Raw genomic sequence first — 57,671 nt, forward strand, 5'->3', positions numbered from 1 at the left:
TGGCTACCGAGATTGAAGCTGCCCGCCTGCTTTGTTACCGCGCGGCCTGGTTAAAAGATAATGGCCTGCCATATGCGCAGGCAGCATCAATGGCAAAACTGTTTGCATCAGAAACGGCTATGCGCACCACTGTTGAGGCGGTGCAGATCCATGGCGGTTACGGCTTTGTAAAAGAGTATCATGTAGAGCGCCTGATGCGCGATGCCAAGATCACGCAGATATACGAAGGCACTTCCGAAATTCAGCGTATTGTCATATCGCGCGAGGTGTTGAGATAGTTTGACTACATTTATTACTTTTGATAAAGTATATTAAATTAGTAGTCTATTTTGAATATGATTAAAAAGATAATATTTAGCGCGCTCGTTCTAACCGCGCTAACACATATAAGCTGGGCTCAAACAAAATTGAAAGCTGGCGTTTGGCGGGGTGCATTACACACGGCATCGGCTAACCAGATTCCCTTTAATTTTGAGGTGACCAATACCGGCAATAAACAGGAACTTGCCATTATTAATAGTTCCGAGCATTTTAAAGTGACCGATATCACCGCCAAAGGCGATTCGGTATTTATAAAGATGCCTTTGTTTGAATCGGAATTTAGGTTAAAACAAGAGGGCGATAACCTGAAAGGACAATTTATAAAGCACTTAGGCGACCGTGATGTACCAATGGGCTTTACCGCGACGGCCGGTACACCATGGCGCTTTTTTGAAGCCCCCGCTAAAACCGCATACAATGTAAGCGGCCGCTGGTTGGCTATTATGGGCGACAGCACAGGCCGCGATACCACAGTTGGCGAGTTTAAACAAGCTGGCCAAAAAGTTACCGGCACTTTCCTTACCACCACCGGCGACTACCGTTTTTTAGAAGGCACGGTATCGGGCGATAGTTTATACCTGTCGTGCTTTGACGGTGGGCACGCCTACCTTTTCAGTGCAAAAATTGCTGATGATAATACCATTACCGGGGGTAAATTCTTTTCGGGCTTAACAGGCAAGGACGTATGGGTTGCTACCCGCAACCAGAACGCCAAATTGCCCGATGCTTACTCGCTTTCCGCATTAAAACCAGGATATAAAAAACTGGCGTTTACTTTTAAGGACCTTAACGGAAAAGCCGTTTCGCTTACCGATGCCCGTTTTAACAACAAGGTAGTTATTGTGCAGGTAATGGGCTCGTGGTGCCCCAATTGTATGGATGAGACCGCTTACATGGTTAATTATTACAAAAAATACCAGTCACGGGGCGTAGAAGTTTTAGGCCTGGCTTATGAACGCACTACAGATTTTACCAAATCGCAAAAGGCCCTGGCGCAGGTAAAGGCACGGTTTGATGTTAAATACCCGGTACTGATAACCGGTTACACCAGCAATAAAGCTGAAACTGCTAAGAGTTTGCCTGCACTAACCAGTGTTGTAGGTTTCCCAACCACCATTATTATTGATAAAAAGGGCGACGTGCGAAAGATCCACACCGGCTTTAACGGCCCGGGTACAGGCGAGCATTATACCGAGTTTATCAGCGAGTTTGAGAAGCTGACGGAGGATCTGTTGGCGGAGAAGTAAGAAGCCTGTAAATAGTGCAATCGCTCGGCTCCAGCCGAGTGATAAATATTTATAGGCCTCCGGCCGCCTCTGTATTTACGCAGCAAATTGCGGCGGGACGCCCTGTAATAATGGTCACTCGGCTGGAGCCGAGCGACGGCGCTAGATTTTACGGGTTTAAAAATAATCCCTCACTAACCTCCGGGATAATCCCTTTCTCCAGCGCAGTATCAAACAAAAGCTTTATAGCTTTTTTCCCCTCTACGCCTAAATCAACAGAAAATTTATTTACATAAAGGTCGATGTGTTTGTACATCACCTCTTCGCTCATTTCCTGCGCGTGCGAGCGGATATATTCCAGTCCCGATTTTGGGTTGGCAAATGCAAACTCCACCGAGCGTTTGATCACCCGGTTTATTTTATGCTGAATATTTAAAGGTAAATTGCGGTTGGCAACAATACCACCCAGCGGAATAGCGCAACCCGTACGTTTCTCCCAATAATCGCCCAGGTCGATGATCTTATGCAGGCCTTTATCCTGGTAAGTAAAGCGGTTCTCGTGGATAATGAGGCCTACATCTACCCTGCCATCCAACACAGCATTCTCAATATCCGAGAAAACCAGTTCCTGCTTATTTGTTGCATTGGGGAAAGCAAGGCTCAGTAAAAAGTTGGCTGTAGTATATTTGCCTGGAATGCCTATTAAAGGATTTCGGATTTCGGATTCCGGATGTCGAATTTCATTCTTTTCTAAACCCGAAATTGAAACTTCGGATTTAGAGATCAACAATGGCCCAACGCCAAAGCCTAAGGCGCTGCCTGCATCCAGCAAAATATATTTATCGGCGGCGTAGGCAAAAGCATGATAACTAAGCTTGGTAATATCCAGCTCGCCGCGAAAGGCTTTTTGGTTAAGCGTTTCCACATCATCATAAAACACCTCAAAATCCAGGCCTTCGGTATCAATTTTATGGTGGATAAGGGCATCAAAAATAAAAGTATCGTTTGGGCAGGGCGAAAAGCCAATGGTTAGTTTCATTTTACCAGGGTATAAATACGTTAATGGTTATAAGAATTGATTTGCTTTAATACGTACAACCTAACTTATAACACCTGCAAGCCGTTAATGAACTCTACTATAAAAGCATTCAGATTTTTAACGGCAAGGCCTATCTTCCAATTGTCTTTATCCCGTTTCTCAACATAATTTGACACAGCCCTGATCTGTACACATGGTATGCCCGCATGGTGGCAAACATAAAAAAAGGCAGCGCCTTCCATGCTTTCCAACTGAGGGTTCAGTCTTTTTTGTACCCGGTTAATAGACTCAGGCTCGCCGTGGACCGTATTTACGGTGATAGACCTAACCTGTTTCAGGTTTTTTAAAAGCGAGGAGGTTTTAGCCCCTTTAAAAATGCTGCTTACGGTTTGGGTAGCTTTAAACTCGCTTTCGCCAAAGCCCAATACGCTTACCGGCAAAAAGGAATCATTGTCTTCGGCACCAAGTTCGGCAATATTATCATGGATGATCTCCACTACATCACCAAGTTCAATGCTTCGGTCAAAACTGCCTGCAATACCAAAATTTATGGCCAGGTCGTATTGATTAGTCGCCAGTTCTTTACCCAGCGAATAAGCAGTTGCCACCATCCCAACGCCGGTAATAAGTAAGGTATGGCTAACCGAGTTTTTTTCATCAGGAATGGTGTAAACGTTTTTCTTTTCAGCATCCATAACCCGGAAACCAAAATCTAAAACAAACCTGCCCACCTCCATCCCTGTGGCTGCTACAAATAAAACTCTCATTTTGTAAATATTTTTGACAGCTAAGATAAAACAACTCGCCTGTTTTTGTTTTGTATATTTGCACCATTAATTGCTATGATGATACATATTACGCGCAAGGAACATTTTAACGCAGCACATCGCATGTACCGCGAGGAATGGAGCGCAGAGAAAAACCAGGAAGTTTTTGGCAAATGCGCCAACCCTAACTGGCACGGGCATAATTACAATTTGTTTGTAACCGTAAAAGGCGAGGTTACCCACGCTACCGGCTATCTGATGGACCTTAAAGAGCTTAAGATCATCATCAACGAGCATGTAATAGAAAAGCTGGACCATAAAAACATCAATATGGATGTGGAGTTTATGAAGGGCATAATGGCATCTACCGAATTGCTTTGCATAGGCATATTTAACCAGTTAAAAGCACCGATAGAAGCCTATCCCGGTGTTTACTTACATTCGGTGAAATTGTATGAAACAGAAAACAACTCGGCCGAATATTTTGGCGGATAAACCTAACCTATGATCGACGACCAAAATATTCCTGACAGGGACGAGGGCATAAACGGCTATCAAAAAATTGACCGCTATAACCCCGAACTGATCCAAAACCTATCGGCCAGTTACCTTGACGTTTTAAAACAGATTGGCGAAAACCCAAATCGCGAGGGGTTGTTGAAAACGCCTGAGCGGATTGCAAAGGCAATGCTTTATCTTACACACGGGTATGACCTTGATGCAAGAGACATTCTGAATTCGGCAATGTTTAAAGAAGAGTACAGCCAAATGGTTATCGTAAAAGATATTGAGGTGTACTCGATGTGCGAACACCATATGCTGCCATTTTTTGGTAAAGCACATATTGCTTACATACCAAACGGCTATGTAGTAGGCCTTAGCAAAATCCCCCGTATAGTTGATGTATTTGCGCGCAGGCTGCAGGTACAGGAGCGTTTAACCAACGAAATTAGAGATTGCATCCAGGAAACGCTTAACCCCATAGGAGTTGGCGTGGTAATTGAGTGCAGGCACCTGTGCATGAGCATGCGGGGTGTACAAAAACAAAACTCGGTAACAACCACATCGGCTTTTACAGGCGAGTTTTTAAAAGGCCAGACACGAACAGAATTTTTAAACTTAATTTCTTCCAATTTGAGTTAAGTGCGAAGAAGGGAGTGAGGAGTGCGGCAACGCTCTGATATCCTCGCTCCGTCAACTAATAAATATTACAATAATGAAAGCATACATTTTTCCGGGACAGGGTGCCCAGTTCCCGGGTATGGGAAAAGACCTTTACGAGCAAAGCGAACAGGCACGCGCATTATTTGAACAGGCTAACGAAATATTGGGTTTCAGCATTACCGATGTAATGTTTGACGGTACCGAGGATGACCTGAAGCAAACCAATGTTACCCAGCCCGCCATATTCCTGCACTCGGTGATATTGGCTAAGGTTTTGGGTGATGATTTTAAGCCCGAAATGGTAGCCGGCCACTCGCTTGGCGAATTTTCGGCTTTAGTGGCAAGCGGCGCTTTATCTTTCGAAGATGGGCTGCGCCTGGTTGCCGCGCGTGCAAATGCCATGCAAAAGGCCTGCGATATACAACCCGGTACTATGGCTGCTATTTTAGCGCTTGATGATTTTACCGTAGAAGATATTTGCCAGCGCTTAACAGATGTGGTTGTGCCTGCAAACTATAACTGCCCCGGCCAATTGGTAATATCAGGTACAGTTGCCGGTATTGATGCCGCCTGTATTAAAATGACCGAAGCCGGCGCAAAGCGCGCCTTAAAGCTGAATGTTGGCGGGGCTTTCCACTCGCCGTTAATGGAAGCTGCCCGCGTTGAGCTGGAAGCAGCTATTATTAATACCGAATTTAAGGAGCCGGTTTGCCCGGTTTATCAAAATATAGACGCCCACCCGTACACGGATATCGAGCATATAAAACACAACTTGATAGCCCAGTTAACTGGCCCGGTACGCTGGACACAAACCGTTGAGCAAATGCTTAGGGATGGCGCTACATCGTTTACCGAAGTTGGGCCGGGTAAGGTACTGCAAGGCCTTGTAAAAAAGGTTGACCGCGAAGTGCCTGCAGCAAGCGCTGTAATACAATAATTACAAAGCCATCTGTTTGCTAACGGATGGCTTTTACTTTTACCAATTGAATTTGATAGATTTAACAGCTTGAGCACCGCCGGAAAAATACGCGTATTACTGGTACTATTATTTGCCAGTTTGTTATTTACAGCAATTGTTGTTGAAAGTACTTATACGCCCGCAAATAACCTTATCCAAACATCAAAGCTGTTAGAGAATAACCTGCACGGTAAGGAAAACTACGTTTATAGTGCCATTAAAAACAAGAAAGTTTTTAACGAAATAAAAAATCTGCGTAACACACCGGCCAAAGGGCTTAATTACATTGACGAGTACACCATAAAAAATGCCATTTGGATAGTGGTTTACAAAAATGGAGTGCCCGATTTTTGGAGCGGCGCAAAAATTATCCCTCAAAAAGTTTCGCGGATAAAAGAGGGGTGCTCCTTTACAAAGCAGCCTAACGGGTACTACGAAACTATCAAAAAAACCGAGGGTAATACATCGGTCGTATTTTTTATTCCTGTAAAAACAAATTACCCATTTACGAACGAATATCTTAAAAATATTTTTGCCAAGGACCTTACCATTGACGACAATATAGCCATAGCCGATTTTACCGACAAGAGCGTTTACGCCGTACACGATGTTAATAACGTATACCTGTTTTCGTTAAAACTGGTAAAGGGGGTTAACCACCGCTTTTTTTATTTTGTTATAGGGTTTTGGCTTCTGGCTATTTTTACACTGTTTATACTGATAAACAATGTTGCCCGGTACCTTGTAAATAAAAGTTATGTATATGGGGGGCTGTTCTTGCTGGCGGGGTTTATCATACTTTTCAGGCTTTTAAACCTGCATTATGGCTGGCCATATTTTACGCAGCAATTATCATTATTTAACCCCCAGCTGTATGCATCATCGCCAATTTTCAGGTCCCTGGGCGATTTTTGTATCAACATACTGGTTATGTGCTGGTTTGTTATTTTTACCTACATCCACCGCAATAAACTTGTTGTAAAGGTACCAGGCAAAATAATTAGCTACCTGGTGTTTGCCGGCTGTTTGGTATTGCTTATAACCACCTCAACCAACCTGCTGCGTGTTTTTTACGGCCTTGTTATCAATTCAAAGATCAGTTTCGATGTAAACAACGTGCTTAACCTTTCGGGGTTTAGTTTGCTGGGGGTACTAATGCTTTGCTTTAGTTTCTTAATGTTTTTTTTATTGACCGAGATTATACTAACAATATGTTTTAAACTCGATATCCCTATAATGCAGCAAGCACTGTTATTTGTTGCCGGCATTATAGTTACAACAGGCGTAGTAACTTATTATTGGGAGTTTAGCCTGTTTTATTTACTATGGATGGTATTGGTAATTATACGGGGGTATGCCTTTCTTTATAACGACAGAAAATTTACCGCAACATCGTTTATCAGTACTGTGCTTATTTGTGCCATCATAGCATCTATTAAACTCAACCATTTCGAATCGATAAAAGAGCATGAACTGCGGAAGGTTTTGATACAACGGCTTGAGGTGCCGGATGATGCTACAGCCGATGTGCTTTTCAAAAAGATAGAGAAGCAAATAATTGTCGACCCAATACTTGTTGCTTATTACAAAAGCACCGATCATACTTCAGATTACCTGGAAACCCGGCTGCAAAAACTTTATTTTGACCGGTACCTTTCAAAATACGACTTTGAGGTACATGAATATGATACCACCGACCAGCCTATATCTGTAGATAAAAACTACAGCCTTGATGTGTTTAAAGACATGGTGGTGTACAGTTCGTTTAAAGTATCCGATTATTTTTACAGGCAAAACGAGTCGTTTGGTTTTCAAAGCTATTTTGCAATACTGCCCGTAATGGATGGCGCCCAAAAATTAGGCACCATAGTTATCGAACTAAAGTCAAAACCATTACTTGCAGCCGGCACCTTTCCCGACCTGCTGATCGATAAAGAAGTAAAAGGCAGTAACGACGAATTCAAAAATTATTCGTTTGCTTTTTATACAGATAACACGCTGATAGGCCAAAGCGGGACCTATGTGTATCGTATTAAAAATAAGGAGTTTAAAGGCGAACTTAAAAAGTACACCGTTCAAACCACCAGGAGCTCGAAACCTGCTTTTTCTGAAAAGTTTACTACTTACAGCCATTTATTATATAAACCCAGTAACCGCAACCTGATAGTGGTAAGCCAGGAGAATAATGTGCTTTTATCTAACATTACAGCCCTAACCTTTTTCTTTGTTGTTTTGCTGGCCTTTAATGCCATTATATTATTAATAAGGGTGATATGGATCCGCGTAAAAATATTTAATGTAAGTAACAACCGCATCAGGTGGAGCTTTAAACTTACTTTCGACAGGATCCTGTATAAAACGCGCATCCAGTTTTCTATGATCTTCGCGGTTGTTATAACGCTTGTTTTAGTGGGGATCATCACCTTTATATCTATAAGCGCTCAATATCAGGCCCAACAGGATAAGCTTATACGGTCAAAAATAATGCAGATAGCGGTAGCTTTTGAAACCGGGCCTATCAACAATTATATAAATACTATTACCGAAGATAGCAAGGTACGTTTTGATGACCTGGCCAACACTTACTCGGCCGACCTTGCACTATATGACCTTAACGGTAACTTATTAATTACCACCCAGCCCAAAATTTACGATTACGGATTGCTATGTAAGCAAATGAACGGCCGTGCATTTATTGCTTTAAACGGCATGCAAAAATCCGAGGTGCTCAACGAGGAAAAAATAGGTTTATTAACCTATAAAGCGGCCTATACCCCTCTCCGGAATATAAAGCACGAAACTGTTGCCTACCTGCAGCTGCCTTACTTTGCAAACGCAGCCGATTATACCGAGCGTATTGGATCGTTGCTAAACATCATGATAAATGTTTACGCGCTGGTGTTTATTGCTATTGGCTTGTTTGCGGTAATAATAGCCCGGCAAATAACCGCGCCGCTAAACTTTATACAATACAATTTAAGTAAAACCATTTACGGTAAAAAGAACGAGCCTATAAAATGGGAACGTAACGATGAAATTGGCGCGCTGGTAAAAGAGTATAATAACATGATAGCCGCGCTGGAAAACAGCGCCAATAAACTTGCACAGTCTGAACGTGAGACGGCCTGGCGCGAAATGGCCAAACAGGTTGCCCACGAAATTAAAAACCCGCTTACGCCATTAAAACTGGGCTTGCAGCTACTTGATAAATCGTGGAAGGACAAAGACCCTAAGTTTGACCAAAAGTTTGAGCGCTTTAGCAAATCATTTGTGGAGCAGATAGAGAGCCTGTCGTCAATTGCGTCGGAGTTTTCGGCTTTTGCCAAAATGCCCGATACCCGCATAGAGCGTATGGATATTTTTGAGGTGTTTGGCCAGGCTGTTACCATTTTTAAACAAATGGATAATGTTAAGATAACCTTTCGCCCGCCCGGAACCCCATTTTTTGTAAGCGCCGACCGCGACCAGCTGCTGAGATGCTTTAATAACCTGCTAAAAAACGCGATAGAGGCTACCCCGCAGGATAAGGACTGCCTGATAAATATTGAATACCTGATCACCAATAAAAATATACTGCTTACCCTTAAGGATAATGGTAACGGCATACCCGAAGGGATGCGCGAAAAAATATTTGAACCAAACTTTACTACAAAAAGCTCGGGCACAGGCCTGGGGCTGGCCTTTGTTAAAAACTCTATTGAAAATGCCAGTGGTAAAGTATGGTTCGAAACCACTATTGACGTAGGTACAACCTTCTACTTAAGTTTCCCTGCGGATAACGAGCAAGCTGTATAACGTGTTGTATGTTAATTTAAATTATGGCGCTGGCCAGGCCTGAAAAGAGCGCGATCAGTCGCGCTTAATATCACCAGGGTAAAAAGGGCTAATATAATGCACATAGCAGCCCCAATGTTAGCAGTTAATATATTTGAACTTACGGTAGCTTTACCGCTTATGATCAGTCTGTCGCTTTCACCTACCTGGATACGGATCAAATTATCAAGGTACTGAATTGTTGTATGAAACCCGGCCTCCCTTGATACCGAAAGGCCGGGCGTGGTGCTCCCGGCATCTTCCATTGATTTAAGCGCTTTTAACTGCACCCTGAATTTTTTCCACTGCAAGGCTTCTTCGGGGGTAAGCTGGGTGGCTTCGTACTTTTTTATAAGCTGTTCTATAGCCAGATAGTTAGCCTTGATCTTTTCAGCCCCGGTATTATTGGCAGCCAGTATTTTATTTTCATATAGGCGGTTGCTAATGTCGTGTACAAAGGTCGCGGGCATCAGCCGGTCTTTAAGTAAGCTCGTCAATGTTCTGTCAAGCTGCGCAACATCACTACGCCCGCCCCAGTTTACCAATAAAAGGATAGTTGTTAAAGCCGTTAATACCAGCGCCGCCCTAACTTTATATTTTAGAGAATATGCCCACTTCATCGTCAGATAAATTTAGTTACCTAAGGTAGCTAAAAACAAAAGCCTTTCAAATTATCATCCGAAAGGCCTTTGCGTGTGCAGTTTAGTATGCTTATTTTTTCTCCGGCATCAGTATAACCTTTGCCAGGTTGCTATTATTAAGATATTTATTAGCGGTTTCTTTGGTGCTTTGAACGGTGATCTGGTCCAGGTTTTTAACATGGCTTAATATCTCATCCGGGTTTAAGCCGTTTTGTGCTGTTGCTATCAGGTAACCCGACCACGAAATATTCTGTTTTAGCTGTACCTGGGTCGATCGTGCTTCTTCGGCAGCAAATTTTTCGATATCGGCAGGTAGCGCGCCTGTTTGTTTTATTTTATTTATTTCATCAAGCGTAGCGGCTACAAGTTTATCAACATTTGCGGCAGCGCAGGTAAATACAATGGTAACGCTGTATCGGCCTTCGGGGTTTTTGCTGTACGATGCCCTTACCCCCGGTGCGTAAATGCCACTTTCCTGTTCGCGTAAACGCTCGATCAGCTTAATATTCAGCACTTCTTCCAACGCGTCCATTTGCAGGTTGTTAGCTTCGTTAAAAACGTAATCGCCGCTGTATATCATTTGCACGGTAGCTTTATCAACAATGCCTTTATAAACGGTTTTGTTTATCTGGCCGGCAGCAGGGTGCATTTTTAAGTTTTTATACGTTTCCTTTTTGTTGGTAGCAGGCAGGGCGCCAAGGTAAGTTTCCAAAAATGGTTTGATCAACTCAGGGTTAAAATTGCCCACAATTACAAAAGTGAAACCGCTTGCATCGGCAAATCTGTCTTTGTAAAAATCAAATGCCTTATCCAGGTTAGCGCCGTTTAACCTTTCAACTGTGGTTGCGCCATAGCGGAAGTTATTATTGCTTAAAACAGCCGATAATGTATCCTGGTAAACGCTTTGCGGATCAAGGCCCCTGTTAGCCAGCAAAGCTTTGGTCTGGTTCATGGTCCCTTTCCATATATCGGCATCTTTGCGTGGCTTTGTAAAGTAAAGATATACCAATTGTAAAGCTGTTTCAAAATCGCGCGGGGACGAACTGCCCCTTATGCCCTGGCTTATCTCGTTTATATAGGGTGAAATATTTACATTTTTATCTGCCAGCATTTTATCAAGCTGGCCCTGGTTAAACTCAGATATACCGCTGCTGCCAACAATTGTACCTGCAAAACTTGCCGATGTGTAATCATCATCGCTGGCAAGTGATGTGCCGCCAAAGCTGTAACCATTTATCAATATCTGGTCGTTTTTAAACTCGGTTGGTTTAAGTATTACTTTAACACCGTTGGCCAATGTTAATGATGTTGTGCCAATGGCGTCGTCTTTTGCCTCTGATAATACTTTTGAACCTTCGGGTTCTTTCTCCATTAATGGTTTGCTGGTAACGTTATCCACATAAGCGGTAAGGTTGTTACCGGCTGTACCTATCCAGTTCAGGATCGTTTTTTCGTCGGGAAGTTTATCCTTGTCTTTTTCGGGGCCTTCAACTATAATTACACGGTTTTGGTCGCTGATGAACTGACCTGCAAGAGCGTTCATTTCTGCAAGGGTTACCTTACTTATATTGTTTACATAAAAATTGTACTCAAAATCAATCCCCGGGATGGCATCTCCTGATAAAAAGTTAAGCTGGTACTCCCTTACATAATTGGCCGAATTGGTTTTGTCCTTTTCGTAAAAAGCATTTTGAATACCCACTAACGATGATTGTTTTGCCCGTTCAAGTTCGGTTAGCGTAAAACCAAATTTGCGCAGGCGCTCGGTTTCGGCAACAACAGCTTTTACCGCTGTTTCTAAACCATCGGGCTTGGAAACAACCACCGACGAAAATGCATCCTGTTTGCCAATAAGTGGCGCGTAACTGGTACGTGCGTATAAAAAAGGTGGCTCTGGTTTTTGCTGCAGTTCGGCAAGCCTTTGGTTAAGCATAAAATTAAACAGCGATGTACGCACGCTTTGCATATAGGTAGTAGTAGTTCGTACCACGATATGCGGGTGCTTAACTACAATTTGTGCAAGCGTGTACGGAAACTCCTTATCGGTAGCTATTTTAACAACTGTGCCGGGTGTTGGCGCAACTGTATAATCTGGACGTGGCTTTGGCGCCGCAGGGTTTTTTAGCCCCGAAAAGTTAGCCTTAATTAACGCTTCTACACGTTTCACATCAAAATCGCCAACGGCAATTACCGCCTGCAGGTTTGGCCTGTACCAATCGGCATAAAAGCTTTTTATAGTGGCCGGGGTAAAGTTTTTCAGGATCTCCTCTTTACCCACAGGCAAGCGCGACGCGTAACGCGAATTGTTTAACAATACGGGCAGGGTTTGCAGGCTTAAACGCTCTTGCGCGTTTTTGCCGCGCAGGCGGGCCTCTTCTAAAACAACACCACGTTCCTTATCAATTTCGGCAGGGTCAAAGCTTACATAACCTGCCCAGTTAGCTAAAATGTCAAAGCCTTTTTCAAATACAGCAACGCTATCGGTAGGTAATGGCAATTGGTAAACGGTTTCGTCAAAAGATGTGTAAGCGTTTAGATCGGCGCCAAATTTCACACCCGATTTTTGCAGGTAATCTACCAATGCGTTCTTCGGGAAATCGCGTGTACCGTTAAAAGCCATGTGCTCGGTAAAGTGGGCAAGGCCCTGTTGCGCATCCGTTTCCAGGATAGAGCCAGCCTTGTTTACCAGGTACAGCTCGGCGCGGTTTTGCGGTTGCCCGTTATGGCGGATATAATAGGTTAGGCCATTTGGCAATTTACCGATCAATACGTCCTTATCAACCGGCAGCACATTTGCAGGCGCCACCGCTGCTGCAGCATTCGGTTTATTTTTAGGAGATGGGGTGGGTTTTCTTTTTACCTGTGCATTTGCGCTGCCGCAGGCTACTAAAAACGCCAGCGTAGCTACAGATAAAGTTTTGTTAAAGTTCATAGTTTAATTACAAGGAATATTTTACTAAGATGCTAAACGAATATCTTAGTTACAAATTGTTTATTTTTCGTTAAATGCTTCACGCATCATTTGTTGAAGTTCTACCTGGTGGCCCTGTACCGCCTGCTGGCCTAAAAGCGCGCTTTTTTGAAATAGTACAGGTTGCTTCTGATTCACCTTAATACCCAATGGCGTGCGATAAAAAACAGCGAGGTCCCTAAGTTCTTTTTCAGTGAATTCCTGTGCATATAGTGCGGCCATTTGGTCTTTCATTAAATCCCAGTTCATGTACTTGTTTATAAAGGAATTCATGATCTCGAGAAATTTTTGTTTTTTATCCTCGGGTACATTCGCACTGAGCTGTTTGAGCATAGCAGCCGTGGTTTCCTTAAACTGCATATCTGCGCCCGAGGCTACCAGTAACTCTTCTGCTGCCTTTAAATGTGATGGGGTAATATTGGGGATAGTTTGCGCTTTTACTGTTGCGCAGAATAGCAGGGCGATGATTAGGAATTTGTATTTCATGATCTGATTTGTTTCGCGTTATTGCAAGGAGCGTATCGACGTGGCAATCTTCGACATGCTTGTCGCCGACTTTTCTATCGAAGATTATTAATAAGTTTTTTTTCTTTACAGAATTAATGAACTCCCTTAGGTCGGTTGTCTACGCTGCGCAATAACGGTAGTTAATGGGTTACTATTAAAATTTATACCTCACAAAGGCCTCCATAGCGGCATACTCTGCCATGCCTAAGCGATCGTAGTTCTGGGCGGTTTCGCGGTTGCGGTCTTCGGCACGTACCCAAAACTCGCGCGCATCATCCCCCGGAAAAACAGGACGGTCTTTTTGCGATTGGTGCTTAAAAATGGCGTTGCGTTTACGCAATACCTCCGCAGGCGAAAGCGGCACTGCCATTTCAATTTCGTGGGTAGGGAACTCCTGCCATGCGCCGCGGTACATCCACACCCAGCAATCCTCAACCCAACTTTCCGTTTTGCGTAAGCGACGTAGTGATTCAATGATGATATTGAAACACACGATGTGGGTGCCATGAGGATCGGCAAAGTCACCGGCGGTGAAAACCTGGTGTGGTTTTACCTTTTGCAGCAACTCCATAGTAAGTTTAATGTCTTCCTCACCTACCGAATTTTTTTGTGTTTTGCCGGTTTCATAAAAAGGCAATGCCTGGAAATGGATATTACTATCCGGTAAGCCTGCATAACGTGCGCCCGCAATAGCTTCGGTTTTACGGATGAACCCTTTTACATCGCGGATCTCTAAGGAGTCGATCTGGTTGGGTTCTTTGATGGCCATAAACTGGCGCATATCATCATAAATGCCTTTCATTTTTGAGGCATCTTCGCCAACGCTTTCTTTAAAGTCGATGGCAAATTCCACAAAGCGTAACACGTCATCGTCCCACACAGCGGTGTTGCCGGATGTTTGATAGGCCACGTGCACATCATGCCCTTGGTCAACCAGGCGGATGAAAGTGCCACCCATCGAGATCACATCATCATCGGGGTGCGGAGAAAATACGATAGAACGTTTTTTGGCAGGCCCGGCACGTTCGGGACGCTGGCTGTCGTCTGCCCCCGGTTTACCACCCGGCCAGCCGGTAATAGTATGTTGTAACTGGTTAAATATATCGATGTTGATCTGGTACACCGGCCCCTGCTCTACCGCAAGCTGCGCCATACCGTTGCTGTTGTAATCTTCTTCGGTAAGTTTGAGGATGGGTTTGCCAACTGCACCCGATAGCCAGATTACCGCTTTCTTAATAAGCTGCTGGTCCCAAACGCAATCCTTAACCAGCCATGGCGTATCAAAACGGGTTAGGTCTGATGCGGCATCAACATCCAAAACAAATTCCACGTTATCTGAAAGTTGCAGGAAGGTGGCTGGCACCTCGCCCGAGATCTCGCCCTCTACCGCCTTGCGAACGATCGGCGCTTTTTTGGCGCTCCATGCCATCAGGATAATTTCGCGGGCTTTAAATATGGTACCCACGCCCATGGTGATGGCTTTGGTTGGCACATTTTGTTTACCACCAAAATCGCGCGAGGCATCGCGACGGGTCAAATCATCTAAGGTGACCAGTCGCGTACCCGAGTTTGGCGCAGAGCCCGGCTCATTAAAACCGATGTGGCCTGTACGGCCAATACCTAAGATCTGAAGGTCGAGGCCCCCAAGTTCCTCAATCTGGCGTTCGTATTCCAAACAAAAATCGGCCACTTCATCCTGCGGCAAAGTGCCGTCGGGGATGTGGATGTTTGCTTTTTTAATATCGACGTGATCGAATAAATTCTCGTTCATGAAGGTAACGTAGCTTTGCACCGCGTCGGGCTTCATGGGGTAATATTCATCGAGGTTAAAGGTGATCACGTTACGGAATGATAGCCCGTCCTCTTTATGTAAGCGCACCAGTTCGGCGTAAACTTTTATGGGGGTAACACCCGTTGCCAGGCCAAGCACCGCTTGTTCGCCGGCAGCATCTTTTTTGCGGATCAGGTCGGCAATGCGCTTAGCGACTGCTACCGATGCCGCGTTTTGGTCTGAATAGACGGTTACGGGCAGTTTCTCGTACCGGGTTTCTTCTAATAAATTTAATCTTGCCATTTGGTTTGGTTGTAATTGGTTTACAAGCTTCAAAACAAATATATCAGATATTTACATACAGGCGGTTTTAATTTATCTTTTGTATGGCAGTCCAAAACAGGTAAATTAGCGCATGCCCGCACTTAATAAAAACCTGCAGAATTTAGTTAATATAGCCCAAAAGCAAGAAAAACTGGGCATAGGTTTAATGTCGGGCACCTCGTTAGATGGGTTGGATATAGCCCTGTGCAAATTTAGCGACAGCGGTATAAAAACGGAGTTTGAACTACTGCAATTCGTCACTATTCCTTATGAGGAAAAGTTTAAGTATGAGGTGCAGGAAGTGTTCGCCAAAAAGCAGGTAAGCCTGGAAAAGGTGACCTTGCTTAATGCCTATATCGGCACCTTTCACGGAGAATTGGTTTTGCAGGCCCTAAAGCAATGGGGCATTGACCCGGCGGATGTTGATTTTATTGCCAGCCACGGCCAAACCATTTACCACGCGCCTAAACGCTTGCACAAACAACCGGGCTACGGCAACGCCACCCTGCAAATTGGCGATGCCGACCATCTGGCGGTTAAAACAGGCATATTAACCATCAGCGATTTTAGGCAAAAGCATATTGCCGCAGGTGGCGAAGGTGCGCCTTTAGCTTTGTATGGTGATGTGATATTAGGCAGCAAACCCGGCGAAAACCGCATTTTGCTGAACATTGGCGGCATTGCCAACCTTACCTTTTTACCTGCGGATGGCGGGGAAGTTGTTTGTACGGATATCGGCCCGGGCAATACGTTGATAGATGCCGCCTGCCGCGAATATTTTGATAAGCCTTTTGACGAGAACTCGGCGATAGCCAAATCGGGCACAGTGAATGATGTGCTGCTTGACGCCCTGCTCGATCACCCATTCTTCCGAGAGTCCGCACCAAAAACCACCGGCCCCGAGTTGTTCAATTTAGAATTTGTGGCCGATGCGCAACAGGGGGTAAGGCTCTTTAATATCAATAAAGCCGACCTGGTGGCAACGCTAAGTGCATTCACCGGCCGCTCTATCAGTAATTTCATAAAAGCCAACTTTAACCTGCCCGATATTAAAATATTTGTAAGTGGTGGTGGGGCGCGTAACCCTTATGTGATCAATTATCTTGAAAAAGCTTTACCAAATGCTACTATAGCCAATACCCGCGAATTAGGGATTGACCCTGATGCCAAAGAAGCAATATTATTTGCGCTTTTAGGTAACGAGGCGCTTTGCGGTGAGCCGATAAAAATTGGAGATAATCCGGAAGTGTTGATGGGGAAGTTTAGTTTTGCACTGTAAGCCTCTCCCCAACCCTTTCCGAAGGAGAGGAAGGAAAACTTTTTTTAAGCCCTCTCCTTCGTAGAGGATTTAGGTGAGGCTTTTTATATTTATATTCGAACCAAATTTTAAACGCATGAACGCTTATCAGTTTTTCCTGTCATTCCACTCGGGGTTCAGGTACATCGTATTTTTATTGGTTGTAATTGCTATTGTACGTGCATTTGCCGACTGGTCCGGCAAAAAAGCCTACAGCGAGGGTAACCGCAAATTCAACCTGTTTACCATGATCTCGGTACATACCCAAATTTTACTTGGGTTGGTACTATACTTTTTAAGCCCCAATGTTAGGTTTGGCGGTGGTGTGATGAAAGATGCCACAGCCCGTTACTGGACAGTGGAGCACATCACCATGATGATCATCGCGATGATACTGGTAACTATTGGCCATAGCAAATCAAAAAAGGCAATTTTGCCCGAAGACAAGCACAAAGCAATAGCCATTTATTATACTTTGGCCTTTGTTATCATTGTGGTAGCCATTGCTTTAATGACCAAAGATGTACCCGGCCACACCTTTTTTGGAATATCCCACTAAAAAAGTCGACAAAAAATTTGTTAATTCAATTTTTTGTATAAATTTGTTGCCACGATATGAAAAATACTAACCTTAATACCAATTGGTGGCACTATGTGAAAACATGGCAGCCGGATAGTTTTTGATATGCAGTACTAATCAAATGTAAACCTAATTTGAAACCCGGCGAACGCTCAATTCGCCGGGTTTTTTTGTTTAATGCGCTCTGAGATAATTACTAATGAAAAAATATAAAATAACCACCACCCATAAAAAACTGCTTGCCGATACCACAACACCGGTAAGCATTTACCTGCGCTTAAGGGATGTTTTCCCCAACTCGCTGCTGCTGGAAAGCTCGGATTACCACAGCCGCGAAAACAGCCTGAGCTTTGTTTGCTGCGCGCCGATAAGCGGGCTTGTGCTTGACAATAAAATTCTAAAAAAGAGGTTTCCGGATGGTACCGAAGAGATAAGCAACCCCGGAGAATTTGACATTACCGATGAGATAAACAATTTTACTGATCGTTTCGAAGTTGAGGACAATAACTCCAAGATCCTTTCGAACGGGCTGTTCGGTTACTTTACCCATGAAGCGGTTGAGCATTTCGAGACCATCCGCCTAAAAGAAAGTACTGATACCGCCCGCAAGATCCCGGTGATGCAGTATCATATTTACAGTTTTATCATCGCTATAGATCACTTTAAAAACGAGCTTTACATTTTCCATAACCAGGTAGAGGGCCAGCCCCAAACCAACGGCTTAGAAAAAATTGAGGACCTGATCAAAAACAAGAACTTCCCGGAGTATAGCTTTAAAAGCAACGAGGCAGAGCAATCAAACCTCACCAACGAGGAATTCATCGCCATAGTAGAGAAGATGAAGCAGCACATTTACCGTGGCGATGTGTTCCAGATAGTGCCTTCAAGGGCGTTCTCGCGTAAGTTTTTGGGTGATGAATTTAACGTGTACCGCGCGCTGCGTTCCATTAACCCATCGCCGTACCTGTTTTATTTTGATTACGGCGATTTCAGGATCTTCGGCTCATCACCGGAAGCGCAGATCACCATTAAAAATAATGTGGCAAGTATCTTCCCCATCGCAGGTACCTTTAAACGTAGCGGCGATGACGAGAAAGATGCAGAACTTGCCCGCCAGTTAGAAGCCGACCCCAAAGAATCTGCCGAGCACGTAATGCTGGTTGACCTTGCCCGTAACGACCTGAGCCGCCATTGCGAACAGGTAAGCGTTAAGGCATTTAAAGAAGTGCAGTATTATTCGCATTTGATCCATTTGGTATCCCACGTAAGTGGAAAGTTAAAACCCGGCACCACATCATTTAAAATTGTGGCCGATACCTTCCCGGCGGGTACGCTTAGCGGCGCGCCAAAATACCGCGCCATGGAGATCATCGACGAGAACGAGAAAAGCAAACGCAGTTTTTACAGCGGTGCTATCGGTTTCTTTGGCTTTAACGGCGATTTTAACCACGCCATCATGATCCGGTCCTTCCTCAGCAAAAACAATACGCTGCACTACCAGGCCGGAGCAGGCATCGTTGCCGGCTCAATTGCGGAAAGCGAATTGAAGGAAGTAGATAACAAGATAGCCGCGCTTAGAAAGGCGATTGAATTGGCGGAGGAACTGTAGATAGAGATTAGTGATTGGAGAATAGAGATTAGTTATGCAGGATCAGGGTAATCCTTTAATCCCTTAAATCAAGGTTCAGAAAAAAATGAAAATATTAATCATAGATAATTACGATTCCTTCACCTATAACCTGGTGCATCTGGTAAACGAGTTAGGTTTGCAATGCGAGGTTTGGAGGAACGATCAGTTTAAGATAGAAGATGTGGACGCTTTTAGTCACATCATCCTGTCACCCGGGCCGGGCGTACCATCAGAAGCAGGGCTGCTTTTGCAGGTGATAGAAAAATACGCGCCAACAAAAAGTATGTTTGGCGTATGCCTTGGTCAGCAGGCCATTGCCGAAGTTTTTGGCGGCAAACTTTACAACCTGCCACAACCAATGCACGGCATAGCTACGCCCATAAAAGTAACAGACAGCTCCGAGCCGCTTTTTGCAGGTTTGCCGGATACTTTTAAAGTAGGCCGTTACCACTCATGGGTGGTAGAAAAAGACTTGCCCGCTGTATTGGAAATAACCGCTATTGATGAACAAGATGGCTCGGTTATGGCTTTAAGACACAAGGAATATAACGTGCGCGGTGTACAATTTCACCCGGAATCCGTATTGACCGAGTACGGTAAAGAAATGATGCAGAACTGGTTGAAGGCGTAAAACCCCTATGTCATTTCGAACGAGGTACGAGGAGAAATCTTGTTAGACATGCAAATCTGCTGTCCTTATCTAACAAGGTTTCTCACTATCGTTCGAAATGACATGGTTTATTTAGATTTGAAAACAAATGAACATACTCGATAAAATAGTTGCCCATAAAAAGATAGAAGTTGAACGAGACAAGGTGCGCACCACCTACACGCAGCTGGAGGAATCGGAGTATTTCCACCGGGAGACTTATTCTTTTAAAGAGTTTTTGCTGGCACCTGAACGTACCGGCATCATAGCCGAGTTTAAACGCAAGTCGCCATCTAAGGGTATTATCAATGATGATGCGCTTGTAAAAGATGTGACTAAAGATTACGCGGCTGCCGGCGCTTCGGCATGTTCGGTTTTGACGGATTACGGCTTTTTTATGGGTCGTAAAATGGATGTTACCCGCGCGCGCCGTGCCACCAATATCCCCATCCTTCGTAAAGATTTTATGATAGACGAATACCAGGTTATCGAGGCCAAATCATTGGGTGCGGATATCATTTTGCTGATCGCTGCCATACTAACCCCGGCTGAAATTAAAAACCTTGCCGGCCTTGCCAAAAGCCTGGAGCTGAATGTGCTGTTAGAAGTGCATAACCTGGAAGAATTGGAGCGCAGCATCGACAGTAACCTGGATGCAATTGGCGTAAACAACCGCAACCTGGCCGATTTTACCGTAACGGTAGAAAACTCATTTAAACTTGCAGAGCATATCCCAAACGAGTTTATGAAGATCTCTGAAAGCGCTATCAGCGATACCGAAACCATTAAACAGTTAAAGGCAGCCGGGTTTAATGGATTTTTAATAGGCGAGAACTTTATGAAACAACAGGACCCGGGCGCTGCTATGCGCGAGTTTGTGAAGGGTTTGTAATAGTTTGGCGGTAAGCGACGTAGCTACTTAAAGGGCACGTTTTCCCTTTGATGATATATAGAGCGAATCTCTATCGTATCTTCATTATCTATATAAAAAATATAATAATTATCCCAAACTAACAACAAGGTATCCGGCATGTCCGTGTGCTTGCCAATAAGGGGGTGCTTTACTAAAAGCGTGAGTTGTTTTTGAAGATTTTTAATAAACTTCTCAGAATAGGTTTTGGATTTGTTTCTGTAATTATTAAACTCAACTATTTTATCAATATCAGTATAAGCCTTTTTAGATATGACTAATCTTTTAGCCATTGCTCGTATCGCTTTTCAAATTCTTCCAAAGTTATATAGTCCCCATTTTTTATGTCTTCTTCACCCTCCTTTATGCCTGCTTTCATATGTTCAGGGATAATAAACACATCGTCTTTTTTTCTAAGAACAGAATTAACAAGCTCCAAAAGCTCAGGGTCATCCAACTCGTCAACCTTTTTATGGATCGATTTTTTAAGTTCTATCAATGTCATGATATAAAGTTAAGGAAAATATATTCGAACATGTAATCAATTACAGAGGTTTGTAATTAACGCTACTTTCAATATCTTTGCATATCATGTTAATATAACACCCTCCACCCCATACTTTCAATTAAGCCAGACCCATGACGAGTTTGGCATGAAAGATTTTGTTATGAACGCACCGTTCGTAGCGCCCATTTCAACCGTTTCCCAATGTATTACGTCGAAGCGAATTATTAATACAAAACAATTTTGTGCTATGTGAACATAACCACCACCCCGTGAGTTATAATAAGGTAAATTACGTTTACCTTTATGGTTAAATGTTAATCATTTTTTTGAATGAAACAGAAATTTTATGAAACTGCTGTGAAGCAGGAAAAAGTTGTTCTGGTTGGTGTTATAACACCCAACGAAACCGAAGAACGTGAAAAGGAATATTTAGAAGAATTACAATTTTTGGTGGAAACCGCTGGCGGCCTTACTGTGAAAACCTTCACCCAAAAATTACAGCGCCCCGAGCGGTCAACATTTGTTGGCACCGGTAAGCTGGACGAGATAAAAGAATATGTAATAGCCGAAGAGATAGACATCGTGGTTTTCGACGATGAACTTACGCCGTCGCAATTGCGTAATATCGAGCGCGAACTGAATGTAAAAATCCTTGACCGGAGCAACCTGATCCTGGACATATTTGCCGGTCGTGCCCAAACGGCGCAGGCCAAAACGCAGGTTGAGCTTGCCCAATTGCAGTACTTACTACCGCGCCTTACCCGCCTTTGGACCCACTTAGAGCGCCAGAAGGGTGGTATTGGTATGCGCGGACCGGGCGAGTCGCAGATTGAAACGGACAGGCGTTTGATCCTGAACAAGATCTCGTTATTAAAAGAACGCCTTAAATTGATAGACCGCCAGAACGAAACGCAGCGTAAAAACCGCCAGCAACTCATCCGTGTGGCGTTAGTGGGTTATACCAACGTAGGTAAATCTACCATCATGAACATGCTGTCGAAATCGGAAGTGTTTGCCGAGAACAAACTGTTCGCAACGCTGGATACCACGGTGCGCAAAGTAGTAATAGAGAACGTGCCGTTCCTGCTGTCGGATACGGTTGGTTTTATCCGTAAGCTGCCCCACCATTTGGTAGAGTGTTTTAAATCGACACTGGATGAAGTGCGCGAGGCTGATATTTTGATCCACGTGGTAGATGTATCGCACCCAAGCTTTGAAGACCAGATCCGTACGGTGAATGAAACACTGAAAGATTTGGGCGCTATCGATAAAACCATGATCACCGTGTTTAACAAGATAGACGCCTTTGTACCCGAGCAACACCACGTTGACGTAACCGAAGGCCCGCTAACGCTTGATGATTTTAAACACAGCTGGATGGCCAAGAACAACAGCCCGGCGATATTCATCTCCGCAACCGAAAAGAAAAACGTAGATGAGTTTAGGGAACTGCTTTATGAATACGTAAAGAAAGTGCATACGGAGCGATATCCGTATGATAATTTGCTGTATTAGGAGCCTCTCCCCAGCCCTCTCCAAAGGAGAGGGAGTAACAATTTGTCATGCTGAACGTAGTGAAGCATCTAATAGCCGCCATGCAATCGTATGCATAGTTTGTTATTAGATCCTTCGCTATCGCTTAGGATGACAATCTTTTTTTACCCTTTTTCTTCCCAAACCATGCACAAATGCAAAATGGTATCAACCGCTTTTTGCATATCCTGTACCGATACCCATTCCTGCTTGCTATGGAACGCGTGTTCGCCGGCAAATATGTTTGGTGTTGGCAATCCCATAAACGATAAGCGCGAACCATCCGTGCCACCGCGGATGCTGCAAAGCTTTGGTTCTAACCCCGCCCGGCGCATGGCTTCCATACCGTAATCTACTATCTGCGGATGCTGGGCAAGCACATTTTTCATATTGCGGTATTGCTGGTGGGTATCCAGCATGTAGGTAGAATTTGGATAGCTTTTCAACACCTCATCAGCCACACTGCGAATCACGTTGGCATGCTCCGATAATTTATCTTCCTCAAAATCGCGGATGATAAAATCGATAACAGCGGCTTCTACATGGCCACTAATATCCACCGGGTGTACAAAGCCCTGCATACCTGAGGTGTGCTCGGGCGACAGGCTATCCGGCAAGGCCGAAATGATCTTCCCCGCAATTTTTATGGCGCTTTCCATTTTGCCCTGCGCAAATCCGGGGTGGCTGCTTACACCATTTATGGTGAGTTTTGCACCATCGGCACTAAAAGTTTCATTCTCCATATTGCCGGCGCTTTCGCCATCCATCGTATAAGCGGCAAAGGCGCCAATTTTGGCTATGTCGGCCTTGTCTACTCCGCGACCGATCTCTTCATCGGGTGTAAATAAAATTTTTATAACGCCATGTTTTATCTCAGGATGGTTGATCAACTGGTAGCAGGCATCCATAATTTCGGCGACACCGGCTTTGTTATCAGCGCCTAACAAGGTATTGCCGGAAGCGGTTATTATATCATTTCCCAACTGGTTCTTCAAGTCGGGGTGGTCTGCTAATTTTATAACCTGTGTGGCATCATCCGGCAGGGCAATATCATCTCCGTTGTATTTTTTATGGATGATGGGTTTTACACCTGTTCCGCTGCAATCGGGTGCGGTATCCATGTGCGAGCAAAAACAGATCACCGGGACGTTTGGCTTATCGGTATTAGCCGGGATGGTCGCGTACACGTAGCCGTATTGGTCTAAATGGGCATCGGCTATGCCAATTTCCAGGAGTTCGGTTACCAGCAGGCGGCCAAGGTCTTTTTGTTTTTCGGTAGATGGGGTGGTAGGCGATGAGGCGTCTGATTGCGTATCTATCTGTACATATCTTAAAAACCTATCCGTAACAGTAAAACTTAACGATGCGGTAAAATCCATATAAAGCCTATATTAGTAGAAATTTTTTTTTTGCCGCAAAGTTTATTGCTCAGCGGCTAAAGTGTAAATATCAAATATAAATTCATTGAAAAAGTATCTTTTATTAATTGTGTTGGCATTTGCTTTTTATGAAGGTAAAGCACAGGGTAGTTTAAATTATGCGTCGTACGGTATTGGTTTGAGCGTAAGCAGGAACCGGCCTTTTGCCGATCTTAAAAAGGAAAATGATAACCAATCGTATGCCGTAACGTTCAACTATTTTTATACCCCTTATGTGCCGATAGGGTTGGAATTGCAATTTGGTAAGCTATCTGGTGGCAGTAATACCGACTTAAACGTTGACATAGCGGGCCGGATGTACGAAAATAATTACAAAGCATTACTGTTACATATGGATGTACAGGCCGGCGAGATAATGGATTACCAGGGCAGTACCGTATTAAATATTTTGAAAAACTTTTATTTAGGCGCGGGCGTGGGGGGCATATACAACAGTGTTGTAACCCAGCGTACAAGCCCAAGCGATCCATCATACACCTTCCCGGGGAAAGATAGCGGGATAAATTTTATTGTGCCGCTACGTTTTGGGTACGAGTTTAAATTTTACAACGCTTACGACCAGCCGAACATTCGCCTGGATCTCGGCTATCAGCATAACCTTACGTTTGGCGAAGGGATAGATGGCTACGCCGACCCTTCAACTAAGTTTAAGAACAATGCGCTTGACCAATACCGGCAAATAACCATAGGGATTAAAGTGAACTTTGGCGGCCAGAATTCTTATGACAAGGAGATAAGGGGGTACTAACGTGAACATTGAAGAACTGCGCGATTATTGCCTGTTAAAACCCGGCGTTACCGAAAGTTTTCCGTTTGGTGAGGATACACTGGTTTTTAAGGTTGGCGATAAAATATTTTTACTTACCGGGTTAGATTCGCCAAGCTTTAACGTAAAATGCGATCCCGAAAAAGCCGTTGAACTGCGCGAACAATTTAGCGAAGTTAAACCCGGATATCACATGAATAAAAAGCACTGGAACACCGTGCAAACCGATGGCTCACTGACCAATAAACAGCTGCGCGAACTGGTTGACCATTCTTATGAACTGGTTTTTGAAAGCTTACCCAAAAAGCTGCAGGCTGATATAACCGACGGTAAATAACATTATGAAAAAAAGCCTCTTTTTATTGCTATCCGTTTTATGCTGCCTAAAGGGATATGCCCAGTTGACACCCTTTGAGCAAAGCCGGGAGAAAAACTACACCGCTACCTATGCCGAAGTAGTAGCCTATTACAAAAACCTTAGCAAAGTGCAGCCACAAATGCGGCTGTTCAATTACGGCTTAACAGATGTTGGCAAACCATTAACATTAGTAGTTTTATCCAGGGATAAAGTATTCGACCCGGCGCTTATCAAAAAACAAAACAAGCGTGTACTGCTCATTAATAACGGTATCCACCCCGGCGAACCCGAAGGTATAGATGCCAGCATGATGCTGGTGCGCGACCTGCTTAAAAAAAACCAGCTGCCTAAGGATGTGGTGCTATGCTTTATTGCGCTATATAATATCGATGGCAGTTTAAACCGTGGTGTATCGCGCCCCAATCAGAACGGCCCGCGGGCTTATGGCTTTAGGGGCAACTACCGCAACCTGGACCTTAACCGCGATTTTATAAAAGCCGACAGCAAGAACGCCCTGGCCTTTGCCCAGATCCTGAATACCTGGCAGCCCGAGGTATTGCTGGATAACCACACCAGCGATGGCGCGGACTACCAGTATATTATGACGCTGATAGAAACCCAAAAGGACAAGCAAAACCCGGTACTGGCCGCATATACTGATAAAACACTTACGCCCGACCTGTACGAGGGTATGAAGAAAAGCGGCTTTGAAATGATCCCATATGGTGCCGGCGAGCAGGGCCTGCCTGATAGCGGTATTGTTAGCTTTATGGAAACGCCACGCTTTTCGACGGGTTTTGCTGCACAGCACAACATCATCAGTTATATGACAGAAACACACATGCTGAAACCTTTTGACAAGCGCGTTTGGGCAACCTATGCCTTTATGCAAAACCTTATTGCCATTTGCCAGCGCGATGCAAAGCTGTTGGGAACTATGAAAAAACAGGTTGATGCGGAAGTGAGCAAACAAAAAACATTTGCGCTGAATTGGGCGCTTGACGAAACCAAGGTAGATACCATCACCTTCAAAGGATACGCCGCCGAATATAAAACCAGTGATGTAAGCGGGCTAAAACGGCTTTATTATGATCGCGATAAGCCATATAGCAAAAGCATAAAGTTTTATAATACATATAAAGCCAGCGCAACGGCCGATAAGCCCGTGGCCTACATTATTCCGCAGGCATGGGGGAAAGTTATTGACCTGTTTAAACTGAATAAGGTGGCTATGAGCCGCCTGGCGCATGATACCACGCTTGCCCTGCAAATGTATTACATAGCCGATTACAAAACCGGAACCCGCCCGTATGAAGGGCATTATATTCATACAAACGTTCAATTAAACCCGGTTGATACCAAAGTGCGTTTTTACGAAGGAGACTACGTAGTTTACGTTAACCAGCCCATTAACCGTTACATTGTTGAAACGCTGGAACCACAGGGTGTGGATTCGTTCTTTGCCTGGAACTTTTTTGACAGCATGCTGGGCCAAAAGGAATATTTTTCGAACTATGTATTTGAAGATGTTGCTGCCCAAATGCTAAAGGATAATACTGCCCTGCGTAAAAAGCTTGATGATGAGAAAGTTAAAGACCCTAAGCTTGCCGCCAGCGCTGCCGCACAGCTAAACTGGGTTTATCGCAATTCCCCTTATTTCGAAAAAACATACCTGCGCTACCCCGTGGGCAGGCTGCTAACCAATACTAAACTCGACCTTAGATGATGGAAATTTTCCTGGCGGCCCCCGTGGCGTCAATCATATTCGCAATTACATTAGCTGCCTCGCTGTGGGCTTTCTCTAACGAGAATATCTACGGCGAATTTATATTGAACCCCTATAATGTATCGCGCGGGTATAAGGTTTATACCGTTATTACCAGCGGGTTGATCCATAAGGACTGGAACCACCTTTTCTTCAATATGCTGTCGTACTACTTCTTTGCTTTTCAACTGGAAGCGCTTTTGGGGCACTGGCAGTTCGGCGTATTGTACTTTCTAAGTTTAATATTAAGCGATCTGCCATCCATCCAAAAACATAAAGAAGATATATGGTACAATAGCCTTGGCGCTTCGGGGGCAATAAGCGCGGTAGTGTTTAGCTATATTATGTTTGCCCCGCGGGCAGAAATGAGCCTGATATTTATACCAATACCTATGCCGGCCTGGGTGTTTGGCGGATTGTATCTTATTTATTGTCACTTTGCATCCAAACACGCCCGCGATAACATTAACCACGACGCCCACTTTTATGGCGCGCTAAGCGGTGTTATTATCACATTCGCCCTACACCATAATATTTTTAATGAATTTGTGCAACAGTTTAGCGGGGCAGCGAAATAGTACCGGCGCTTATTTTATCACCGGCCTCGTCAAACAAAAAGCTCATGGGCTTCTCAGGATTTTTAATGATCTCTAACAGCAGGAACCCCCAGTTTTTCCAGAAATTTTCCAGTACCTGCCCGTAGGTTTTGTTTTGCCATTCATCAAACAAGGGCTTGCTGCTGATGCCGCGCAGGGGCATGTCTTCAATATATATATCCTTGCCAACGGGCAAAATATTATACTCGGGCAGGCGGTTAAACAGGTAATTGCTGTAGAATACCCGCCCGCTAAATTCCTCGAACTGTATGGGGTGCAAGGTGTCTTCTTTTAGCTGCTCGTAAATTTTGTGGTGATAGCTAAAATTGGTATTGTTATCCTGCAGGCATATCACCAGTCCGAAATCTTTTATCCGCAGGGCGAATGTTTGGGTGTTGATCTCATCGCGGTAGCCAAACTCTTCCGGCTTGTTATCCACCTTAAATAAAAAAAGACTAAAGGGCTTAAATTCTTCGAAATGGATGGGTAAATTAATGCTCTGCAGCATTAAATGCAGGTGACTGAACTTATGAATGATGGCCTGCGAGATGTTAAACTCCTCGCCCTGTGCATGCATCATTTTTATACCCGACTGGATCTCGTTAAAAATTATACCGTACAAAAGCTTGCTGGTCCATTGGAAAAGCTTTAACTCGTCCAATGTTTTTACACCTTCGTAACCATTAGCAAATGCCGCTGCTATTTCATTTTCAAGAGGCTCTAAATATTCATCATTAACAGCTGCCGAGCAAGGGATCTTCAGATCTTTATAAGTAGCGATGCTTTCATCAAGCAATTTAAAAGGCTGGTCTTCCAGGTTGTAATGGCTCATCAGCCATTGCGGAAACACCTGGATCTTTTCTTCCTCGCTTTGTAATGCTTCCCCTGTAAGGAAACATTTGGTGTTGCTAAAATTAAACTTTTCGAACGGTGCGTAAATTTGTGCCGGCATGGCTGCAAAGATAAGCAGGAATTTAACAGTAATATTTTAGCTTTGATATTTGACATGCAGCTTACTTATCAACCATACGAATTACTGCTGAAGCACACCTTTACTATCGCTAAATTTTCGCGTAACAGCACCCCTTTAATGTTGGTGCAGCTAACTCACGAGGGTAAAACCGGCTATGGCGAAGCCTCGATGGTGCCTTATATGGGCGAAAGCCACCAAAGCGCCGCTGATTTTTTAAGTAAAGTTGATATAAGCCAGTTTAAATACCCTTTTGATTTTCCATCCATCATTAATTACCTGGATAGCATTGCGCCGAATAACCCGGCCATAAAAGCCGCAATAGATATTGCCCTGCACGACCTGGAAGGTAAGCTTAAAAATCAGCCCTGCTGGCAGCTTTTGGGCAGCGACCCCGAAAAAATGCCGGTAACCAGTTATACCATTGGGATAGATACTAAAGAGGTTATCCTGCAAAAAGTAAAAGAAGCCGAAGGCCTTAAAGTGATAAAGGTAAAGCTTGGGCGCGATAGCGATAAAGAGCTGATCCAAACCATCCGATCGGTAACCGATGTGCCGCTTTATGTGGATGCCAACCAGGGCTGGACAGACCGCAAACAAAGCCTGGATATGATCTACTGGCTTCAGGAACAGGGCGTGCAGCTGATAGAGCAGCCTATGCTAAAAACAGACATTGACGGCAACGCCTGGATAACTGAACACAGCCCTATCCCCATTATAGGGGATGAGGCGGTACAGCGTTTGGCTGATGTTAAGTCGGCCCAGGGCATTTACCATGGCATCAATATCAAACTGATGAAATCGGCCGGGATGTACGAAGCGCAGCAAATGATAAACAAAGCCCGCGAACTGGGACTTAAAATACTGATAGGGTGCATGAGCGAAACCAGCTGCGCTACCCTCGCCGCCGCCGCCCTTGCCCCGCAATGCGATTGGGCCGATCTGGACGGGCCTTTGCTAACGGTTAATAATCCTTATAACATGCCCGGGATGGTTGATGGTAAGTGGGTGCTGAGCGATGCCGCAGGATTGGGGTTACATCATTTCTAAAAATATTACTCCCTTTCTCAGCTCGCGTTCATCGTTAAAACCCTTTCTTCCTCACAACTCCTACCTTCCTGCTTTTTGGCGATGGCCTGTCGGCAACTTCATCCGCACCATAACGGCGGGCCATTTTTGCTATACGCTCTTCCATAGTTTCGGTGGTTAACCGTTCGCGGCCCAGGCTGTCAACCAGTATCGGGAAGGCAAAAGGTGTTGGCCGTTCTATGGTTTTTAAGATAATACTTTGCGTTTGAATGCGCTGCAAGGCCGCGCGGAGGCGAAACTCTTCCAGTTGAAAAGCCAATGCTTCGTTATAGGCCTGGCGCACCAGCAGGTTATCGGGCTCGTACTCGTTAAACACCTCGAACAGCAGCGATGTAGATGCCTGTAAATGTTTGTTTTTTACCTGCTGGCCCGGATAACCGGTGAATACCAACCCGCCTATATGCGCTATATCCCTAAATTTGCGCCGCGCCATTTCGTTGGAGTTGAGACTGTTTTGAATGTCTTCTATCAAATTGTTAATGGAGAAGAAATCAGTGTCTTCCAAAGCCTGTTCAATGGGGATATCCTCGTCGGTCAGCAGCTCGAAACCGTAATCATTCATGGCTATAGAGAAGCTGGCAGGTTTTATTTTAGAGATGCGATAGGCCAGTAAACTCGCCATCCCCTCATGTACCAAGCGCCCCTCAAAAGGGTAAAATAACAGGTGGTGCCCCTCGCGCGATTTAAAAGATTCTATCAAAAATTCGTGGCTCTGGGGCAAATGCGAAAGTTTAGCCTGTAGTTCAAATAGTGGTTTAAGCGCCTTAACTTCTATATCCGTTTCAATGCCATTGGCTACCTCGTCCAGTTTATCGCGAAAGACGGCAGATAGCTGAGACGACAAAGGCATCCGGCCGCCAGCCCAACTTGGTATTAAACCCTTGGTAGATTTTGATTTTTTTACATAGGCGGTCATTTCCTTCACCTTAATAAACTCCAGGCTGCGACCGGCAAACCAGAATACGTTACCGGGCTTTAGTTTAGATATAAAGCCTTCTTCCAACGTGCCCAAACTTCCCCCGCTCAGCCACTTTACCCTGATGCTAAGCTCGCTTGTAATGGTGCCAATGCTTAGGCGGTGGCGCATGGCTACGCGCCTGCTGTTTACCTTGAACAGGCCGTTCTCAACCTCTACCTTCAAAAATTCATCGTACTGGGCAAGTGTTTTGCCACCGTTGGTAATAAAATCAAGCAATTGGTTAAACTCTTCGCGGCGCATATCGGCAAAGGCGAATGTGGTTTTAACCTGCCGGAATAATTCATCGGCCCTAAACCCATCAGATACGGCCAGTGTAACCATAAACTGGATCAGCACATCAAACGTAAGCAGCATAGGGTCGCGGCTTTCGAACACGCCTTTTTTAATGGCACTTTTTAACGCGGCGCCTTCTAATAATTCCAGCGAATGGGTAGGCACAAAATAGGCTTTGGATATAGCACCCGGATGGTGACCGCTTCGCCCGGCGCGCTGCATAAAGCGGGCAACCCCTTTGGGGCTGCCTACCTGTACAACCGTATCCACCGGCCTAAAATCCACCCCAAGATCTAAACTGGAAGTACATACTACAACCTTTAAAGCCTCGGCATGCAGGGCTTGTTCCACCCAGTTGCGCAGCTCGTTATCCAGCGAGCCGTGGTGCATGGCCATAATGCCGGCATATTCGGGGTAATTATCTATAATGGCATGGTACCAGATCTCGCTTTGCGACCGCGTATTGGTAAATATCAGCGTTGTTTTACTTTTTGCTACTATCTCCATAACCTGTGGCAGCAGCTTAACGCCGATATGCCCCGCCCAGCTATAGTTCTCAATATTCCCGGGGATAACAGATTCTATCACCAGCCGTTTATCAATATTTGCCCTTACCATCTTTATCTGCTCCGGCGGAAAATCATTCCCTAACAAAACCTCGGCGGCTTGTTCCAGGTTGCCAATGGTTGCACTAATGCCCCAGATGCGGAGTGGTGCGGGGTGCGGCGTTGTCGGAACGATAGCGGTTTTAACATCCGCTCCCCGCACCGAAATCTCCGCACCCATGCTTTTCAACCTGCTCAAGCCCAGTTCTACCTGCACACCGCGTTTGGTGCCCAGCAGTTCGTGCCATTCATCGCATACCATTACCTGGAGGCCTTTAAACACTTTGTCGTATTCCTTTTGGGCAAGCATCAGGTGCAGGCTTTCGGGGGTGGTAAGCAATACTTCGGGCAGTTTGCGTTTAAGGGCGGCTTTTTCAGCGGCGGAAGTATCCCCGGTGCGGGTCATGATGCGCCAGGGCAGGCCAATATCGTCGCACACCTCCTGCATCGCTTTGCGGATATCATTAGTTAAAGCACGCAGCGGCGTTATCCATAACATTAGTAACCCGTTGTTTTTTTGAGTAGTATAAGTATCGGGGTATTTGTTAATAAAATCAGCAAGAAAAGGAAGGAACAAAGCAAAGGTTTTACCACTGCCGGTAGGCGCGTTAAGCAAACCCGAAAACCCCGAAAGATAGGCCGCTTCCATTTCTTTTTGAAACGGGAACTGCTTCCACTGTTTTTGTTTATACCATTGCTGTATAATCTTTTGTCCTTTTGTAACCATTGTTTATGCTAACAAAATACACTATAATTGGTTATAGCTATCAACTGTAAATTAATTAAATTGTTACAACCATGAAGCCGTTCAGATACTTATTTATACCCTTATTTGCTATTTCTATTGTATCCTGCAAGCAAAAACCTTCTGCAACAGCAGGTAATAACCAGCTTGCAGATACAGTTAATTTCGTTGATACCGCTATTGTAGATATGCCCGGTGATAAACCCGTGCCGCTTGCCCAGCTGATTGTTCCGGGGATAAGCGTTGGGCAAACCGCTATAAATGAAAGTTTAGAAGTTGTGCATAAAAAGCTTGGCAAACCCGATGGCGGCGATGCGGCTATGGGTAAAAGCATTTCCTTTTGGTACGCAAATCACGATACCAGCAGCTACGTAACCCAGATATATTTTACGCGGGATATGGGGAATGACGAAACCGCCCGTGTTAAAGAGATCCGCGTTACCTCACCGTCATTTAAAATTAGCAGTAAGATACATACAGGCTTACCATTCAATAACATTAAGCCGGCATATACGCTGTCCAAAACAGCAACATATACATATAAGGGCAGCCAACATAAGCTGTATGACGATGTTAAGGCCGGTGTAGGCTTTGAGGTGGATGACAAAGATGTAATTGCCGCAATAGTTGTACACGAAACCGGGACTGATATAACAACCAATTACCAGGGACTGTTTCTTAATTAAGGCCTGTAAATGTTTAAAAAGCGCTTAAACTTTTGGCAATTGCTCTATTAGTCAGATCCAGAAGGTAGCCCTGAGAATTATTTAGCATTCTTAAGGTAATCGTGAACTTCCTGGTCTACATCAATAATATCAATATTTGGTTTTATAATGCGCCAGTTACCGTCAACCAAAAAGTAAGTCGGCACGGCGGCAATTTTCCAGTTGGCCACATTGGGCGAGTAGTCGCCTTTAAGGTCGGCCACCTGGGGCCAGTTAAGGTTACTTTGTTTTATCGCGCGTTTCCACACCTCCGGATCGGTGTCTGTTGAAACGCTAATTATAGCGAAGTTCTTTTTATCGCTGTCGCCGATGATCAGGCCATTCAATATTTTAGAATGGTTCATCTGGCTTAGCCTGCTGCCCGATATCCAAAACTCCACCAGTATAACCTTTGCATTTACCGAGCGCTTGTTAAAGCTTTTTCCATCGGGTGTATTGCCAGTAATATCCGGGGCAACAGAGCCGGGTAAAAGTTGTATCAATACGTTTAATTTATCCGCTATTTTTTGTCCATCGGGTGTTTTTTTGGCTTCATCAGTAAGTTTACCAAATATCTTATTATAATCTGCCGGGTGTTCGTCCAAATACTGCCGCGCCATAATATGGGCTGCCACTATATTATCAGGGTATTGGGTAACATAGGCGTTTAAAACTTCCGGCTCTAACTTTCGCCGTTTTGTTTGCATGGCGCGCGTTTTATTTATAAAGGCTGAATGCTCTTTTTTAGATAAACCGCGCGCAGCGCGGGAGTCTAAAAAGGTAAGCAGCGAATCGATGGTATGATTTAGCCTCCCTGCTATCCTGTTTTCTATTTTATAATAAGCAGATAGTTGTTGCTGCGTTTTTGAGGCCGAAGTTATGTTTGGATATTCTCTCCGGTTATTGGTGTTCAACTCAATAGAGTAGCTTCCATTTTCAAGGTAAACCTCAAAGCTTTTTTTGGCGCTTAAGGGTTTATCGCTGTCAATTACCGATACAGTATAATAACCCGGGCTTGTAATAGGATTGTTAATAACAGCGTTGCCGTTTGTAATGGCCTGGGTAAATAAAGTTTGGTTGACCTGGTTTAAAGTAATGGTGCCATTTTTTATATCAGCCGATTTAAAGGTTAACTCAAATTTAGGTGCATTGTTACAGGCAATTAATAAAACGCACGAGGCAATAATGTAGCAGCAGTATTTCATGATTACATTGTGACAGGGTAGCCCCGAAATTATGAAATATCTTATTATGAAAGATAAAAACAACTATTAAGAATGTAAAAATACTGACACGGATAGCCTAATTAAACAGTTTTGCTTAGACTGTTTCTAAATAGTCTTTATCATTCCTTAATGCCGAAACCATTTCTATCTTTTGGTACTTTTGCGTAAATAAATCTGATCAATAATGAGCGAATTTAAACAAACCTTTAACTCATCACTGGGAAAGAAGCTGATAATGGCTTTAACTGGCTTGTTTTTGTGTACTTTTTTAATTGTGCACCTGGGCGGTAACCTTTTATTATTTAAAAACGACCAGGGCTTTGCATTTAACAGCTACGCAAACTTCTTAACGCATTTTCCTCCTATCGAGGTGATAGCTTACCTTTTATACCTGGCTATAATTGTGCACGCTGTTTATGCCCTGGTGCTAACTATTAAAAACCGCAGGGCAAGGCCGGTGGGGTATGCCGTACAACCAAAGTCGGATGCTTCATGGTCATCAAAAAACATGGGCTTGCTGGGTTCAATCCTGCTGCTGTTCATCGTAATCCACATGAGCGATTTTTGGTTTACATATAAGTATAATAACGTTTTAGGGTTTAAAGAGTACCGTACAGATCTTGCCACTAACCAAACATCGGTATCTGATTACACTCCCCCTGTCGCAGATTTTGAAAGATCGATATCAACCGAGAATAATGTAGAAATAGTACGTGTGAAGGATTTGCACGCGCGCATTCAAACCAGCTTTAGCCAGCTATGGTATGTTATATTTTATGTAATTGCAATGGGGGCTGTATCGTTCCACTTGCTGCATGGCTTTCAAAGCGCATTCCGCACGCTGGGCTGGGTACATAAAAAATATACGCCTATTGTTTACTTTTTTGGCACATGGCTGTTCGCGGTTATTATACCAATAGGTTTTGCCCTGATGCCAATTATATATTACATTAAGAGCCTTTAAAGAGAATCAAGACCATAAGAGTCAAGATTCAAGACAACGTGTTTAATAAATTTAAAAACACAAAGGAAAGAAAGGAAAGACAACATCAAGTATCTTGATTCTTGTCTCTTGATTCTTACCTCTAAAATAAAAGAAATGAGTTTAGATGCTAAAATTCCGCAAGGCCCATTAGCCGAAAAATGGAGCAAGCATAAGTTTAACTTAAAGCTGGTTAACCCATCCAATAAGCGTAAGTACGATATTATTGTTGTGGGTACAGGTTTAGCCGGTGCATCAGCAGCGGCATCACTTGCCGAGCTTGGTTATAATGTTAAATCGTTCTGTTTCCAGGATAGTCCGCGCCGTGCGCACTCTATTGCTGCTCAGGGTGGTATTAATGCTGCAAAAAATTATCAAAACGATGGCGATAGCGTTTACCGCCTGTTCTACGATACTATTAAAGGTGGTGACTACCGCGCCCGCGAAGGCAACGTTTACCGCCTTGCAGAGGTATCGGTAAATATAATTGACCAGTGTGTTGCACAGGGCGTACCATTTGCCCGCGAGTACGGCGGCTTGCTGGATAATCGTTCGTTCGGTGGTTCGCAGGTGTCACGTACGTTTTACGCTCGCGGACAAACAGGACAACAATTGCTTTTGGGTGCATATTCGGCATTAAACCGCCAGATCCACCTGGGTAAAGTAAAAATGTACACCCGTACCGAAATGCTTGACGTGGTTGTTGTTGACGGCCATGCAAAAGGTATAGTTACACGTAACTTAAAAACCGGCGAGATCGAAACGCACGCGGGCCACGCGGTACTTTTGGCAACTGGCGGCTACGGTAACGTTTTCTATCTTTCTACAAACGCAATTGGCTCTAACGTAACAGCAGCCTGGAGAGCACACAAACGTGGTGCTTACTTTGCTAACCCTTGTTACACCCAGATCCACCCAACCTGTATCCCGGTTACCGGCGACCACCAGAGCAAACTTACGCTGATGTCGGAGTCGTTACGTAACGATGGCCGTGTTTGGGCGCCAAAAACGGTTGAAACTGCGCAAAAACTACAAAAGAAAGAAATTGCTGCTTCTGATGTAAAAGAAGAAGACCGCGATTACTTCCTGGAAAGAAAATATCCGTCATTCGGTAACCTTGTACCGCGCGACGTGGCATCACGTAACGCTAAAGAAATGTCTGACGAGGGTAAAGGTGTTGGTACAACAGGCTTAGCCGTTTACCTTGACTTTGCCGAGGCTATCCAACGTTTAGGCGAAGATACCGTACGTGCCAAATATGGTAACTTGTTTGACATGTACCTGCAAATTACCGATGAGAACCCGTACAAACAGCCAATGCGCATTTACCCTGCGGTGCACTACACCATGGGTGGCCTTTGGGTTGATTATAACTTAAGTACAAATTTACCTGGCCTTTACGCCATGGGCGAATGTAACTTCAGCGACCACGGTGCAAACCGTCTTGGTGCATCTGCACTGATGCAGGGTTTGTCTGACGGTTATTTTGTTATCCCTTATACTTTGGGCGATTACCTTGCTACCATAGGCCCTAAAAAGGTTGATACCAGCCACCCTGCTTTTGAGCAAACCAAACAAGATGTTATCGCATACAACAACAAATTACTTTCCCTAAAAGGAAATAAAACCGTTGTTGAATATCACCGCGAACTTGGCCATATTATGTGGGAGTACTGTGGTATGGCGCGTACTGAAGAAGGCCTTACCAAAGCTAAAGCCCTTATAAAAGAACTTAAGGCTGATTTTTGGAAGAACGCTATTGTAACCGGTGAAAATGAAGAAGTGAACGCTGCCCTGGAAAGAGCAGGCCGCGTTGCCGATTTCATCGAACTTGGCGAATTGATGGTTACCGACGCTTTGACCCGTCGCGAATCATGTGGTGGCCACTTCCGTTTAGAATCGCAGACTGAAGAAGGTGAAGCCCTTCGCGATGACGAAAACTTCGCTTTTGTATCAGCATGGGAATTTACCGGTGAAAACGAGGAAGAAGTGCTGCACAAAGAAGAGCTGATTTTTGAAAATGTTAAGTTAACACAACGTAGTTATAAATAGAGAATGGTTGATTGAGTGAACAGAGGATGGTTTTAACCACTCACCACTTAACTAATCAACTACTCACTAATCTCAATAAACATGAGTGGACACATGAACCTGACGCTGAAAGTATGGCGCCAAAAAAACACACAAACACCGGGCAAGTTTGTGACCTATAAGGCCGAAAATATTTCGCCGGATATGTCGTTCCTGGAAATGCTTGACGTGGTGAACGAAAGCCTTACCCGCAAGAACGAGGAGCCTATTTATTTTGATCATGACTGCCGCGAAGGTATTTGCGGGTCTTGTTCGTTATATATCAACGGCCACCCACACGGCCCTAAAAAGGCTATCACAACCTGCCAGTTACACATGCGTACCTTTAGCGATGGCGAAACCATTACTATCGAACCATGGCGTTCGGCCGCGTTCCCGATCGTGAAGGATCTGGCGACAGACCGTTCCGCTTTCGACCGTATCCAACAGGCTGGTGGTTATGTATCTATCAACACAGGTGGTGTGCCTGATGCCAACGTGATACCTATCCCTAAAGTTATTGCCGATGAGGCGTTTAACTCTGCTACCTGTATTGGTTGTGGTGCTTGTGTTGCCGCATGTAAAAATGCATCAGCCATGTTGTTTACCTCAGCAAAAATTACCCAGCTTGGTTTATTACCACAAGGCCAGCCCGAGCGTTACAGCCGTGTGCAGGCTATGGTTGCCCAAATGGACCAGGAAGGCTTTGGTAACTGCACCAACACCGGCGCTTGCGAAGCAGAATGCCCTAAGGAGATCACCCTGAACAATATCGCGTTCATGAACAACGATTTCTTTAGCGCCAAATTATTCCGTGAAGAACACGCGCATGACCATACCGGCGGCGAATAATTTAGATACTATTTAACCAAAAAATAAAAGCCCGGCTGCATTTGCAACCGGGCTTTGTTATGAAGGGCCTGCGGCCTTAAACTTTCTTGATCGCCTTTAGCAGATCGCTTGCCTCCGGTTGTTTTTCAAATGCCTGCACCAGTTTTCCGTTTTTATCATAAAGGGCAACAAACGGAGTGTGTTTTAGCTGATAAAAGCGTTGTACAGTGTATGTGTAACCTTCGGTACCCAAAATAAAGTTTGGATATGCCTTTAAACCGTAATCGTTCTCAAAAGCTTTCACCATACGTATATCGGTATATGTTATCAGTAATACCTGTATGTTTTTAAACTTAGCCATTGACGGCTTCATATCATTGATCAGTTTTTGGCAATGGGGGCAATCCGGCGCAAAGTAGATGATCATAACCGGTTTGTTCTTTACAAGGTCGGCCGGGGTAAGGGTCTGGTCTTTAGTTGTTAATATTTTATACGGAGGAATAGTAGACGGGATAGTTTGGGCCTGTGTGCATGCAAAATCGGCTATTACCGCCAATAATAAAAATATAAGTCTCTTCATTTGTTTTATTGTCATTGAGGATATAAAATTAGGCTTCAAGCAATTCCAGTTGCCAGGCAATATGTTCTTCTGTTATAGGGAATAACGCATTATTACGTATTGTATGATAAACGGCATCAAATATTTGATTGTAATCCCCTTTTTGCGAAGGTACAGGTTCCGTTATCTTTTGGTTATCTATGCCTACTGTTATTAATTGCCCCTCATTGCCCGCAGGCTCAACGCCGTAAGCCGGGTTAGTCGGCATCATGCCTTTATCCAGCTGTGCCTCCTGTACATCGGTACGGTTTTTTATAAAACTGCCCAGGGTTCCATTCACCCAAAAGCCCGGCGTATCACCGGCTATTTGCAAGCCCGAGGTTAAATAAACGTTTAGCTGGTTTGGGTATATTAGATGATAATGAAAGTAATCAGGCACTTCCGAACCCTCGCGGTACATGCCGGTAGTTTTAGTGAACGATAGAGGTTTGCCAAATAAGGCGATGGCACCGTCAATTAAATGTGCGCCAAGGTCATAAACCAGGCCACCGGCCGGCACGCCTTTGGTTTCTTTAAATGATTTTACGCCTATCGCCGCTTTATAACGATCCATCCGGAAGGTAACTTCTATCAGGTTGCCCAGGCGGCCGCTTTCTATTATTTCTTTGGTTGATAAAAAGCCGCTGTCGTACCTGCGGTTTTGGTAAACCATCAGGTGTTTGTTTAAACCGCGGGCAGTATCAAACAACTCCTTAACCTCTGCCGATGTTGCCGCGGCAGGTTTTTCGAGCAATACGTGCTTGCCGGCTTTCAGGGCCATCATTGTATGCTCGTAATGCAGGTTGCTTGGCGTGTTTACAATTACCAGTTCTACATCGGTATCATTTAGCAACTCATCAATTGAATTATAACTGATAATATCAGGATAAATACAGGTAGCTATTTTTTTGCTTCGCTCTACAATTCCCTTAAGGGTAAACCCCGGGTTGGTACTGATGAACGGCGCGTGAAAGATGCGGCCCGACATACCGTAGGCCATTAAGCCTGTAACTATTGGTGCTGACATGGCGGTAAATTTATCATATTAACAGGTATCAACATAAATTATCTAAATAAAAAAGGGATAAGCCTAAGCCCATCCCTTTTCTATTTGTAAAATAAGCCGGGCTTATTTCATGCTTTTTTGGATCGCTTCAATTTTTGCTAAGTGAGCTTTAACTGTAGGCAATGTTTTGGTAGCAAAAGCCATCAGTTCCATATCCTTGCAGTTTTTAGAGGCATCTTCTAACATCGATGCTACTTTCTTGTGCCCGTCAACCATGGCGTCAACGTAAGCTTTATCAAAATCATTACCGGTTTTTGCAGCAAGGTCGGCAGCCATTTTTTGGTGGTCGGCATCCGGCGCGGTTGGTAAGGTGATGTTTTTGGTTTTTGCTATGGCCATTAATTCTTCGTTGGCTTTAGTATGGTCCATAACCATCATTTCGCCAAACTCTTTTACCTGCGGGTTAGTAGCTTTTTCTGAAGCTAATTTACCGGCGGCAACCTCTGCCATACCTGCGTTAGCTGCATCGGTTGCAAATTTTGCATCCATAGCGTCAACAGCTATCCCGGTAGATCCATTTGTGGTAGTGTCTTTTACAGCATTTACACTGTCGGCGGTTTCTTTACTGTCTTTTGCGGCGTTGTTACAGGCCTGGAATGATAGGGCTGCAACAGCCATCATTGCCACTAAACTTAATTTTTTCATTTTATAGGTATTTTTTAGTTTTTATAGTTAACAAAATTTACTGTAGATAGTTTTATAGCAAGTGGCTTATCCTTCTGTTTAAATTGTGCTTATTATTGTTATACCTTAAAGTTTTATTATTTTTGACAACATAAATTAAACCATATGAATTTTCCTGCAGAGTTAAAATACACAAGCGACCACGAGTGGATCAGGGTTGAGGGCGACGAAGCTTACATCGGTATTACCGAGTTTGCCCAGGGCGAATTAGGCGACATTGTTTACATAGATATTAATACTGTTGGGCAGGATGTTACAAAGGAGTCTGTTTTTGGCACGGTTGAAGCAGTTAAAACAGTATCTGATTTGTTTATGCCGGTTGACGGAATAATTTTAGAGGTGAACAAAAAACTGGATAGCCAGCCAGAGTTGGTAAACTCCGACCCATATGGCGATGGCTGGATGGTGAAGATCAAATTGACTAACCCTGCCGACGCGGAAGGCCTATTAGATGCCGATGCTTACAAAAGCGTTATCGGACAATAAAGCTGATGAAGGAAACACTAAAATATTACGGGCCTGCTATTTTGTGGGCCCTGTTTATTTTGATACTATGCTGCGTGCCATTTGGTGATGTTAGCGGCCCGTCATTGTTCTTCCCGGGGTTTGATAAACTGGTACACTGCGGTTTATTTTTTGTGCTATCCATATTATATTGTTATGGCAGCATCCGCAAGTGGCAAACACGCAGCATCCGTATAGAGATAGCGATGAAAAATACCATTGTGCTTATTAGCTACGGCGCTTTGATAGAAATGCTGCAAAAGTATGTTTTCACCTGGCGCAGCGGCGATTGGAACGATCTGCTGGCCGATGCTATTGGTGGGTGTATGGGTATTTTCGGGGTGTTATTAATCAGTAATGCTATCAATCATGAAAAAAGTTAAACTACTATCGGCCGCGTTATTACTAACCGCCGTTTTTTCTTCATGCGGTTTGTTTAAAAAGGATTGCAACTGTCCGCACTTTGGTAGCGTAAAGGCTGCTAAAACTTCTATAAAGGCAGTTTAAGATATTTCACCCAAAGACGTAGTTTTTGTTGGGTTTAAATTTCCTTTTCTTCGCGTCTCTGCGTCTTTGCGAGACACTTATCAAACAATAAAACAATTTAACAATCCACCAATTCCCTTATTTGGATTTGTTTTAAATAAGCTTACATTTGTGATCTAAAATTTACGCAAATGACGCTTGAACAGCTTGGAGTAGGAGAAACAGGGATAGTAAAGGAATTTACCGACCTGGAAATGTCTGTAAAGCTGATGGAAATGGGTTGCCTGCCCGGCGAATCTGTAAGGGTATCGCGCATAGCCCCCCTTGGCGATCCTATCGCTATCCATGTATCTGGTTACCAGCTAAGTTTGCGCAGATTCGAAGCATCAACCATAATTTTGCAATAGTATTTTCATTTGAAAGCTGATATCAGAGTAGCGCTTGTTGGAAATCCAAACACCGGTAAATCGACACTCTTTAATGCACTAACCGGGTTAAATCAAAAAATTGGAAATTTTCCGGGGGTTACTGTTGATAAAAAAATTGGTTACACCCAACTGCCTGACGGCCGTCGCGCCGAAATAATCGACCTTCCGGGTACGTACAGCTTATACCCTAAAAGCCGCGACGAATCTATCGTATTTTCGGTACTGGCCGAAAAAGCTACCGAACTTACCCCCGACCTGGTCATTGTAATTATTGATGCCACCAACCTTAAGCGCAACCTGCTGCTTTACACACAGGTTGCCGATCTAAAGATCCCGGTTATCATCGCCTTAAACATGATCGACCTGTCTAAAAAGGCAGGTATCGATATCGATATAAATAAACTGGCTGCAAAGCTTGGGGTGCCTATCGTCCCGGTATCTGCCCGCAAGCTGGAAGGCATTGGTGAACTAAGAACTGCTATATCTTACGCCAATAAATTTGCTTTGCAGCAGGAAAGCATCGATGTAAAAGGCATAGCGCCCGGCATTATCGAAAGCATCAGCAAAGAGCATGGTATCGATAACCCATATTTTTCCCTTCAACTGGCCCACCAGCACGAAACCTTAAAGTTTTTAACGCCCGAACAAAGCGAGCGTATCGAGCAACTGGAAAAGGAACATGGTTTCCATTCACAAAAGGCGCAGGCCACCGAAACTATTGCCCGCTACAACTACATCAACGACCTGCTCTACGATACCGTTAAAACGCCAGTTACCGCGCACGACGAATCCATAAGTAATAAGATAGACAAGATACTTACCCACAGGGTATTTGGTTTCATCATTTTTATAGGGGTGCTGCTTTTCATGTTCCAGTCGATATTTGCGTGGTCGGAATACCCCATGTCGCTGATTGAAGGCCTGTTTGTTTGGATGGAAGGTGGCTTGCGCAATATATTGCCCGCCGGCCCGCTTGCCGACCTGCTCATCGACGGCGTGGTTGCCGGCCTTAGCGGTGTGCTGGTGTTTATACCGCAGATAGCCATCCTTTTTGCCTTTATATCCATACTGGAAGATACGGGCTATATGTCGCGCGTTACGTTTATGATGGATAAGATCATGCGTAAGGTTGGCCTTAATGGTAAATCGGTAGTGCCGCTGATAGGCGGCTTTGCCTGCGCGGTGCCTTCCATCATGAGCACCCGCACCATCGAGAACTGGAAGGATAGGATGATAACCATTATGGTAACACCGCTGGTGGCCTGCTCGGCCCGTTTACCCGTTTACACTTTATTAATTGCCCTTGTTGTACCCAACCGCAATGTATGGTGGATATTTAACCTGCAGGGCTTAGCCCTAACGGGGATGTATGTGCTGAGCCTGGTATCGGCTATAATAGTGGCTTATGTAATGAAATTTATACTGAAGGCACGCGAGCGCGGATACTTTATTATGGAGTTGCCGGTGTACCGTATGCCCCGCTGGAACAACGTGCTTTTTTCGATGTACGAGCGCTCAAAAACATTTGTGCTGGAGGCCGGGAAGGTAATTATCGCCGTATCGGTGATCCTTTGGGTGCTATCCTCATACGGCCCGGGAGACCGTTTCACCAATATCGAAAAGAAATACCAGCAGCCACAATACACCCAAAGTATGAAGCCGGATAGCCTGGCAAGGGTGATATCTACCGAGAAGCTCGAAAACTCTTACGCCGGTGTGTTAGGCCATGTAATAGAACCGGTTATTAAACCCATCGGGTTCGACTGGAAGATAGGGATAGCGCTGATCACCTCGTTTGCCGCCCGCGAAGTATTTGTAGGCACCATGGCCACCATTTACAGTGTTGATGGCGATGCCGATAGGATAGATTCCGTACAGGATAAAATGCGCAATGCCAAAAATCCCAATACCGGCGGCCCGGTGTTTACGCTGGCAGTGGCGTTTTCATTAATGATGTTTTACGCCTTTGCCATGCAGTGCGCCAGCACCGTGGCTGTAGTGTACCGCGAAACCAAAGACTGGCGCTGGCCCGCCGCACAGTTTGTGTATATGACCGTGCTGGCTTACGGGGCGGCGTTTTTGGTGTATAATTTATTGAAGTAATATCGAAATTCGATACCGAATGATGAACCAATTAAATGTTGATCACTGAAGCTATGAATAAACATAAATCAGAATGTATTCCTGACAGAATTGGAAAATTTGAAGCCTAATTCATGGCCTTTTTTTCTTGTCAAGGAAACATAAAGTGAGTCTGCTTCTTTCGTAGTACAGCCATAATTTTCCATACGATCAAATAAAAAGTATTTTTCGAAAATAGTTTTCTTGCCATCAATGCCATCAGTATAAGCCAATGAAATGTAATAGGCTGTTCCACTATCAAAAAAAATGTCTTTCGGAGCGTTAATAAGCACCTCCAAATACGCTTGATTATTAATAGTCCAATTTAGTTTAGGAAAGGTGCTCGAATAAAATTTATTAAATTGATGATTATATGCGCAAAGTTTAGTATTTAACATTATTGCCGGTCGCTTCCCAGTATTTAAAACTGTAAACAAACAAGTCCTTTTAACAGAATCGTACTTTGCCTTAATTATCATGAAAACGGGCCTGGCATCGTAGTAGGCTTGTTTATTAACAAGAATTTGTGCTTGCAATTGTAGTTTAGCCAGATTAGCTTGTGCTTGAATTGCCTTCAATTGCTCTTTATTGATAGAATCTTGGAGGGAGTTCCTTTTCTCTTGACTCTTAAATCGTTGTTCAGAGATCAAAGAATCTCGTTTTCTGTTATCCTCAAGTAACGCGTTAGTGGATTTACTATCTGCAGAATCAGTCTTTCTTTGATTAAGACTTGTTGTGAATTGCCTTTGAGCTAAATTAAGTTGCTTGCCGCTTTCTGACAAACTTCTGTAGGAAAAATAAGATGTAGTAACCAAGGTCACAACGGTAATTACAACCAAGCCGGAATTTATTAGAAATTGGGCATATTCAGAGTTGTTTTTAACCCATGTTTTTAAAGATGAATAACTGTTACGACGAGGCCGATTTGACATAATTTTAAATTTGTTCCATACACACCATTCTTAACCTTCAAGCAATCAGCCAAAGAGCTGGTTTATCTGTTATTATAAATGTACTTATCTTAATTTATTATAAAGAATTCAAATCATTTATAAGATTATTAAAACCGCTATCTTTGGGTAGAGGTAAAAATTGGATAAAGTAACAGTATTAGCACAGTATCTTCCGCCTGATGCGGCGCCGCTTATTGGCCGCTGGATAGATTACTTTAAATGTGAGTTTAAAATTTCGCGCAACCGCGGCACCAAGTTTGGCGACTACCGCGCGCCGCACTTGGGCAAGGGACACCGCATCTCCGTAAATTTCGACCTTAACCCTTACGCTTTTTTGGTGACCACTGTACACGAGTTTGCACACCTGCACACCTGGAACGAGCACAAGCATAAAGCAAAGCCGCACGGCACCGAGTGGAAGAATAATTTTAAGAAGATGATGCAGCCGTTTTTTGAAAAGGAAGTATTCCCGCCGGATGTAAAACAGGCTATTACCAGCTACCTGAATAACCCGGCCGCCTCAAGCTGTTCAGACCTTACCCTGTACCGCTCGCTGCGTAAATACGATGCGCCGAAGGAATCTGTGCATACGGTAGAAAAACTCCCGTTAAAGGCCTTATTTAAACTAAAGGACGGCCGCATCTTCCGCAAGGAAGAAAAATTGCGCAAGCGTTATAAATGTGTGGAGATAAGCACCAAACGCATTTACCTGTTTAGCCCAGTAGCCGAAGTAGAAGTAATGCCGGAGGCTTAATTATAGTAACCTTACCAAACCCTGCACAAAAGCCCTTTCAGATATTCCCCCTCAGGGAAGGATGCCCTAACGGGATGGTCTTCGGGTTGGTGGAACTGGTAAACAAACTGTACCTGTTTACCCGCATCAAGTGCGGCCCAGGCAAGCACCTGTTTAAAAGTTTCCATATCCATAGCGCCCGAGCACGAGAAAGTAGCCAGCAGGCCGCCGCTGTTTAGCAATTGCATACCCAAACGGTTTAGATCTTTATACGCCCGCGATGCCCTGTCGAGCGCCGAGCGCGATGGCGCGTACTTTGGCGGGTCGAGTACGATAATATCAAACATTTCCCCATCCTCCCTGAATTTGCGGAGTTGCGCGTTCACGTCAGATTTAATGGCGCTGTGCGCCGTTCCTTCAAATTGATTAATGCGGATGTTCTCTTCAAGCGTTTCCAGCGCCAGCGCCGAGCTATCCACGCTGGTAACCGATGCCGCGCCGCTTTTTAATGCGTTTAAGGTAAAACCGCCGGTATAGCTAAAGCAGTCCAGCATTTTTTTGTCTTTGGCATAAGTTGCCAATAACAGGCGGTTGTAGCGCTGGTCGCAATAAAAGCCCGATTTCTGGCCTTCGGCGATATTGATACCGTAGCTGATGCCATTCTCTTTCACCATTACCAGTTCGGGCGGGTGGGTGCCGGCTAATAATACATTGGTAGTTTCCAAACCCTCGTGCGAGCGGGAGGTGGCATCACTTTTATCAAAAACACTTTCGGGTTTTAGTAAGGTGTTTAGTTCATCTATAATAACCGGCATAGCGTTTTGCATGCCCGATGTTAGTATTTGTACCGCCAAATGGCCGGCATATTTATCTACTATCAAACCGGGCAGGTAGTCGGATTCGCTGAAGATCAGCCTGCAGGTATCGGTGCTGCCATCTGCCAAAATATGCGCGCGGCCGGCAACGGCAACACGTACTTTATCACGGAACCAGTTATCATCAACAGCAATATTCTCGTCCCATTCCAGCAAACGCACCGCCACACGCGATCGATCGTTATAAAAACCAAAGGCAAGGAAATCTTTCTTGCTATCCAGCAGGCGAATGATGTCGCCATTGGCCGGTTTGCCTTTAACTGTCTCTATCGCTCCCGAAAACACCCAGGGGTGTTTGTGCAGTACCGCTTTCTCCTTGCCTTTCTTTAATATAACGTCGATCATAGCTGCAAAGGTAATAATATCGTGCGTGTGCTTTTTAGCATCGTTATAAATAACACATCCGTTTGATTTTTATGTTATTAAACTGGTAAATTCACGCTTACAAAGCCTTCTATTATGGAAAACGAAAAGTTTGGTATGGATGCCCGGCAGCAAACGGACCTGAAAGACCCATCGCGCCGGAGTTTTATAAAGCAATCCTCATTATTAACTGCTGTGGCTTTAACCCCCGCAACGGCCTTAAAAGCGGCAGAAGACCACCTGGATGAGCAAATTGCCGGTGTGCTGGAAAAGCTGCCTTTACGCATGGAAGTGAATGGCGAAATGCATAACCTATCGGTTGAACCACGCGCTACGCTCCTTGATATTCTTCGCGAAGAAATGGACCTTACGGGCACCAAAAAAGGCTGCGACCACGGTCAGTGCGGCGCGTGCACGGTACACGTGGACGGGCAGCGGGTAAATTCGTGCCTTACGCTTGGGATAATGGTTAACGGTAAAAAAGTAACCACCATTGAAGGGCTGGCCAAAGGTGATGTGCTGCACCCCATGCAGGAGGCTTTTTTAAAACACGACGGTTTCCAATGCGGGTACTGCACGCCGGGGCAGATCATGTCGGCAGTGGCTTGTATCAACGAGGGGCACGCCAACTCTGAAGGAGAGATAAGGGAATATATGAGTGGTAATATTTGCCGCTGCGGTGCCTACCCAAATATTGTTAACGCCATAATGGATGTAAAGAACGGGGGGATGGAAGCATGAAACAGTTTCAATATGTTAAGGCAAGCAGTAACGCGGGCGTGATAACCGCTATCAGCAAACCCGGCACCAAAATAATAGCAGGCGGCACCAATCTGGTCGACCTGATGAAACGGGGCGTAACTGCGCCGGACAGGCTGGTTGATATTACCCATCTGCCGCTAAAAAGCATAAACATAACCGGTAAAGGTTTACATATAGGGGCGCTTGCCCTGAACAGTGTTGTAGCCGAAAACGCACTTGTTGTTGAAAAGCACCCGCTGTTAGCTATGGCGCTAAAAGCCGGCGCATCGCCGCAATTGCGTAATATGGCAACCGTTGGCGGTAATATGATGCAGCGCACCCGCTGTACATATTTTTATGATACGGCTATGCCCTGCAATAAGCGTGCGCCGGGCACAGGTTGCGGCGCAATAGGCGGCATTAACCGTATGCACGCCATATTTGGCACCAGCTCAAAATGTATTGCCGTGCACCCAAGTGATATGTGTGTGGCTTTAGCTGCGCTGGATGCTACCGTTATAATTGCAGGCCCGAAGGGGCAACGAACCTTGCAATTTACCGAATTCCACCGTTTACCGGGCGAGCACCCTGAATTGGACAACCACCTGGCAACGGGGGAAATGATACTATCGGTAGAGATCCCTGATAATAACTTTGCTAAAAACAGCTACTATTTAAAAGTACGCGACAGGCAATCATACGCTTTCGCGCTGGTATCTGTAGCGGCGGCATTAGATATACAGAACGGTGTGATCCGGGGCGCACGTTTAGCAATGGGTGGTGTGGCGCATAAGCCATGGCGTTTGTTTGAAGTTGAGAAATCACTCATTGGCAAAAAACCTACAGAAGAAAATTTCGCGCAGGCGGCGCAGCTTGCCATGCAGGGCGCTAAAGCATATGAGTATAATGCATTTAAATTAAAACTTGCCCCGGCTACTATTGCCGAGGCGCTAAAACACGCCTCGGGCTTAGTTTAATATGATGGAAGAAGCAATAAAAACCGCGATACCTTCATCGGCCGACGGGATGAGCCGGATAGACGGAAGGGCAAAAGTTACCGGCAAAGCAAAATATGCCGCCGAATACAGGCCGGATGGATTAGCCTATGGCGTATTGGCTGGCAGCACCATTGCCAAAGGCACTGTAACGGCTATTGATATAGCCAGGGCAGAAAAAGCGCCGGGTGTGCTCGCCGTGGTGACACATTTTAACTCGCCGAAAGTGCCGGGGCATCAAAAGCCAAAAAAGCCTACTAAAAAAGCCGGGCCGATACTGGTTTTTAACGATAACGTTATTCACTACAATGGCCAGCCCATTGCCATGGTAATAGCCGATACTTATGAGCGCGCACTGTACGCGGCATCGTTGGTAAAGGCAACATACAACAAACAGGCGCACGATACCAAACCGCCATCGGATATCAGTATGGGCATAGCCCCCTGGGGTAAAGATTCCGTTCGCGGCGAAGCTGATGCCTGGAAAAACGCGCCTTTTAAGCTGGAACAGGAATATGTTATCCCTACCGAAGTACACAACCCAATGGAACTGCATGCCATTATTGCCAAATGGGATGGCGCTGATAAGCTTACCGTTTGGGATAAAACCCAGGGTACGCAAGCCACCCGCGATGACATCGCGAAAGCGTTCAATATTCCGGCTGCTAATGTACAGGTAATAGCGAAATTTGTGGGCGGCGCTTTTGGTAGTGCCCTGCAGGTATGGCCGCACGAAATTGCCGCTATTTTGGGCGCTAAACTTGTCAGGCGCCCGGTTAAACTGGTTTTGCACCGGCAGGATATGTTTACATCTGTTGGCCACCGCCCATATACCTGGCAAAAAGTTGGTATTGGCGCCACCGCCGATGGCAAGCTGGTGGGCATCACCCACGAGGCTGTTGGGCAAACGTCAACCTACGAAGATTTTGCCGAAGGGCCTATAAATGTGAGCAAGGGCTTATATGCCTGTCCAAATGTTACCACACGTTATAAGTTGCTATCGCTTAATATAGGTACCCCAACATGGATGCGCGGGCCGGGCGAAGCAACGGGGGCTTTCGCGTTGGAATCGGCGCTGGATGAACTTTCGTACCAGGTAAAGATTGACCCGGTACAACTACGCCTGATAAACTATGCCAAGGTAGACCCGGAGAACGGCAAACCTTATTCAAGCAAATACCTGGACGAAGCCTATAAAATGGGAGCCGACCAGATAGGCTGGGAAAACCGCAGGCAGGAAGCCGGGGCGGTAAAAAAGGATGGCTGGCTGGTTGGTTACGGTATGGGCGGCGGCATGTTTGGCGCTTACCGCGATAGTGCCACCGTTAAAGCTGTGATGCGCGCCGATGGCACCCTGCTTTTACAAACGGCTGTAACTGATATAGGCCCCGGGACAGGAACGGCTATGGTACTTATTGCTGCCGATATTATGGGCTTGCCTGCAGATAAAATAAAATTTGAAATGGGCGATTCCTCGTTGCCAAACGCGCCGATGCAGGGCGGCTCGGCTACCACGGCTACCGTAGGCGGCGCTGTGTATGATGCCTGCACCGAGTTGAAACAGAAGTTTCAGAAACTGATTGGCAACGGCGGGACGGACAACCCCGACTATGCCAAAATATTAAGTGATAAAAACCTGGCAGGTTTAGATGTCACCACCCAATCATCCTTAGGGGCCGATGCGCAAAACAAATATTCGATGCAGGCTTGGTCGGTGCATTTTACAAGGGTATTGGTGCACCCGGCAACAGGCGTGGTAAAAATAGATAAGGTGGTATCTGTCGCCGATTCGGGGAAAGTTATCAGCCAAAAAACTGCCCGAAGCCAACTTATAGGCGGTGCTATTGGCGGCATTGGCATGGCCTTGATGGAAGATGCCATTATCGACCATAGATACGGCCGTTATGTTAACAACAATTTTGCTGATTACCACGTGCCTGTTAATGCCGATATCCCGCAAATGGAGGCCCTGTTTGTAAACAAGCCCGATTCACATATTAACGCGATGGGCGCAAAGGGTATGGCCGAAATATCTTTAATAGGTATGGCCGCTGCGGTAGCCAACGCGGTTTTTAACGCCACGGGTAAACGCGTACGCGATCTGCCTATTACGCCGGATAAGCTGATATAAATTATTTATCCCCGGGTATAGGGGTGTTTTTTAAAGCCGTAGCTACAGCCACAAGGTTTGCAGCCGCGGCTTTTCCCGTTTCTATCGACCACTCCTTGCGGTAATCGCTTTCCAGGTAATTATCGCCGGGGCCCGGCCCGTTGTTCCAATAGGTGTACGATTGCGGGGCGATGGTAAAGCCAATATCCATCAGCGCGCCTGCAATTTCTGATACTACGTGGCGTGCACCATCCTCGGCGCCGGTTACTACAAAGCCTGCTACCTTATTAAAAGTTACCGGCCGGTTTTGCGCGTCGCGTTTGGGATACAGCCCATTGATCCGCTCTAAAACTTTAAGCGCTTCGCTGCTCATGGTGCCCATCCAGGTTGGGGTAGCTATAATTAATATTTCGGAGTTTAAAAGTTCTTTGAGTATAGCAGGCCAGGCATCACCGTCGCCAAGGTCAGATTTAATACCGGTGATGATGTTGTGGTCGGCTACGCGGATCATTTTTGTTTTTACGCCAAACCGCTCTAATTCGCGCATCACTTCTACAGCCAATGCTTCGGTATTTGATACCGCCGGCGATGGCTTTAGCGTGCAGTTTAACACAAGTGCCTTCATATTAATCCTGAATTATAGGCTGGTGGTGGGCGTGGCAAGCTTCGGCACATTGGCGGCAAGCTTCGGCGCATTTTTGGCAATGATCGTGCGGATGCATTTCGCATTCTTCGGCACACATGCGGCAAATTTCTTCGCAAAGCAATAAATACTGGTGGGCAATTTCTGACCTGCGCTCCAGGAGCTTGGCGGCCTGGCTGCAAATATCTGCACAATCGCGGTCGAGGCTGATGCATCTTACCATCGGTTTTACACCATCTTCCAGTAAACACGCGGTGGCGCAATTTTCGCAAGCCTCAACACAAGCCAGCAGCTTTTCAATTAACGCGGTATGATCATGATTATCCATAGCTGTAATTATTGATGATATTATATCAATACGCTACAGTTAAAAATGTTTCGATAAATTTAAAATTGCTACCAGTCTTTCAGCTTTTTAAGATACGCAGTAAGCTCGCCTGCAATCATTTCATGCTCGTTTGCATCGGGGTGATCATCGCAGCCGCTGTTAAAACTTCGCGAGAAAAAGAATTTGCTTACCTTATTATCGCCACGGTTATTCACAAATTGCACAATCCCCGCAAGGTAGCGCTGTAGCAATACTATAGTAAGTTCTTTATTTGCCATAGGGCTCGACAGGCAAACAATATCCGACTGCGGGTATTTGCTGCGTACGGTATCAATCAATCGCACATATTGGCTGCAAAACTTAACCGAATCCTGCGGGCCGTCATTTTGGCCGAGGCAAATGGTTACTACATCGGGCTGGTATTGTTTAAAGTTGTAAGTAAGCGAATCATTTCGCAAATACACTTTATCATATACCTGCGGCAGCACAATATCCATATTACAACAGCTATGTATAAGGCCAACACCTGCAACAGCTGTTAACTGCCATTGGGCGTTTAAAGCGCGCGATGTACGCGCGCCGTAAGCAAGGTAAGCGTTATGCTGATCGTACCACTCGCCTTTGCCGCAGGCTACCTGCGATGCATCGACCCCCGCGCCGGCTGTTATCGAATCGCCTATGTATTCTATCATCCGCTTTGGCTGTACGGGGGGCATGATCTTTTCGCATACAAGGCCCACAAACTCCAGGTAGCCCATGCCCGATTCGGTGTCCTTACAGATCAGCAGTGTATGTTCGCCTTTTGATAGTCCGTTCGCTATTTGTATATCGTTTGTTTTGCCTGTTGTTTGTATGCGCGATGTTTTACCATCGATAACCACCTCTATATAATTATGCGTTTTGCCATACATCTCCTCATCGTTGATCAACAACCGACAGTACGCCCCTTTAAACTTAGTGGTAATATACACCCCCGGCGACCAAAACTTTGGCTTTTGCGGGTTACTGAAATCAACCCGGCCGGTATATTTAAAATATTTGTTATCAGCCGTAAAAAGTTTTTGTTTGGGCAATACCTTGCCGTATGTAAATAGGGCGGATAGTAACAGTACAAAAAATAGCAGTGCCGTGTTTCTCTTCATCATAATCTGTCAGCATAAAATTACGCAACCTGGGTTAAGCGCCCTAATACTTTTATAGCAATTATTTGAACTTAGACCAATAAAAAAGGGTGGATGCTATAAGCATCCACCCTTTAAATATTTGATCAGGAAGTATTAGTTCTCGTCGGCAGGCTCGTCTGTTGCAAGGCCTACCACCTTATAAACTTTGTTATTATCGTTATCGCGGGTTTCCTGGAAATAAGTTCCATCCGGTGCAACGTATAATTTTTCACCGTTCACTTTTATCTTACGGCTATCTTGCGGCAGGGTGGTTAAAACATCTCCTATTTGGTAAGGCTGGTCGTATTCTGCACCTGCGCCGCCATCATCGGTGTTCAGTTCACCATCTTTACCGGCAACTTCGTATACTACGCTGCCATCATCTTTGGTAACCGCACGGTAATAAACACCGTTCGATTCGTAATATTGCTCGCCGTTAATGGTTATAGCTTCTGCTTTTGAAGGCAATGAGTTTACCTGAGCGCCAACCGGCGGTTCAACTACGGTATATTGATTATCGTTATACTGATAATATAAACCATCACTGTAATAGTACTGATAATCGCCCCAATAGAATGGATAGTATCCGTAAGGCAATACACCTATACTAAAACCAATACGTGGTAGGTAGTATGAACTGTAATAACCACGGTAGTTGTAATACCCACGGTTAAAATAGCGGGGGCCATAATAACCGTTTCTGTAACCATACCCATAGCGGCCATAATTGCCACCACGATAACCGCCACGGCCATAATTGCCTGTATAAGGGCGGCCTACATTTGGACGGTGCGCACCATTATTATATGCATTTACACGGCCCTGGTAGCTGCCCCTTGTGCCTTGCGGACGGCCATAACTGCCGGATGGACGGTTGAACCCGCCTGAAGGCCTGGTTACGCCAACGCTACCACCTGATGGGCGATTGAAACCGCCTGAAGGCCTGCTAATGCCAACACCACCGCTTGACGGGCGGTTGAAGCCGCCTGATGGCCTGCTTATGCCAGCACTGCCGCTTGATGGACGACTGAAACTACCGGATGGCCTGCTAAAGCTACCACCGCCACCGCCAGATGGACGACTAACGCTTCCGCCGCCGCCACCGCCTGATGACCTTCCGCCGCCGCCACCACCGCCGCCTCTATGCTGTGCGCTGGCAGAAAAGCCCAAACCAAGGAACATCATTCCGCTTAGGGCTACACTTAATAATTTTTTATATCCTGTTTTCATCTTGAAAATTTATAATCGATCAGTTGTTAACGCTGATGTATGTATAAGACTAAGAAATATGTAAACGGTTTAATTGCCGTTTAATTATTTTTTACAAAAAGCGGGCCGCTGTTAATGCTCAATGTCAGGCTCATATCCTATTAAATGTCCTCGGATATAAAAATAAAACCACCGTTAAAATTCAAACTGATAAAGCCGTCGTTTGTGGTGATGAATGTATTTTTGCCAATTGCCGCTAACCCGCTGGTTTGCAGGTTTAAATATAGGGATAAGATGCGAATTATTTCGCCGGCCGGCTTCCATTTGCTAAAACCCGGGTTTATGGCGTATGTTTTTTGCCCGCCGCTAAAAATCACCAGGTTAATTTTGTGGGCAAAGGGTATAAAATCGGCTAACTGTACGTCGTCTGTAATGATATTGACCGCTTTATATTCATTTTGGATAAGATAATTTAGCGCGGCTTCCACCGGGCCTGCCTGGCCCTGCGGTATTTGCTTCACGTCCGATTGCAGGTCGTTGTCTAATTCATCCGCTATAATAATATCTATCTTTATTTCGTAGGCGTTTATTTGCTCGGCAACCGGCGGTGTAGTAATAACCGTAGGGCTCCACTCCAGCAGCTGGCCCAGTAACTCTTCGGAGAAGGTGTTAAGGCCGAGCACCAGCAGCGCGGGTTCCTGCTTTTCGCGTACAATGTGGTGAGAAGACATTATTATGTATTATACTGATAAGTAATTTTGCCAAAGGTAATTAAATTAGCCTCTCCCCAACCCCTCTACGAGGGAGAGGGCTTTTTAAAAAGCCTCCCCTAACGGAGGAGATTTAGAGGGGGGCTTATAGTTTAGGAAAAATGGCCGAAAACGAGATACAGATAAAGCGAAAAATAATCCATATTGATATGGATGCCTTTTACGCGTCGGTTGAGCAGCGGGATTTTCCGGAATATCGCGGCAAACCCCTGGTGGTAGGCGGCTTGCCCGAGGGGCGTGGCGGCGTTGTTGCTACAGCCAGCTACGAAGCACGCAAGTTTGGCATCCGGTCGGCCATGTCATCAAAACAGGCGCTGCAGCTTTGTCCGCACGCCATATTTGTAAGGCCAAGGTTTGCCGCTTATAAAGAGGTGTCGCAAAAGATCCGCGAGATCTTTGGGCGATATACCGACCTGATAGAACCCCTGTCGTTAGACGAAGCCTACCTTGACGTTACCAACGATAAACTGGACATCGGCTCGGCCATCGAGATCGCGCAGCAGATTAAGCAGGCCATAAAGGATGAACTTAACCTTACAGCTTCGGCAGGGGTATCGGTAAATAAATTTGTAGCCAAGATCGCATCGGACATTAAGAAACCGGATGGCCTTACCTTCATCGGCCCATCATCCATAGAAGCGTTTATGGAAAACCTGCCGGTTGAGAAATTTTATGGTGTAGGCAAAGTTACCGCCGAAAAAATGAAGAAGCAGGGGCTGTTTACCGGTGCCGACCTGAAAAAGCTTACGCTTGATGAAATGACCGGCCGCTTTGGCAAGGCGGGAGGTTTCTATTATAATATAGTGCGCGGCATAGATGATAGGGAAGTACAGCCGCACCGCGAAACAAAATCGATGGGTGCAGAGGATACATTTGCCTACGACCTTACCGTGGTTGAGGAAATGCATACCGAGTTAGAAAAAATTGCCAAAACCGTGCACGATCGCCTGCTAAAATACCAGTTAAAAGGCCGTACCATTACCCTCAAAATAAAATACAGCGATTTCAGGCAAATCACCCGCAGCCAGTCGCTTCCCCTTTGTATCGATGACCTTGATACGATATTAAATGCCTCTAAATCCCTTTTAGCTGCTACTGATATTGAAAATAGCCGGATTAGATTGCTTGGAATAACGGTTTCTAATTTTTTACCGGTAGAAATTAGACAAAAACCGCAAACAGATCAGCTTTCTTTGTTTTATTTCTGAGAAAAACAAGCAAAAGCATTAAATTTTATTGTAAACCTTTTTTTATTAGCGATTTTCTATAAAATAGTTTACTTAATCCAAATTTTTGATTTAAAAAAGGTAATTTATAAGCAAGTTGTTATATATATCATTAGTTATTACATGATTTATTGATAAAATTTATAAATAATTTGATTTTTATTGACAATATGATTTTAATGTTGTTATTTTAGCATATGAAATCGCAAGTAAAATCACTTATTTTAAATTTAATAACCTTTTTTGCAATAAAAGCGAGTTGTTTTGTTATCTTTTTTATAAAAAGTGTTAAGGTTATTAAAGTAAATTGGATAAAAAGCAATAATTACATTCTTTTAATCCTTAAAAGCTCCGCAATTGCCTCTTTTAATCGATATAAGAGCTGTGAAAACAGATTAGGCCTTATAAACCGACTACTAAACACCGCGACAGTTCATATAAATGGTTTAAATCACAATTTAATTTACACAGCATCGGCCCGAAGATTGCATAGCGGGTTGATGCTGTTTCCGCACCATGCGGTTTGGCGAACGTCCTGGGCTGATCAATGATCACCCTCAAAATATACTGACCTCAACTAATACTGACTATTAATTAACTAACTAAAATTCCCACTTAAACTAAAACAATGAAAAAAATTGTACCCTTTGGAATCCTCGTTATCGTAGTTATCCTGGCACTTGTGTATCCGGGTAACGTAGCGGCGGCCAAACCTGCCGAATTTGATAAGGCTGATGTTGCCTGGCTGTTGATATCAACCGCGCTGGTATTGTTAATGACACCCGGCCTCGCCTTCTTTTACGGGGGTATGGTACGTAAAAAGAACGTTATATCTACCATGCTGCAAAGCTTTGTTTGTATGGGGCTGATTACCATTATATGGGTGGTGTTTGGTTTCAGTATGGCTTTTGGTACTGATGTTGGCGGCATGGGCCTAATTGGTAACCCTAAGTCGTTCTTTATGATGCAAAACACTTTAGGTGTATCATGGGGCACTATCCCGGTTATACTGTTTGCTATGTTCCAGCTAAAATTCGCGGTTATTACTCCCGCGCTTATTACCGGTGCGTTTGCAGAACGTATCCGTTTCAACTCTTATTTAATTTTCATTACCCTGTTCATCATTGTTATCTACATCCCGCTTGCCCACGCAACCTGGCATTCAGAAGGCCTGTTCTTTAAAATGGGCGTACTTGATTTTGCCGGAGGAACCGTTGTGCACATGTCTGCCGGTTGGGCCGCACTTGCCTCAGCATTATATCTTAAAAAACGTAACGAGGTATCAGAATCGCATACCCCGGCACGTATCAGCTACGTAATTTTAGGTACAGGCTTGCTTTGGTTTGGCTGGTTTGGGTTTAACGCCGGTTCGGCATTAGGCTCGGGCGAGCTTGCTGCTACCGCATTGGCTACAACAACTACCGCATCTGCCGCTGCGGCCATGTCGTGGATCTTCTTTGATATCCTCAGAGGTAAAAAACCATCGGCTATGGGTGCCTGTATTGGCGCTGTTGTAGGTTTGGTTGCTGTAACACCTGCTGCGGGCTACATTACTGTATCAAGCTCGCTTGTTGTGGGTATAGTTGCGGCGGTTGTAAGTAACCTGGTAGTTATCTGGAGAAGCAAAACCAATATTGACGATACCTTAGATGTATTCCCTTGCCACGG

General features: G+C 44.8%; 54 protein-coding genes (2 of these 54 cut by a window edge). 32 read left to right on the forward strand and 22 right to left on the reverse strand.

Features of this window, described 5'->3' with window-relative positions:
* Positions 1-278 carry the final stretch of an acyl-CoA dehydrogenase gene (locus EWM62_RS15320; protein WP_129877558.1) on the forward strand. 862 nt of this gene lie to the left of the window's left edge, so 278 of the gene's 1,140 nt are visible here — the last part of the coding sequence; its start codon lies beyond the left edge, outside the window; the stop codon is at positions 276-278.
* A 57-nt stretch (positions 279-335) separates the two neighbouring features.
* Positions 336-1,568: a TlpA disulfide reductase family protein gene (locus EWM62_RS15325; RefSeq protein ID WP_129877559.1), complete on the forward strand. Its 1,233-nt coding sequence runs from the start codon at positions 336-338 to the stop codon at positions 1,566-1,568.
* Positions 1,569-1,716: 148 nt separating this feature from the next.
* Here the strand turns inward: EWM62_RS15325 and EWM62_RS15330 are convergent, their stop codons facing one another.
* The gene (locus tag EWM62_RS15330) at positions 1,717-2,586 is read right to left on the reverse strand and encodes a menaquinone biosynthesis family protein (protein WP_129877560.1); all 870 of its coding nucleotides are present in this window, start codon (positions 2,584-2,586) and stop codon (positions 1,717-1,719) included.
* A 65-nt stretch (positions 2,587-2,651) separates the two neighbouring features.
* Positions 2,652-3,353 (reverse strand): futalosine hydrolase, encoded by a 702-nt coding sequence (mqnB, locus tag EWM62_RS15335; RefSeq protein WP_129877561.1) that lies wholly within the window; start codon positions 3,351-3,353, stop codon positions 2,652-2,654.
* A 78-nt stretch (positions 3,354-3,431) separates the two neighbouring features.
* On the opposite strand from mqnB, the gene EWM62_RS15340 reads away from it, so the two are divergent.
* The 4 genes from EWM62_RS15340 to EWM62_RS15355 all read left to right on the forward strand — a co-directional run bounded on the left by EWM62_RS15340 (position 3,432) and on the right by EWM62_RS15355 (position 9,270).
* On the forward strand, positions 3,432-3,848 hold the full coding sequence (locus tag EWM62_RS15340; RefSeq protein WP_129877708.1) for a 6-pyruvoyl trahydropterin synthase family protein: 417 nt from the start codon (positions 3,432-3,434) through the stop codon (positions 3,846-3,848).
* Between the two features lie 9 nt (positions 3,849-3,857).
* Positions 3,858-4,496: a GTP cyclohydrolase I FolE gene (gene folE, locus EWM62_RS15345; RefSeq protein ID WP_129877562.1), complete on the forward strand. Its 639-nt coding sequence runs from the start codon at positions 3,858-3,860 to the stop codon at positions 4,494-4,496.
* Between the two features lie 73 nt (positions 4,497-4,569).
* A complete protein-coding gene (fabD, locus tag EWM62_RS15350; protein ID WP_203235061.1) occupies positions 4,570-5,454 on the forward strand; it encodes an ACP S-malonyltransferase in 885 nt (294 codons plus the stop codon).
* Positions 5,455-5,523: 69 nt separating this feature from the next.
* The gene (locus EWM62_RS15355; protein ID WP_129877564.1) at positions 5,524-9,270 is read left to right on the forward strand and encodes an ATP-binding protein; all 3,747 of its coding nucleotides are present in this window, start codon (positions 5,524-5,526) and stop codon (positions 9,268-9,270) included.
* An 11-nt stretch (positions 9,271-9,281) separates the two neighbouring features.
* On the opposite strand, the gene EWM62_RS15360 is transcribed toward EWM62_RS15355, so the two are convergent.
* The 4 genes from EWM62_RS15360 to nagB all read right to left on the reverse strand — a co-directional run bounded on the left by EWM62_RS15360 (position 9,282) and on the right by nagB (position 15,481).
* Positions 9,282-9,908: an MCP four helix bundle domain-containing protein gene (locus EWM62_RS15360; protein ID WP_129877565.1), complete on the reverse strand. Its 627-nt coding sequence runs from the start codon at positions 9,906-9,908 to the stop codon at positions 9,282-9,284.
* Positions 9,909-9,999: 91 nt separating this feature from the next.
* Complete coding sequence (locus EWM62_RS15365) at positions 10,000-12,861, reverse strand: M16 family metallopeptidase (RefSeq protein ID WP_129877566.1); 2,862 nt, start codon at positions 12,859-12,861, stop codon at positions 10,000-10,002.
* Positions 12,862-12,921: 60 nt separating this feature from the next.
* The gene (locus EWM62_RS15370) at positions 12,922-13,386 is read right to left on the reverse strand and encodes a DUF2059 domain-containing protein (RefSeq protein ID WP_129877567.1); all 465 of its coding nucleotides are present in this window, start codon (positions 13,384-13,386) and stop codon (positions 12,922-12,924) included.
* Between the two features lie 175 nt (positions 13,387-13,561).
* Complete coding sequence (gene nagB / locus EWM62_RS15375) at positions 13,562-15,481, reverse strand: glucosamine-6-phosphate deaminase (RefSeq protein ID WP_129877568.1); 1,920 nt, start codon at positions 15,479-15,481, stop codon at positions 13,562-13,564.
* A gap of 112 nt (positions 15,482-15,593) precedes the next feature.
* Here nagB and EWM62_RS15380 point away from each other — a divergent pair, with 112 nt between their 5' ends.
* The 5 genes from EWM62_RS15380 (at position 15,594) to trpC (ending at position 20,550) form a co-directional block, all read left to right on the forward strand.
* Entirely contained in the window at positions 15,594-16,781 is a 1,188-nt protein-coding gene (locus EWM62_RS15380) for an anhydro-N-acetylmuramic acid kinase (RefSeq protein ID WP_129877569.1), read from the forward strand.
* A 115-nt stretch (positions 16,782-16,896) separates the two neighbouring features.
* Complete coding sequence (locus tag EWM62_RS15385) at positions 16,897-17,358, forward strand: cytochrome B (RefSeq protein ID WP_129877570.1); 462 nt, start codon at positions 16,897-16,899, stop codon at positions 17,356-17,358.
* A 220-nt stretch (positions 17,359-17,578) separates the two neighbouring features.
* On the forward strand, positions 17,579-18,988 hold the full coding sequence (locus tag EWM62_RS15390; protein WP_129877571.1) for an anthranilate synthase component I family protein: 1,410 nt from the start codon (positions 17,579-17,581) through the stop codon (positions 18,986-18,988).
* An 85-nt stretch (positions 18,989-19,073) separates the two neighbouring features.
* Positions 19,074-19,640 carry an anthranilate synthase component II gene (locus EWM62_RS15395; RefSeq protein WP_129877572.1) on the forward strand — a complete coding sequence of 189 codons (567 nt, stop codon included), beginning with the start codon at positions 19,074-19,076 and terminating at the stop codon, positions 19,638-19,640.
* Positions 19,641-19,767: 127 nt separating this feature from the next.
* Entirely contained in the window at positions 19,768-20,550 is a 783-nt protein-coding gene (gene trpC / locus EWM62_RS15400) for an indole-3-glycerol phosphate synthase TrpC (protein ID WP_129877573.1), read from the forward strand.
* 23 nt (positions 20,551-20,573) lie between these two features.
* Here trpC and EWM62_RS15405 read toward each other — a convergent pair whose 3' ends face one another.
* Positions 20,574-20,861, reverse strand: a complete 288-nt coding sequence (locus tag EWM62_RS15405) for a type II toxin-antitoxin system RelE/ParE family toxin (RefSeq protein ID WP_129877574.1) — start codon at positions 20,859-20,861, stop codon at positions 20,574-20,576.
* The gene (locus tag EWM62_RS15410) at positions 20,846-21,073 is read right to left on the reverse strand and encodes a hypothetical protein (RefSeq protein ID WP_129877575.1); all 228 of its coding nucleotides are present in this window, start codon (positions 21,071-21,073) and stop codon (positions 20,846-20,848) included. The genes EWM62_RS15405 and EWM62_RS15410 overlap by 16 nt, the downstream gene beginning before the upstream one ends.
* Positions 21,074-21,406: 333 nt before the next feature.
* On the opposite strand from EWM62_RS15410, the gene hflX reads away from it, so the two are divergent.
* Positions 21,407-22,591, forward strand: coding sequence for a GTPase HflX (gene hflX, locus EWM62_RS15415; RefSeq protein WP_129877576.1), 1,185 nt, complete (start codon positions 21,407-21,409; stop codon positions 22,589-22,591).
* Between the two features lie 143 nt (positions 22,592-22,734).
* On the opposite strand, the gene pepT is transcribed toward hflX, so the two are convergent.
* Complete coding sequence (gene pepT / locus EWM62_RS15420) at positions 22,735-23,988, reverse strand: peptidase T (RefSeq protein WP_129877577.1); 1,254 nt, start codon at positions 23,986-23,988, stop codon at positions 22,735-22,737.
* A gap of 85 nt (positions 23,989-24,073) precedes the next feature.
* Here pepT and EWM62_RS15425 point away from each other — a divergent pair, with 85 nt between their 5' ends.
* Genes EWM62_RS15425 through EWM62_RS15440 form a run of 4 tightly spaced genes read left to right on the forward strand, consistent with a single transcriptional unit; the run spans position 24,074 to position 27,515 of the window.
* Positions 24,074-24,796 carry a hypothetical protein gene (locus EWM62_RS15425; protein ID WP_129877578.1) on the forward strand — a complete coding sequence of 241 codons (723 nt, stop codon included), beginning with the start codon at positions 24,074-24,076 and terminating at the stop codon, positions 24,794-24,796.
* A gap of 1 nt (position 24,797) precedes the next feature.
* Entirely contained in the window at positions 24,798-25,151 is a 354-nt protein-coding gene (locus EWM62_RS15430; RefSeq protein WP_129877579.1) for an MmcQ/YjbR family DNA-binding protein, read from the forward strand.
* 4 nt (positions 25,152-25,155) lie between these two features.
* On the forward strand, positions 25,156-26,898 hold the full coding sequence (locus EWM62_RS15435; protein WP_129877580.1) for a M14 family zinc carboxypeptidase: 1,743 nt from the start codon (positions 25,156-25,158) through the stop codon (positions 26,896-26,898).
* The gene (locus tag EWM62_RS15440; RefSeq protein ID WP_317127820.1) at positions 26,895-27,515 is read left to right on the forward strand and encodes a rhomboid family intramembrane serine protease; all 621 of its coding nucleotides are present in this window, start codon (positions 26,895-26,897) and stop codon (positions 27,513-27,515) included. The genes EWM62_RS15435 and EWM62_RS15440 overlap by 4 nt, the downstream gene beginning before the upstream one ends.
* Here the strand turns inward: EWM62_RS15440 and EWM62_RS15445 are convergent.
* Positions 27,496-28,485 (reverse strand): hypothetical protein, encoded by a 990-nt coding sequence (locus EWM62_RS15445; RefSeq protein ID WP_129877581.1) that lies wholly within the window; start codon positions 28,483-28,485, stop codon positions 27,496-27,498. The two genes, EWM62_RS15440 and EWM62_RS15445, sit on opposite strands and share 20 nt — an antisense overlap.
* A gap of 54 nt (positions 28,486-28,539) precedes the next feature.
* Between EWM62_RS15445 and EWM62_RS15450 the strand changes: the two genes are divergently transcribed.
* Positions 28,540-29,553, forward strand: a complete 1,014-nt coding sequence (locus EWM62_RS15450) for a dipeptide epimerase (protein WP_129877582.1) — start codon at positions 28,540-28,542, stop codon at positions 29,551-29,553.
* Between the two features lie 34 nt (positions 29,554-29,587).
* On the opposite strand, the gene EWM62_RS15455 is transcribed toward EWM62_RS15450, so the two are convergent.
* On the reverse strand, positions 29,588-32,176 hold the full coding sequence (locus EWM62_RS15455; protein WP_129877583.1) for a ligase-associated DNA damage response DEXH box helicase: 2,589 nt from the start codon (positions 32,174-32,176) through the stop codon (positions 29,588-29,590).
* A 71-nt stretch (positions 32,177-32,247) separates the two neighbouring features.
* Between EWM62_RS15455 and EWM62_RS15460 the strand changes: the two genes are divergently transcribed.
* Positions 32,248-32,880, forward strand: coding sequence for a hypothetical protein (locus tag EWM62_RS15460; RefSeq protein ID WP_129877584.1), 633 nt, complete (start codon positions 32,248-32,250; stop codon positions 32,878-32,880).
* A 77-nt stretch (positions 32,881-32,957) separates the two neighbouring features.
* Here EWM62_RS15460 and EWM62_RS15465 read toward each other — a convergent pair whose 3' ends face one another.
* Positions 32,958-34,103 carry a redoxin domain-containing protein gene (locus tag EWM62_RS15465; protein WP_129877585.1) on the reverse strand — a complete coding sequence of 382 codons (1,146 nt, stop codon included), beginning with the start codon at positions 34,101-34,103 and terminating at the stop codon, positions 32,958-32,960.
* Positions 34,104-34,308: 205 nt separating this feature from the next.
* On the opposite strand from EWM62_RS15465, the gene EWM62_RS15470 reads away from it, so the two are divergent.
* The 3 genes from EWM62_RS15470 to EWM62_RS15480 all read left to right on the forward strand — a co-directional run bounded on the left by EWM62_RS15470 (position 34,309) and on the right by EWM62_RS15480 (position 38,028).
* Positions 34,309-35,088 (forward strand): succinate dehydrogenase cytochrome b subunit, encoded by a 780-nt coding sequence (locus tag EWM62_RS15470; protein ID WP_129877586.1) that lies wholly within the window; start codon positions 34,309-34,311, stop codon positions 35,086-35,088.
* A 135-nt stretch (positions 35,089-35,223) separates the two neighbouring features.
* Positions 35,224-37,158, forward strand: a complete 1,935-nt coding sequence (locus tag EWM62_RS15475) for a fumarate reductase/succinate dehydrogenase flavoprotein subunit (protein WP_129877587.1) — start codon at positions 35,224-35,226, stop codon at positions 37,156-37,158.
* 81 nt (positions 37,159-37,239) lie between these two features.
* Positions 37,240-38,028: a succinate dehydrogenase/fumarate reductase iron-sulfur subunit gene (locus EWM62_RS15480; protein ID WP_129877588.1), complete on the forward strand. Its 789-nt coding sequence runs from the start codon at positions 37,240-37,242 to the stop codon at positions 38,026-38,028.
* Between the two features lie 76 nt (positions 38,029-38,104).
* Here EWM62_RS15480 and EWM62_RS15485 read toward each other — a convergent pair whose 3' ends face one another.
* The 3 genes from EWM62_RS15485 to EWM62_RS15495 form a co-directional block, all read right to left on the reverse strand.
* A complete protein-coding gene (locus EWM62_RS15485) occupies positions 38,105-38,587 on the reverse strand; it encodes a TlpA family protein disulfide reductase (protein ID WP_162499853.1) in 483 nt (160 codons plus the stop codon).
* Between the two features lie 28 nt (positions 38,588-38,615).
* On the reverse strand, positions 38,616-39,632 hold the full coding sequence (locus tag EWM62_RS15490; protein WP_129877590.1) for a Gfo/Idh/MocA family oxidoreductase: 1,017 nt from the start codon (positions 39,630-39,632) through the stop codon (positions 38,616-38,618).
* A 102-nt stretch (positions 39,633-39,734) separates the two neighbouring features.
* Positions 39,735-40,316 carry a DUF4142 domain-containing protein gene (locus EWM62_RS15495; RefSeq protein ID WP_129877591.1) on the reverse strand — a complete coding sequence of 194 codons (582 nt, stop codon included), beginning with the start codon at positions 40,314-40,316 and terminating at the stop codon, positions 39,735-39,737.
* A gap of 144 nt (positions 40,317-40,460) precedes the next feature.
* On the opposite strand from EWM62_RS15495, the gene gcvH reads away from it, so the two are divergent.
* From gcvH to feoB, 5 genes are all read left to right on the forward strand, one after another.
* Positions 40,461-40,841 carry a glycine cleavage system protein GcvH gene (gene gcvH / locus EWM62_RS15500; protein WP_129877592.1) on the forward strand — a complete coding sequence of 127 codons (381 nt, stop codon included), beginning with the start codon at positions 40,461-40,463 and terminating at the stop codon, positions 40,839-40,841.
* Between the two features lie 5 nt (positions 40,842-40,846).
* Positions 40,847-41,242: a VanZ family protein gene (locus EWM62_RS15505; RefSeq protein WP_129877593.1), complete on the forward strand. Its 396-nt coding sequence runs from the start codon at positions 40,847-40,849 to the stop codon at positions 41,240-41,242.
* Entirely contained in the window at positions 41,229-41,366 is a 138-nt protein-coding gene (locus EWM62_RS19345; RefSeq protein ID WP_162499854.1) for a hypothetical protein, read from the forward strand. The genes EWM62_RS15505 and EWM62_RS19345 overlap by 14 nt, the downstream gene beginning before the upstream one ends.
* Before the next feature lie 170 nt (positions 41,367-41,536).
* Positions 41,537-41,752, forward strand: coding sequence for a FeoA family protein (locus EWM62_RS15510; RefSeq protein WP_067057508.1), 216 nt, complete (start codon positions 41,537-41,539; stop codon positions 41,750-41,752).
* A 9-nt stretch (positions 41,753-41,761) separates the two neighbouring features.
* The gene (feoB, locus tag EWM62_RS15515; protein WP_129877594.1) at positions 41,762-43,876 is read left to right on the forward strand and encodes a ferrous iron transport protein B; all 2,115 of its coding nucleotides are present in this window, start codon (positions 41,762-41,764) and stop codon (positions 43,874-43,876) included.
* Between the two features lie 68 nt (positions 43,877-43,944).
* On the opposite strand, the gene EWM62_RS15520 is transcribed toward feoB, so the two are convergent.
* Positions 43,945-44,826 carry a hypothetical protein gene (locus EWM62_RS15520; RefSeq protein ID WP_129877595.1) on the reverse strand — a complete coding sequence of 294 codons (882 nt, stop codon included), beginning with the start codon at positions 44,824-44,826 and terminating at the stop codon, positions 43,945-43,947.
* Between the two features lie 160 nt (positions 44,827-44,986).
* On the opposite strand from EWM62_RS15520, the gene EWM62_RS15525 reads away from it, so the two are divergent.
* Complete coding sequence (locus tag EWM62_RS15525; protein ID WP_129877596.1) at positions 44,987-45,601, forward strand: SprT-like domain-containing protein; 615 nt, start codon at positions 44,987-44,989, stop codon at positions 45,599-45,601.
* 11 nt (positions 45,602-45,612) lie between these two features.
* Here the strand turns inward: EWM62_RS15525 and EWM62_RS15530 are convergent, their stop codons facing one another.
* Entirely contained in the window at positions 45,613-46,800 is a 1,188-nt protein-coding gene (locus EWM62_RS15530) for a class I SAM-dependent rRNA methyltransferase (protein WP_129877597.1), read from the reverse strand.
* Between the two features lie 114 nt (positions 46,801-46,914).
* Between EWM62_RS15530 and EWM62_RS15535 the strand changes: the two genes are divergently transcribed.
* The 3 genes from EWM62_RS15535 to EWM62_RS15545 are packed head-to-tail and all read left to right on the forward strand — an operon-like array spanning position 46,915 to position 50,685.
* Positions 46,915-47,559, forward strand: coding sequence for a (2Fe-2S)-binding protein (locus EWM62_RS15535; RefSeq protein ID WP_238989365.1), 645 nt, complete (start codon positions 46,915-46,917; stop codon positions 47,557-47,559).
* Positions 47,556-48,536, forward strand: a complete 981-nt coding sequence (locus EWM62_RS15540) for an FAD binding domain-containing protein (protein ID WP_129877598.1) — start codon at positions 47,556-47,558, stop codon at positions 48,534-48,536. Before EWM62_RS15535 ends, EWM62_RS15540 begins: the two co-directional genes overlap by 4 nt.
* Before the next feature lies 1 nt (position 48,537).
* Entirely contained in the window at positions 48,538-50,685 is a 2,148-nt protein-coding gene (locus EWM62_RS15545) for a xanthine dehydrogenase family protein molybdopterin-binding subunit (RefSeq protein ID WP_238989366.1), read from the forward strand.
* Position 50,686: 1 nt separating this feature from the next.
* Here EWM62_RS15545 and EWM62_RS15550 read toward each other — a convergent pair whose 3' ends face one another.
* From EWM62_RS15550 to EWM62_RS15575, 5 genes are all read right to left on the reverse strand, one after another.
* Positions 50,687-51,289 carry a flavodoxin family protein gene (locus EWM62_RS15550; protein WP_129877599.1) on the reverse strand — a complete coding sequence of 201 codons (603 nt, stop codon included), beginning with the start codon at positions 51,287-51,289 and terminating at the stop codon, positions 50,687-50,689.
* A gap of 1 nt (position 51,290) precedes the next feature.
* Complete coding sequence (locus EWM62_RS15555) at positions 51,291-51,635, reverse strand: four-helix bundle copper-binding protein (protein ID WP_129877600.1); 345 nt, start codon at positions 51,633-51,635, stop codon at positions 51,291-51,293.
* Between the two features lie 68 nt (positions 51,636-51,703).
* On the reverse strand, positions 51,704-52,780 hold the full coding sequence (locus EWM62_RS15560; protein WP_129877601.1) for an SGNH/GDSL hydrolase family protein: 1,077 nt from the start codon (positions 52,778-52,780) through the stop codon (positions 51,704-51,706).
* A 132-nt stretch (positions 52,781-52,912) separates the two neighbouring features.
* Positions 52,913-54,028, reverse strand: coding sequence for a DUF6515 family protein (locus EWM62_RS19350; protein WP_162499855.1), 1,116 nt, complete (start codon positions 54,026-54,028; stop codon positions 52,913-52,915).
* Positions 54,029-54,168: 140 nt separating this feature from the next.
* Positions 54,169-54,738, reverse strand: a complete 570-nt coding sequence (locus EWM62_RS15575) for a thiamine pyrophosphokinase (RefSeq protein ID WP_129877604.1) — start codon at positions 54,736-54,738, stop codon at positions 54,169-54,171.
* Positions 54,739-54,878: 140 nt separating this feature from the next.
* On the opposite strand from EWM62_RS15575, the gene dinB reads away from it, so the two are divergent.
* Together dinB and EWM62_RS15585 are read left to right on the forward strand one after the other, a co-directional pair.
* Entirely contained in the window at positions 54,879-55,985 is a 1,107-nt protein-coding gene (gene dinB / locus EWM62_RS15580) for a DNA polymerase IV (RefSeq protein ID WP_129877605.1), read from the forward strand.
* A gap of 646 nt (positions 55,986-56,631) precedes the next feature.
* On the forward strand, positions 56,632-57,671 hold the 5' portion of the coding sequence (locus EWM62_RS15585; RefSeq protein WP_129877606.1) for an ammonium transporter. Its footprint extends 259 nt past the window's final position; the window shows 1,040 of its 1,299 coding nt (coding positions 1-1,040); the start codon lies at positions 56,632-56,634; its stop codon lies beyond the right edge, outside the window.

This window comes from Mucilaginibacter terrigena, from assembly GCF_004168255.1.
Lineage (GTDB): Bacteria > Bacteroidota > Bacteroidia > Sphingobacteriales > Sphingobacteriaceae > Mucilaginibacter > Mucilaginibacter terrigena.

Bases quoted from the DNA above. Each gene is read 5' to 3' on its own strand.
- EWM62_RS15325 (WP_129877559.1), top strand. From the start codon at position 336: ATGATTAAAAAGATAATATTTAGCGCGCTCGTTCTAACCGCGCTAACA.
- EWM62_RS15445 (WP_129877581.1), bottom strand. From the start codon at position 28,485: ATGCCGGCACAAATTTACGCACCGTTCGAAAAGTTTAATTTTAGCAAC.
- EWM62_RS19350 (WP_162499855.1), bottom strand. From the start codon at position 54,028: ATGAAAACAGGATATAAAAAATTATTAAGTGTAGCCCTAAGCGGAATG.
- EWM62_RS15450 (WP_129877582.1), top strand. From the start codon at position 28,540: ATGCAGCTTACTTATCAACCATACGAATTACTGCTGAAGCACACCTTT.
- EWM62_RS15510 (WP_067057508.1), top strand. From the start codon at position 41,537: ATGACGCTTGAACAGCTTGGAGTAGGAGAAACAGGGATAGTAAAGGAA.
- EWM62_RS15555 (WP_129877600.1), bottom strand. From the start codon at position 51,635: ATGGATAATCATGATCATACCGCGTTAATTGAAAAGCTGCTGGCTTGT.
- EWM62_RS15410 (WP_129877575.1), bottom strand. From the start codon at position 21,073: ATGACATTGATAGAACTTAAAAAATCGATCCATAAAAAGGTTGACGAG.
- EWM62_RS15405 (WP_129877574.1), bottom strand. From the start codon at position 20,861: ATGGCTAAAAGATTAGTCATATCTAAAAAGGCTTATACTGATATTGAT.
- EWM62_RS15390 (WP_129877571.1), top strand. From the start codon at position 17,579: ATGAAAAAATATAAAATAACCACCACCCATAAAAAACTGCTTGCCGAT.
- EWM62_RS15470 (WP_129877586.1), top strand. From the start codon at position 34,309: ATGAGCGAATTTAAACAAACCTTTAACTCATCACTGGGAAAGAAGCTG.
- EWM62_RS15490 (WP_129877590.1), bottom strand. From the start codon at position 39,632: ATGTCAGCACCAATAGTTACAGGCTTAATGGCCTACGGTATGTCGGGC.
- EWM62_RS15380 (WP_129877569.1), top strand. From the start codon at position 15,594: ATGCCCGCACTTAATAAAAACCTGCAGAATTTAGTTAATATAGCCCAA.
- EWM62_RS15520 (WP_129877595.1), bottom strand. From the start codon at position 44,826: ATGTCAAATCGGCCTCGTCGTAACAGTTATTCATCTTTAAAAACATGG.
- EWM62_RS15530 (WP_129877597.1), bottom strand. From the start codon at position 46,800: ATGATCGACGTTATATTAAAGAAAGGCAAGGAGAAAGCGGTACTGCAC.
- EWM62_RS15545 (WP_238989366.1), top strand. From the start codon at position 48,538: ATGATGGAAGAAGCAATAAAAACCGCGATACCTTCATCGGCCGACGGG.
- EWM62_RS15340 (WP_129877708.1), top strand. From the start codon at position 3,432: ATGATACATATTACGCGCAAGGAACATTTTAACGCAGCACATCGCATG.
- EWM62_RS15435 (WP_129877580.1), top strand. From the start codon at position 25,156: ATGAAAAAAAGCCTCTTTTTATTGCTATCCGTTTTATGCTGCCTAAAG.
- EWM62_RS15385 (WP_129877570.1), top strand. From the start codon at position 16,897: ATGAACGCTTATCAGTTTTTCCTGTCATTCCACTCGGGGTTCAGGTAC.
- EWM62_RS15535 (WP_238989365.1), top strand. From the start codon at position 46,915: ATGGAAAACGAAAAGTTTGGTATGGATGCCCGGCAGCAAACGGACCTG.
- EWM62_RS15505 (WP_129877593.1), top strand. From the start codon at position 40,847: ATGAAGGAAACACTAAAATATTACGGGCCTGCTATTTTGTGGGCCCTG.
- EWM62_RS15365 (WP_129877566.1), bottom strand. From the start codon at position 12,861: ATGAACTTTAACAAAACTTTATCTGTAGCTACGCTGGCGTTTTTAGTA.
- EWM62_RS15480 (WP_129877588.1), top strand. From the start codon at position 37,240: ATGAGTGGACACATGAACCTGACGCTGAAAGTATGGCGCCAAAAAAAC.
- trpC (WP_129877573.1), top strand. From the start codon at position 19,768: ATGAACATACTCGATAAAATAGTTGCCCATAAAAAGATAGAAGTTGAA.
- EWM62_RS15485 (WP_162499853.1), bottom strand. From the start codon at position 38,587: ATGAAGAGACTTATATTTTTATTATTGGCGGTAATAGCCGATTTTGCA.
- EWM62_RS15330 (WP_129877560.1), bottom strand. From the start codon at position 2,586: ATGAAACTAACCATTGGCTTTTCGCCCTGCCCAAACGATACTTTTATT.
- mqnB (WP_129877561.1), bottom strand. From the start codon at position 3,353: ATGAGAGTTTTATTTGTAGCAGCCACAGGGATGGAGGTGGGCAGGTTT.
- pepT (WP_129877577.1), bottom strand. From the start codon at position 23,988: ATGGATTTTACCGCATCGTTAAGTTTTACTGTTACGGATAGGTTTTTA.
- gcvH (WP_129877592.1), top strand. From the start codon at position 40,461: ATGAATTTTCCTGCAGAGTTAAAATACACAAGCGACCACGAGTGGATC.
- EWM62_RS15550 (WP_129877599.1), bottom strand. From the start codon at position 51,289: ATGAAGGCACTTGTGTTAAACTGCACGCTAAAGCCATCGCCGGCGGTA.
- EWM62_RS19345 (WP_162499854.1), top strand. From the start codon at position 41,229: ATGAAAAAAGTTAAACTACTATCGGCCGCGTTATTACTAACCGCCGTT.
- EWM62_RS15395 (WP_129877572.1), top strand. From the start codon at position 19,074: ATGAAAATATTAATCATAGATAATTACGATTCCTTCACCTATAACCTG.
- hflX (WP_129877576.1), top strand. From the start codon at position 21,407: ATGAAACAGAAATTTTATGAAACTGCTGTGAAGCAGGAAAAAGTTGTT.
- dinB (WP_129877605.1), top strand. From the start codon at position 54,879: ATGGCCGAAAACGAGATACAGATAAAGCGAAAAATAATCCATATTGAT.
- EWM62_RS15560 (WP_129877601.1), bottom strand. From the start codon at position 52,780: ATGATGAAGAGAAACACGGCACTGCTATTTTTTGTACTGTTACTATCC.
- EWM62_RS15455 (WP_129877583.1), bottom strand. From the start codon at position 32,176: ATGGTTACAAAAGGACAAAAGATTATACAGCAATGGTATAAACAAAAA.
- EWM62_RS15540 (WP_129877598.1), top strand. From the start codon at position 47,556: ATGAAACAGTTTCAATATGTTAAGGCAAGCAGTAACGCGGGCGTGATA.
- EWM62_RS15465 (WP_129877585.1), bottom strand. From the start codon at position 34,103: ATGAAATACTGCTGCTACATTATTGCCTCGTGCGTTTTATTAATTGCC.
- EWM62_RS15460 (WP_129877584.1), top strand. From the start codon at position 32,248: ATGAAGCCGTTCAGATACTTATTTATACCCTTATTTGCTATTTCTATT.
- folE (WP_129877562.1), top strand. From the start codon at position 3,858: ATGATCGACGACCAAAATATTCCTGACAGGGACGAGGGCATAAACGGC.
- nagB (WP_129877568.1), bottom strand. From the start codon at position 15,481: ATGGCAAGATTAAATTTATTAGAAGAAACCCGGTACGAGAAACTGCCC.
- fabD (WP_203235061.1), top strand. From the start codon at position 4,570: ATGAAAGCATACATTTTTCCGGGACAGGGTGCCCAGTTCCCGGGTATG.
- EWM62_RS15495 (WP_129877591.1), bottom strand. From the start codon at position 40,316: ATGAAAAAATTAAGTTTAGTGGCAATGATGGCTGTTGCAGCCCTATCA.
- EWM62_RS15440 (WP_317127820.1), top strand. From the start codon at position 26,895: ATGATGGAAATTTTCCTGGCGGCCCCCGTGGCGTCAATCATATTCGCA.
- EWM62_RS15370 (WP_129877567.1), bottom strand. From the start codon at position 13,386: ATGAAATACAAATTCCTAATCATCGCCCTGCTATTCTGCGCAACAGTA.
- EWM62_RS15475 (WP_129877587.1), top strand. From the start codon at position 35,224: ATGAGTTTAGATGCTAAAATTCCGCAAGGCCCATTAGCCGAAAAATGG.
- EWM62_RS15360 (WP_129877565.1), bottom strand. From the start codon at position 9,908: ATGAAGTGGGCATATTCTCTAAAATATAAAGTTAGGGCGGCGCTGGTA.
- EWM62_RS15575 (WP_129877604.1), bottom strand. From the start codon at position 54,738: ATGTCTTCTCACCACATTGTACGCGAAAAGCAGGAACCCGCGCTGCTG.